General features: G+C 72.2%; 66 protein-coding genes and 1 pseudogene (1 of these 67 cut by a window edge). 42 read left to right on the top strand and 25 right to left on the bottom strand.

Translation table 11 applies throughout. From position 1 onward, the window contains the following. The 15 genes from ABZ312_RS11395 to ABZ312_RS11325 all read left to right on the top strand — a co-directional run. Nucleotides 1–796, top strand: partial view of a head-tail connector protein gene (locus ABZ312_RS11395; RefSeq protein ID WP_500437318.1) — the 3' portion only. 38 nt of this gene lie to the left of the window's left edge; only the last 796 of its 834 coding nucleotides appear in the window; its start codon lies beyond the left edge, outside the window; its stop codon occupies nt 794–796. Nucleotides 797–819: 23 nt separating this feature from the next. Next, nucleotides 820–1,272, top strand: a complete 453-nt coding sequence (locus ABZ312_RS11390) for a hypothetical protein (RefSeq protein WP_500437316.1) — start codon at nt 820–822, stop codon at nt 1,270–1,272. A 65-nt stretch (nt 1,273–1,337) separates the two neighbouring features. Beyond that, nucleotides 1,338–1,547, top strand: coding sequence for a hypothetical protein (locus ABZ312_RS11385; RefSeq protein ID WP_500437314.1), 210 nt, complete (start codon nt 1,338–1,340; stop codon nt 1,545–1,547). Then, nucleotides 1,547–2,533: a phage tail tube protein gene (locus ABZ312_RS11380; RefSeq protein ID WP_500437313.1), complete on the top strand. Its 987-nt coding sequence runs from the start codon at nt 1,547–1,549 to the stop codon at nt 2,531–2,533. Before ABZ312_RS11385 ends, ABZ312_RS11380 begins: the two co-directional genes overlap by 1 nt. An 8-nt stretch (nt 2,534–2,541) precedes the next feature. After that, nucleotides 2,542–3,042: a hypothetical protein gene (locus tag ABZ312_RS11375; RefSeq protein WP_500437311.1), complete on the top strand. Its 501-nt coding sequence runs from the start codon at nt 2,542–2,544 to the stop codon at nt 3,040–3,042. Nucleotides 3,043–3,057: 15 nt separating this feature from the next. Further along, complete coding sequence (locus ABZ312_RS11370) at nt 3,058–3,552, top strand: hypothetical protein (RefSeq protein ID WP_500437310.1); 495 nt, start codon at nt 3,058–3,060, stop codon at nt 3,550–3,552. Then, nucleotides 3,549–3,689, top strand: a complete 141-nt coding sequence (locus ABZ312_RS11365; protein WP_500437309.1) for a hypothetical protein — start codon at nt 3,549–3,551, stop codon at nt 3,687–3,689. Before ABZ312_RS11370 ends, ABZ312_RS11365 begins: the two co-directional genes overlap by 4 nt. A 27-nt stretch (nt 3,690–3,716) precedes the next feature. Next, nucleotides 3,717–6,866 (top strand): phage tail tape measure protein, encoded by a 3,150-nt coding sequence (locus ABZ312_RS11360; RefSeq protein ID WP_500437308.1) that lies wholly within the window; start codon nt 3,717–3,719, stop codon nt 6,864–6,866. 2 nt (nt 6,867–6,868) lie between these two features. Then, nucleotides 6,869–9,322 carry a LamG-like jellyroll fold domain-containing protein gene (locus tag ABZ312_RS11355; RefSeq protein ID WP_500437307.1) on the top strand — a complete coding sequence of 818 codons (2,454 nt, stop codon included), beginning with the start codon at nt 6,869–6,871 and terminating at the stop codon, nt 9,320–9,322. Between the two features lie 11 nt (nt 9,323–9,333). Then, nucleotides 9,334–9,765, top strand: coding sequence for a hypothetical protein (locus tag ABZ312_RS11350; protein ID WP_500437306.1), 432 nt, complete (start codon nt 9,334–9,336; stop codon nt 9,763–9,765). Further along, nucleotides 9,762–10,262, top strand: a complete 501-nt coding sequence (locus tag ABZ312_RS11345; RefSeq protein WP_500437305.1) for a hypothetical protein — start codon at nt 9,762–9,764, stop codon at nt 10,260–10,262. Before ABZ312_RS11350 ends, ABZ312_RS11345 begins: the two co-directional genes overlap by 4 nt. A 7-nt stretch (nt 10,263–10,269) precedes the next feature. Continuing rightward, complete coding sequence (locus ABZ312_RS11340) at nt 10,270–10,515, top strand: hypothetical protein (protein ID WP_500437304.1); 246 nt, start codon at nt 10,270–10,272, stop codon at nt 10,513–10,515. Nucleotides 10,516–10,577: 62 nt separating this feature from the next. After that, entirely contained in the window at nt 10,578–11,573 is a 996-nt protein-coding gene (locus tag ABZ312_RS11335) for a hypothetical protein (protein WP_500437303.1), read from the top strand. Between the two features lie 51 nt (nt 11,574–11,624). Beyond that, nucleotides 11,625–11,843 carry a holin gene (locus ABZ312_RS11330; RefSeq protein ID WP_500437301.1) on the top strand — a complete coding sequence of 73 codons (219 nt, stop codon included), beginning with the start codon at nt 11,625–11,627 and terminating at the stop codon, nt 11,841–11,843. A gap of 16 nt (nt 11,844–11,859) precedes the next feature. Further along, nucleotides 11,860–12,207 carry a hypothetical protein gene (locus ABZ312_RS11325; RefSeq protein ID WP_500437300.1) on the top strand — a complete coding sequence of 116 codons (348 nt, stop codon included), beginning with the start codon at nt 11,860–11,862 and terminating at the stop codon, nt 12,205–12,207. A gap of 721 nt (nt 12,208–12,928) precedes the next feature. On the opposite strand, the gene ABZ312_RS11320 is transcribed toward ABZ312_RS11325, so the two are convergent. Then, complete coding sequence (locus ABZ312_RS11320) at nt 12,929–13,189, bottom strand: hypothetical protein (RefSeq protein ID WP_500437298.1); 261 nt, start codon at nt 13,187–13,189, stop codon at nt 12,929–12,931. A gap of 116 nt (nt 13,190–13,305) precedes the next feature. Here ABZ312_RS11320 and ABZ312_RS11315 point away from each other — a divergent pair, with 116 nt between their 5' ends. From ABZ312_RS11315 to ABZ312_RS11295, 5 genes and pseudogenes are all read left to right on the top strand, one after another. Continuing rightward, nucleotides 13,306–14,280, top strand: coding sequence for a tyrosine-type recombinase/integrase (locus ABZ312_RS11315; protein ID WP_500437296.1), 975 nt, complete (start codon nt 13,306–13,308; stop codon nt 14,278–14,280). A 20-nt stretch (nt 14,281–14,300) separates the two neighbouring features. After that, nucleotides 14,301–14,555 carry a hypothetical protein gene (locus ABZ312_RS11310; RefSeq protein ID WP_500437294.1) on the top strand — a complete coding sequence of 85 codons (255 nt, stop codon included), beginning with the start codon at nt 14,301–14,303 and terminating at the stop codon, nt 14,553–14,555. A gap of 89 nt (nt 14,556–14,644) precedes the next feature. Further along, nucleotides 14,645–14,893, top strand: coding sequence for a hypothetical protein (locus tag ABZ312_RS11305; RefSeq protein WP_500437293.1), 249 nt, complete (start codon nt 14,645–14,647; stop codon nt 14,891–14,893). Between the two features lie 59 nt (nt 14,894–14,952). Continuing rightward, nucleotides 14,953–15,129: pseudogene (locus ABZ312_RS11300) on the top strand (helix-turn-helix transcriptional regulator); the annotation flags it as partial. Between the two features lie 18 nt (nt 15,130–15,147). Beyond that, a complete protein-coding gene (locus ABZ312_RS11295) occupies nt 15,148–15,402 on the top strand; it encodes a hypothetical protein (protein ID WP_500437483.1) in 255 nt (84 codons plus the stop codon). Between the two features lie 6 nt (nt 15,403–15,408). On the opposite strand, the gene ABZ312_RS11290 is transcribed toward ABZ312_RS11295, so the two are convergent. The 6 genes from ABZ312_RS11290 to ABZ312_RS11265 all read right to left on the bottom strand — a co-directional run bounded on the left by ABZ312_RS11290 (nt 15,409) and on the right by ABZ312_RS11265 (nt 17,765). Then, complete coding sequence (locus ABZ312_RS11290) at nt 15,409–15,876, bottom strand: DUF6233 domain-containing protein (RefSeq protein ID WP_500437291.1); 468 nt, start codon at nt 15,874–15,876, stop codon at nt 15,409–15,411. 9 nt (nt 15,877–15,885) lie between these two features. Then, nucleotides 15,886–16,119 (bottom strand): hypothetical protein, encoded by a 234-nt coding sequence (locus tag ABZ312_RS11285; protein WP_500437289.1) that lies wholly within the window; start codon nt 16,117–16,119, stop codon nt 15,886–15,888. After that, a complete protein-coding gene (locus tag ABZ312_RS11280; RefSeq protein WP_500437287.1) occupies nt 16,112–16,381 on the bottom strand; it encodes a hypothetical protein in 270 nt (89 codons plus the stop codon). The genes ABZ312_RS11285 and ABZ312_RS11280 overlap by 8 nt, the downstream gene beginning before the upstream one ends. A 36-nt stretch (nt 16,382–16,417) precedes the next feature. Next, entirely contained in the window at nt 16,418–16,597 is a 180-nt protein-coding gene (locus tag ABZ312_RS11275) for a hypothetical protein (protein WP_500437286.1), read from the bottom strand. Nucleotides 16,598–16,656: 59 nt separating this feature from the next. Next, nucleotides 16,657–16,917: a GntR family transcriptional regulator gene (locus ABZ312_RS11270; protein ID WP_500437284.1), complete on the bottom strand. Its 261-nt coding sequence runs from the start codon at nt 16,915–16,917 to the stop codon at nt 16,657–16,659. A gap of 593 nt (nt 16,918–17,510) precedes the next feature. Then, a complete protein-coding gene (locus ABZ312_RS11265) occupies nt 17,511–17,765 on the bottom strand; it encodes a helix-turn-helix domain-containing protein (RefSeq protein WP_500437282.1) in 255 nt (84 codons plus the stop codon). Nucleotides 17,766–18,293: 528 nt separating this feature from the next. On the opposite strand from ABZ312_RS11265, the gene ABZ312_RS11260 reads away from it, so the two are divergent. After that, nucleotides 18,294–18,482 carry an acyl-CoA dehydrogenase family protein gene (locus ABZ312_RS11260; protein ID WP_500437280.1) on the top strand — a complete coding sequence of 63 codons (189 nt, stop codon included), beginning with the start codon at nt 18,294–18,296 and terminating at the stop codon, nt 18,480–18,482. A 12-nt stretch (nt 18,483–18,494) separates the two neighbouring features. Here ABZ312_RS11260 and ABZ312_RS11255 read toward each other — a convergent pair whose 3' ends face one another. Both ABZ312_RS11255 and ABZ312_RS11250 read right to left on the bottom strand, forming a co-directional pair. Further along, a complete protein-coding gene (locus ABZ312_RS11255) occupies nt 18,495–18,833 on the bottom strand; it encodes a GMC oxidoreductase (protein WP_500437481.1) in 339 nt (112 codons plus the stop codon). Between the two features lie 57 nt (nt 18,834–18,890). Continuing rightward, the gene (locus ABZ312_RS11250) at nt 18,891–20,969 is read right to left on the bottom strand and encodes an FUSC family protein (RefSeq protein WP_500437278.1); all 2,079 of its coding nucleotides are present in this window, start codon (nt 20,967–20,969) and stop codon (nt 18,891–18,893) included. Between the two features lie 349 nt (nt 20,970–21,318). Between ABZ312_RS11250 and ABZ312_RS11245 the strand changes: the two genes are divergently transcribed. From ABZ312_RS11245 to gnd, 5 genes are all read left to right on the top strand, one after another. Then, complete coding sequence (locus ABZ312_RS11245) at nt 21,319–21,447, top strand: hypothetical protein (protein ID WP_450399940.1); 129 nt, start codon at nt 21,319–21,321, stop codon at nt 21,445–21,447. Between the two features lie 92 nt (nt 21,448–21,539). After that, the gene (locus tag ABZ312_RS11240; protein WP_500437275.1) at nt 21,540–22,064 is read left to right on the top strand and encodes a winged helix-turn-helix domain-containing protein; all 525 of its coding nucleotides are present in this window, start codon (nt 21,540–21,542) and stop codon (nt 22,062–22,064) included. A 176-nt stretch (nt 22,065–22,240) separates the two neighbouring features. Next, nucleotides 22,241–24,358 (top strand): ATP-binding SpoIIE family protein phosphatase, encoded by a 2,118-nt coding sequence (locus ABZ312_RS11235; protein WP_500326900.1) that lies wholly within the window; start codon nt 22,241–22,243, stop codon nt 24,356–24,358. Between the two features lie 166 nt (nt 24,359–24,524). Next, on the top strand, nt 24,525–25,148 hold the full coding sequence (locus ABZ312_RS11230) for an SRPBCC family protein (RefSeq protein WP_500326902.1): 624 nt from the start codon (nt 24,525–24,527) through the stop codon (nt 25,146–25,148). 93 nt (nt 25,149–25,241) lie between these two features. Beyond that, entirely contained in the window at nt 25,242–26,681 is a 1,440-nt protein-coding gene (gene gnd / locus ABZ312_RS11225) for an NADP-dependent phosphogluconate dehydrogenase (protein WP_500326904.1), read from the top strand. Nucleotides 26,682–26,726: 45 nt separating this feature from the next. On the opposite strand, the gene ABZ312_RS11220 is transcribed toward gnd, so the two are convergent. After that, a complete protein-coding gene (locus tag ABZ312_RS11220) occupies nt 26,727–28,268 on the bottom strand; it encodes a SpoIIE family protein phosphatase (RefSeq protein WP_500326906.1) in 1,542 nt (513 codons plus the stop codon). 303 nt (nt 28,269–28,571) lie between these two features. Between ABZ312_RS11220 and ABZ312_RS11215 the strand changes: the two genes are divergently transcribed. From ABZ312_RS11215 to ABZ312_RS11195, 5 genes are all read left to right on the top strand, one after another. Next, entirely contained in the window at nt 28,572–29,246 is a 675-nt protein-coding gene (locus tag ABZ312_RS11215; RefSeq protein WP_500360151.1) for a response regulator, read from the top strand. Continuing rightward, nucleotides 29,243–30,304: a sensor histidine kinase gene (locus tag ABZ312_RS11210; protein ID WP_500326910.1), complete on the top strand. Its 1,062-nt coding sequence runs from the start codon at nt 29,243–29,245 to the stop codon at nt 30,302–30,304. The genes ABZ312_RS11215 and ABZ312_RS11210 overlap by 4 nt, the downstream gene beginning before the upstream one ends. A 49-nt stretch (nt 30,305–30,353) precedes the next feature. Beyond that, entirely contained in the window at nt 30,354–30,986 is a 633-nt protein-coding gene (locus tag ABZ312_RS11205; RefSeq protein WP_500437273.1) for a nucleoside/nucleotide kinase family protein, read from the top strand. Nucleotides 30,987–31,038: 52 nt separating this feature from the next. Continuing rightward, complete coding sequence (locus tag ABZ312_RS11200) at nt 31,039–32,061, top strand: GNAT family N-acetyltransferase (protein ID WP_500326914.1); 1,023 nt, start codon at nt 31,039–31,041, stop codon at nt 32,059–32,061. Nucleotides 32,062–32,312: 251 nt separating this feature from the next. Further along, nucleotides 32,313–32,903 (top strand): lytic polysaccharide monooxygenase auxiliary activity family 9 protein, encoded by a 591-nt coding sequence (locus ABZ312_RS11195; RefSeq protein WP_500437271.1) that lies wholly within the window; start codon nt 32,313–32,315, stop codon nt 32,901–32,903. Here ABZ312_RS11195 and ABZ312_RS11190 read toward each other — a convergent pair. From ABZ312_RS11190 to ltaE, 4 genes are all read right to left on the bottom strand, one after another. Beyond that, the gene (locus ABZ312_RS11190; protein WP_500437269.1) at nt 32,876–33,781 is read right to left on the bottom strand and encodes an SDR family oxidoreductase; all 906 of its coding nucleotides are present in this window, start codon (nt 33,779–33,781) and stop codon (nt 32,876–32,878) included. The two genes, ABZ312_RS11195 and ABZ312_RS11190, sit on opposite strands and share 28 nt — an antisense overlap. A gap of 90 nt (nt 33,782–33,871) precedes the next feature. Continuing rightward, nucleotides 33,872–35,167: an RICIN domain-containing protein gene (locus tag ABZ312_RS11185; protein WP_500437267.1), complete on the bottom strand. Its 1,296-nt coding sequence runs from the start codon at nt 35,165–35,167 to the stop codon at nt 33,872–33,874. A gap of 259 nt (nt 35,168–35,426) precedes the next feature. Continuing rightward, a complete protein-coding gene (locus tag ABZ312_RS11180; protein ID WP_500437265.1) occupies nt 35,427–36,131 on the bottom strand; it encodes a L,D-transpeptidase family protein in 705 nt (234 codons plus the stop codon). Nucleotides 36,132–36,242: 111 nt separating this feature from the next. Continuing rightward, a complete protein-coding gene (gene ltaE / locus ABZ312_RS11175) occupies nt 36,243–37,316 on the bottom strand; it encodes a low-specificity L-threonine aldolase (RefSeq protein ID WP_500437263.1) in 1,074 nt (357 codons plus the stop codon). Nucleotides 37,317–37,523: 207 nt separating this feature from the next. Between ltaE and ABZ312_RS11170 the strand changes: the two genes are divergently transcribed. Beyond that, nucleotides 37,524–38,468 (top strand): DMT family transporter, encoded by a 945-nt coding sequence (locus ABZ312_RS11170; RefSeq protein WP_500437261.1) that lies wholly within the window; start codon nt 37,524–37,526, stop codon nt 38,466–38,468. A gap of 39 nt (nt 38,469–38,507) precedes the next feature. Here the strand turns inward: ABZ312_RS11170 and ABZ312_RS11165 are convergent, their stop codons facing one another. Together ABZ312_RS11165 and ABZ312_RS11160 are read right to left on the bottom strand one after the other, a co-directional pair. Further along, on the bottom strand, nt 38,508–38,687 hold the full coding sequence (locus ABZ312_RS11165) for a hypothetical protein (protein WP_500326924.1): 180 nt from the start codon (nt 38,685–38,687) through the stop codon (nt 38,508–38,510). A 38-nt stretch (nt 38,688–38,725) separates the two neighbouring features. After that, nucleotides 38,726–39,415, bottom strand: a complete 690-nt coding sequence (locus ABZ312_RS11160) for a hypothetical protein (protein WP_500326926.1) — start codon at nt 39,413–39,415, stop codon at nt 38,726–38,728. Between the two features lie 90 nt (nt 39,416–39,505). Here ABZ312_RS11160 and ABZ312_RS11155 point away from each other — a divergent pair, with 90 nt between their 5' ends. Continuing rightward, nucleotides 39,506–40,501 carry a DNA polymerase Y family protein gene (locus tag ABZ312_RS11155; protein WP_500326928.1) on the top strand — a complete coding sequence of 332 codons (996 nt, stop codon included), beginning with the start codon at nt 39,506–39,508 and terminating at the stop codon, nt 40,499–40,501. Here ABZ312_RS11155 and ABZ312_RS11150 read toward each other — a convergent pair. Continuing rightward, the gene (locus ABZ312_RS11150) at nt 40,474–40,686 is read right to left on the bottom strand and encodes a hypothetical protein (protein ID WP_500326930.1); all 213 of its coding nucleotides are present in this window, start codon (nt 40,684–40,686) and stop codon (nt 40,474–40,476) included. The genes ABZ312_RS11155 and ABZ312_RS11150 overlap by 28 nt on opposite strands. A 203-nt stretch (nt 40,687–40,889) precedes the next feature. Between ABZ312_RS11150 and ABZ312_RS11145 the strand changes: the two genes are divergently transcribed. Both ABZ312_RS11145 and ABZ312_RS11140 read left to right on the top strand, forming a co-directional pair. After that, on the top strand, nt 40,890–41,114 hold the full coding sequence (locus ABZ312_RS11145; RefSeq protein WP_500326932.1) for a DUF397 domain-containing protein: 225 nt from the start codon (nt 40,890–40,892) through the stop codon (nt 41,112–41,114). 203 nt (nt 41,115–41,317) lie between these two features. Beyond that, nucleotides 41,318–41,542, top strand: coding sequence for a DUF397 domain-containing protein (locus ABZ312_RS11140; protein ID WP_500326934.1), 225 nt, complete (start codon nt 41,318–41,320; stop codon nt 41,540–41,542). 56 nt (nt 41,543–41,598) lie between these two features. On the opposite strand, the gene ABZ312_RS11135 is transcribed toward ABZ312_RS11140, so the two are convergent. Next, complete coding sequence (locus tag ABZ312_RS11135; RefSeq protein ID WP_500326936.1) at nt 41,599–41,793, bottom strand: hypothetical protein; 195 nt, start codon at nt 41,791–41,793, stop codon at nt 41,599–41,601. Between the two features lie 161 nt (nt 41,794–41,954). Between ABZ312_RS11135 and ABZ312_RS11130 the strand changes: the two genes are divergently transcribed. Further along, complete coding sequence (locus tag ABZ312_RS11130; protein WP_500326938.1) at nt 41,955–43,004, top strand: CobW family GTP-binding protein; 1,050 nt, start codon at nt 41,955–41,957, stop codon at nt 43,002–43,004. Here ABZ312_RS11130 and ABZ312_RS11125 read toward each other — a convergent pair. From ABZ312_RS11125 to ABZ312_RS11115, 3 genes are read right to left on the bottom strand one after another with little or no spacing between them, the layout of a single operon-like run. Further along, nucleotides 42,989–43,447: a hypothetical protein gene (locus ABZ312_RS11125; RefSeq protein WP_500326940.1), complete on the bottom strand. Its 459-nt coding sequence runs from the start codon at nt 43,445–43,447 to the stop codon at nt 42,989–42,991. The two genes, ABZ312_RS11130 and ABZ312_RS11125, sit on opposite strands and share 16 nt — an antisense overlap. Before the next feature lie 24 nt (nt 43,448–43,471). After that, nucleotides 43,472–44,119, bottom strand: coding sequence for a hypothetical protein (locus tag ABZ312_RS11120; RefSeq protein WP_500437259.1), 648 nt, complete (start codon nt 44,117–44,119; stop codon nt 43,472–43,474). Further along, nucleotides 44,116–45,075, bottom strand: coding sequence for a GlxA family transcriptional regulator (locus tag ABZ312_RS11115; protein WP_500437257.1), 960 nt, complete (start codon nt 45,073–45,075; stop codon nt 44,116–44,118). The genes ABZ312_RS11120 and ABZ312_RS11115 overlap by 4 nt, the downstream gene beginning before the upstream one ends. Before the next feature lie 122 nt (nt 45,076–45,197). On the opposite strand from ABZ312_RS11115, the gene ABZ312_RS11110 reads away from it, so the two are divergent. From ABZ312_RS11110 to ABZ312_RS11100, 3 genes are all read left to right on the top strand, one after another. Next, complete coding sequence (locus ABZ312_RS11110) at nt 45,198–45,497, top strand: putative quinol monooxygenase (protein WP_500437255.1); 300 nt, start codon at nt 45,198–45,200, stop codon at nt 45,495–45,497. 38 nt (nt 45,498–45,535) lie between these two features. After that, the gene (locus ABZ312_RS11105) at nt 45,536–45,856 is read left to right on the top strand and encodes a DUF4326 domain-containing protein (RefSeq protein WP_499510298.1); all 321 of its coding nucleotides are present in this window, start codon (nt 45,536–45,538) and stop codon (nt 45,854–45,856) included. A gap of 166 nt (nt 45,857–46,022) precedes the next feature. Continuing rightward, nucleotides 46,023–46,661, top strand: coding sequence for an HD domain-containing protein (locus ABZ312_RS11100; RefSeq protein WP_500326947.1), 639 nt, complete (start codon nt 46,023–46,025; stop codon nt 46,659–46,661). A 50-nt stretch (nt 46,662–46,711) separates the two neighbouring features. Here the strand turns inward: ABZ312_RS11100 and ABZ312_RS11095 are convergent, their stop codons facing one another. Beyond that, nucleotides 46,712–47,728 carry a GlxA family transcriptional regulator gene (locus tag ABZ312_RS11095; protein ID WP_500326949.1) on the bottom strand — a complete coding sequence of 339 codons (1,017 nt, stop codon included), beginning with the start codon at nt 47,726–47,728 and terminating at the stop codon, nt 46,712–46,714. Between the two features lie 135 nt (nt 47,729–47,863). After that, on the bottom strand, nt 47,864–48,310 hold the full coding sequence (locus ABZ312_RS11090; protein WP_500326950.1) for an ATP-binding protein: 447 nt from the start codon (nt 48,308–48,310) through the stop codon (nt 47,864–47,866). Nucleotides 48,311–48,465: 155 nt separating this feature from the next. On the opposite strand from ABZ312_RS11090, the gene ABZ312_RS11085 reads away from it, so the two are divergent. Further along, the gene (locus tag ABZ312_RS11085; protein WP_499510294.1) at nt 48,466–48,966 is read left to right on the top strand and encodes a metallophosphoesterase family protein; all 501 of its coding nucleotides are present in this window, start codon (nt 48,466–48,468) and stop codon (nt 48,964–48,966) included. 21 nt (nt 48,967–48,987) lie between these two features. On the opposite strand, the gene ABZ312_RS11080 is transcribed toward ABZ312_RS11085, so the two are convergent. Next, nucleotides 48,988–50,610 carry a hypothetical protein gene (locus ABZ312_RS11080; protein WP_500359911.1) on the bottom strand — a complete coding sequence of 541 codons (1,623 nt, stop codon included), beginning with the start codon at nt 50,608–50,610 and terminating at the stop codon, nt 48,988–48,990. A gap of 104 nt (nt 50,611–50,714) precedes the next feature. Beyond that, entirely contained in the window at nt 50,715–50,909 is a 195-nt protein-coding gene (locus ABZ312_RS11075; protein WP_018534760.1) for a hypothetical protein, read from the bottom strand. A 378-nt stretch (nt 50,910–51,287) separates the two neighbouring features. Between ABZ312_RS11075 and ABZ312_RS11070 the strand changes: the two genes are divergently transcribed. Next, a complete protein-coding gene (locus ABZ312_RS11070) occupies nt 51,288–51,701 on the top strand; it encodes an ankyrin repeat domain-containing protein (RefSeq protein ID WP_500326954.1) in 414 nt (137 codons plus the stop codon). A gap of 35 nt (nt 51,702–51,736) precedes the next feature. Next, nucleotides 51,737–52,930 (top strand): glucose-6-phosphate dehydrogenase (gene zwf, locus ABZ312_RS11065; protein WP_500437253.1); only part of this gene is annotated, 1,194 nt, incomplete at its 3' end.

The following is a 52,930-nucleotide window of genomic DNA, read 5'->3' as shown; positions in this document are numbered from 1 at the left end:
CGAGTGCCGGGATGCGGCCGGCTCGCTGGCGACCGCATCCACCGCCGTCCTGACCATCACGCTCCCGGACGGCACCACGGCCACGCCGACGGTGCCGGCGCCAGCGCAGCCCGGGCAGCCGGGGCAGTACCGCGTCGACTACGTCACGACACAGGCTGGGCGGCATTCGGCGCGCTGGGTGTGGACTGGCCCGGAATGTGCGTACACCGACATGTTCGATGTGCGGGAGGCCGTGCCGCCTCAGCTGTTCTCGCTGGCCGATGCCAAGCGGCACCTGCAGATCACCACGTCCACGTCGGATGATGAGCTGCGCGCGGTGGGCGAAGCAACGACGCGCGCGGTCGAGTTCTTCGTGGGTGCCGTGACGCGGCGCACGGTCACCGAGGTCGCGCACGGCGGCACCGACCGCATGCTGCTCACGACCACCCCGGTCCTGTCCGTCACCTCGGTGGCGGGCATCGAACTCGGCCAGCTCGCCGTTCCTGCGGCCGCTGTCGATGTCGACACGGACACGGGGGTGCTGCGCCGCACGGACGGCATGCCGTTCTGGGCGGGGCCGTACCGCGTCGTATATGTGGCGGGCCGGACGCTGGTGCCCGCGAACATTGCCCTGGCGGGGAAGCTGATTCTGCAGCACCTGTGGCGCACCCAGTACGGGGCGTCTCGGGGGCTGTCGGCGATCGGTGGCGGTGAGGACTTCAACGTGACCGAGCCGATCCCCGGCCTGGGTTATGCGATTCCGAACCGTGCCCTGCAACTGTTGCAGGCGGACCGGCAGCCTGGGGGGATCGCGTGACGACCTCCCGGGTTCCGGCGGCCATGGACGCTCTGCTCGCGTTGTCACGGGAGGCGGCCCTGGCGGTGGGCTCGATGCTGGATGGCGTCGAGATCGTCGATGGGCCGCCGGTTGTGAACCTGACCGCGCCGGATCGGCTTCACTTCGGGTGGCAGCCGGATGCCGACGCGGCGGTTGCTTTGGAGCAGGAGTTCGCGTCGGCGGGTGCCCGGCGGCGCGACGAGCGCTTCACCATCTCCGGCTATGCCGAGTCCCGGTCCGGGGACACCAACATGCAAGCCAGGCGTTCGCGGGTCTTTGAGATCGTGGCCGCGCTCGAGGATCTGCTGCGCGCCACCGACGCGGCACCCGAGGCGCCGACCCTGAACGGCTCCGTGCTGTGGTCGGAACTGACCGCAGGCGACCTGCGCCAGTACCAGGCCGAGGGCGTGGTGGCCGGCCTGAACTTCAGCATCGCCTGCCGCGCCCGCCTGTGACCCCCTGATCCGTTTGCCCGCCAACAGGCGGGTGTTTCGCCATGCCTGAACCAAGGAGTGAGCTCATGGCGCGTGTCCGTTTCATCGGCCCGGAGCCGGTCACCGTGCCGGAGCTCGGGGACCGCCTGGTGCAGCCCGACGAGGTCGTCGAGGTGCCCGATGCCCGTTTCGAGGGCTACGTGTGCCAGACCGCTAACTGGGAGTCCGTCGAGGAGCCCAAGACCGAGCCCGCGAAAAAGACCGCGGCGAAGACCCTGAAGGGGAGTGACGACTGATGGCGATCGGTTCTGGTCTCGGCGCGCAGGTCGGCATTGCCGCCGAGTCGACCTATGGCACCTTCGTGGCGCCGAGCAAGTTCATCGAGTTCACGAAGGAATCCATCGTCCTGCGCAAGACGACTGCGCAGTCGGCGGGGATCGCGGCGGGCCGCCTGTTGGCGCTGTCGTCGCGGCGTGTGCTGACGACGCAGGACGCGGGCGGGACGCTGGAGATGGAGGTCACCAACAAGGGCATGGGCGTGCTGCTGCAGACCCTGATGGGTACCAGCGTGACGCCGGTCCAGCAGGGCGCAGGCCCGGCCTATCTGCAGACTCACACCCTGGCGGACACGGCGGGCAAGAGCCTGACGATTCAGAAGGGCGTCCCGCTAACGACGGGCACCGTCACCGACAAGACGTTCGTCGGCTGCAAGGTCATCAGCGCGGAGTTCTCGTGTGAGGTCGGCGGCATGCTGACCGCGTCCTTCGAGATCGACGGTAAGACCTGCGACGAGAACCAGACGATGGCGACCGCGTCGTACTCCAACATGGCGCCGTTCCACTTCGGGCAGATGGCGGTGAAGACTGGCTCGTTCGGTACGGAGACCGCGCACGATGGCATCCGCAAGGTCTCGGTGAAGGTCGAGCGGCCGATGGCGACCGACCGCTACTACGCGGGTCAGGCGGGGCTGAAGAAGGAGCCGATCAGCAACGACCAGGTCAAGATCAGCGGGTCCATCGAGATGGACTACGTCTCGACCACGCTGGATGATCTGCACACCAGCGACGGGGCCACGTCCTTCGTGCTGGAGTTCGTTGGCCCGCTCATCGCGGCGACGTTCTTCGAGACGTTCCGCATCACCCTCCCCGCCATCAAGATCGACGATGCTCCGCCGCAGGTCGAGGGCTTCGACGTCATCCGGCCCACGTTCAACTTCACCGGCCTGTTCGACGGCACGAACCAGCCGAAGATCGAGTACATCTCGACGGACATCACCCTGTGAGGTGAGCCATGCGCGATGTTCGGATCATCGGGACGGGGCAGCTGCTGGAGCTGCAGCGGCGGCTTCGGGCTGCGGGGGATGAGTCGCTGCGCCGCTCCATGCAGCGCCGCGTGCGGCGTGCCGCGGAGCCGCTGCGGAACGACCTGCAGTCCACTGTCCGCACGATGACGATCCGCTCGCAGGGCCGCCGGGTGCCCGGCGGCCCGAGCACGAACACGCGCCCGCTGCGGGAGACCATCGCCAACGCCATCAAGATCAGCGTCAGGACGACGGGCACGGTCGGCGCGCGGGTGTGGATCGACCGGTCCGCCCTACCGCCGGACATGCGGAGTGTGCCTACCCGCCTCAACGAAGGAAGGCTTCGGCACCCCGTCTTCGGGAACCGGCGCCGCTGGACCAATCAGTACGCCGACCCGTACTGGGAGCAGACCGTGCGCCGTCACATGGCGCGCATGGAACGCGAAGTCGCTCGGGTCGTCGACGACGTACAACGCCGCCTCGGCGGCTGAGAGGACACAACCCCAATGATCCTGCGGTACACGCACACCGACGGCACGCCCCACGTCTGGGACCTGTCCACGGTCCGTTTCCTCGCCTCCGAGGCCGAAGCCGTGGAGCGCACCACTGACCTGGAGTGGGCGCTGGTGATGTCTCGTAACGCCCTGGTGGTGCGGGAGGCGCCGACTCCGCGGCGCGCCATCACCTGGGTCCTGATGAAGCGCGAGACTCCCTCGCTGCGCTACTCCGCGTTCGACCCGGCCCTCGACGACATCAGCGTGAAGCTTGGCGCGGACGATCTGGTCGAGCTGCGCGCCGAGGCCGAGGGTGAGCTGGCCAAGGGGCAGGTGACCGAGGCCGAGTTCGATCAGGGCATGGCCCAGCTGGACGACCTCACCGACCCTGAGGTGCGGGCTTCGGAGGCGGCCCCAAAAGCCGACCAGCCCGTGGGGGGCGTGAACGGCGTCGCGCAGGCGCCGGCGGAGGGCTGGGCGACGAGTCCATCACCGCTCTCCGTGTGACTTGGTTCTGGGCGTTCCTGTCCCAGTTCCCCGGCATGACGCCGGATGCGTTCGACGCCTTGACCGTCGAGCGGTTTCTGTCCGGCGTCGCCTACATCGAGCGATCGAATGCCGCGGCGGCGGCCCAACAGCAGTAGGGGGTCGCCGTGGCTGAGCGTCGTCTCGTGTTCGACTTGATCGGCCGTGACCGCCTGTCCCGCGTCCTGCGCTCGGTTGGCGATGGCGCCGACGACATGGCCCGCCACATCGAGGACGCGTCCGAGGATTCCAGCCGCGCCATCGAGGGCCTGCACCGTGACAGCGACGGCCGCTTCCGCGACATGCGCGGCCGGTTCGTGTCGACGGCCGACGCGGCCGAGCAGATGTCTCGGGACATCGACCGCTCGTCGCGGTCCCGGATGGCGCCGGCATTGCGCTGGATTGCCTCCCGCGCGCACGCCATGGCTGACGACATCGACTCCAGCAGCCGCCGGAGCCGCTTCAGCCTGGCAAGTCTCGGGCGGGCGTTCTCTGCTGTGGGTTCGGCGGCAACGTCCGTGGTGCCGTCGATGGGCGCGGTGAACGGCGCGCTCATGGGCGTTGGTGTCGCGGCGGCGGTGACAGCGCTGCCGGCGGTGGGTGCCCTGGTGCCGATGCTGTTTGGCCTGGGGCTTGCTGGCGGCGCAGTGAAGCTGGGCCTGTCGGGCGTCTCCGATGCAATGGCGCTGGCGGGGAAGGACGCCAAGGAGTACCAGAAGGCCTTGGACAAGATGAGCCCCGCACAGCGGGACTTCACCAAGGCTCTGGTCGGCGCCAAGAAGGAGTTCGGCGGAATCGCCAAGGAAGTTCAGAAGGCGATGCTGCCCGGCTGGACGAAGGCGGTTGAAAAGGCCGGCCCCGTCGTCAAGATTTTCCGGGGTGCGGTCAAGGACATGGCCGGCACTCTCGGCGATCTCGGCGAGACGTTCGGGAAGCTCTTTGGGTCGGACAAGTTCCAGTCCGCGCTGCGCTCGAACTTTCAGCTCGGCAACCGCTTCGTCAAGGAAGCGACCTCGACGCTTGGCCCGTTCATTCAGTCCCTGCTGGACTTCGGTGCCGCGTCGAAGCCGACCCTGGACGCTTTCGCCCAGGGCATCTCGGGCCTGCTCGGCAAGGGGCTGCCGGGCTTTTTCAAGGGGCTGCAGGGTGGCATCAAGGGCTCTGCCGACATGTTCACCGGGCTGTTCGACGCTGTGAACAAGGTGCTGCCAGCGCTGGGCCGCTTGGTGGGTGCCATTTCGGACGCTGTCGGACCCGCCCTCAAGGAGATCTTTGAGACTGCGGGCGATCAGGGTGCGATGACCTTCGATGGCCTCGCGAAGGTCATCGGCAAGCTGAAGCCGGTGTTCTCCGAGATCGGTGCCGCCGTGCGTCTGTTCGGCTTCGCCCTCCAGACTGCGGGGACGATCGCCTACGAGACCGGCTCTGTGATCATCAACAGTCTTTGGCCGTCCTTCGGTAAGGCCGATGAGGCGGTCGGCCCGCTTCAGCGTCTGTCGAACTGGCTGAAGGACAACAAGCAGGCGACGATCGAGTTCAGCCGCCAGGCCGCCAACGGGCTGATCGACTTCTTCGGGGTCGTCGTGGACAACACCCCGCGGGTGATTCAGGGCTTCCGGCTCATCGCAACCGGGGTCCTGACCGCCCTGGACGGGATCATCTCTGGTGCGGCCCACGCGTTCGGCTGGATCCCCGGGATCGGCGACAAGCTGAAGGCCGCGAACAAGAGCTTCGACACGTTCAAGAACGGGTTCATCTCCGGCCTCCACGATGCCGAGGGAAAGACCCGCACGTGGGCTGCCGAGGTCCGGCCGCGGCTGGAGCAGAACAAGCTGCGGATGAACATCGACAACTGGCAGTCCCAGATCGAGGCGGCCAAGGCAAAGATGAAGACGGTGCCGCCGGAGAAGCGCGCGGCACTGAAGGCGGACATCGCCCAGCTGCAGCGCCAGGTCGACGCCGCGAAGCGCAAGCTGTCCGAGCTCCGCAGCAAGAGCATCACCGTGTCGACGTACTACCAGGAGTTCCGCAGTAAGCACATGGGCGGGCAGGCCGGCGCGACCGGCGGCCTGTACTCCAAGGCCGGCGGTTTCGCTTACGCGGGCGGCGGTCTGGTCCGCGGCCCGGGCACGGGCACCTCCGACGACGTCCTGGCGCCGTGGCTGAGCAACGGCGAGTTCGTCGTGAAGGAGTCCCAGACTCGCAAGCATCTGTCGCTGCTGCAGGCCATTAACGGCGGGCGCATGGGCTTCGCCAAGGGCGGCCTGGTCCGAGGCCTGAGCGGCAAGGAAGCGTCGACCATCAAGGCGGACACCGGGCACACCGCGGTGGTCAAGCTCACCGGTTCGACGTCCGCCATTGCCGCCATGGCGAAGGAACTGATCGGCGACATCCAGCGAGCCTTCAAGGGCACCAGCACCAGGCTCGACGACAAGCTGGTCACGATGATCGAGAAGAACAATGTCAGGCTGAAGAGCCTGGCCGCCCAGCGCGACAAGATCGCCGCCACGATCAAGGCGGCGAAGGAGTTCGCGTCGGGTGTCTCTTCCAACGCCAAGTCGGGGGCGGCCCTGTCCTCGATGGACGCCGAAGGGCTGACGGCCGGCGGGGGCAGCATCCTGTCCGGGCTCAACAGCAAGCTGGCGAACATCCGCCAGTTCCAGTCCTACATCGGGATCCTCGCCAAGCGCGGCCTGTCCAAGGGCCTGCTGCGGCAGATCCTGGAGATGGGCCCCGAGCAGGGCCTGCCCTACGCCAGCACGCTGGTGGGCGCGTCCGCGTCGATGCTGAAGAGCATCAACTCCGCGCAGTCCTCCATCGACTCGGCGTCGGCGTCACTGGGCAACACTGGCGCGGACGTGCTCTACGACAGCGGCAAGATGGCGGGCAAGGGCTTCTTGACTGGGCTGGCTGCCCAGCAGAAGGACATTGAGAAGCTGATGCTGAAGATCGCCACGGGGATGCAGAAGAGCATCCGCAAGGCCCTCGGCATCAAGAGCCCGTCCACGGTCTTCCGGAAGCTGGGACGCAACACCACCGAAGGCCTGGCCCTCGGCCTCGCCGACCGGGCCCCGATGGTTCAGGGCGCCATGGCGCAGGTCGCTGGAGCCGTGGCCGGGACATCCATCCCCGTGCCACAGCTGGCCACGGCCGGCGGACGAGGCGGCGTCATCGTCCACGCGCCCATCACCATCGAGGGCGCCATCGACCCGACAGCAGTCGGCCAGCAACTAGAGAAGGTGCTCCTCAAGTTGAAGCGGCACCGCGGCGGCCAGAACTTCACGTTTGGGGGGTGATCATGAGTCTGCTTCTCGTGGACGCCGGGTTCGGTGGCGTCGTCACCGACCCGGACAACATCCCGTGGGTCGACATCAGCCAGTACGTCGACGTCGACACCGTGGGCGTCACCATCACCCGCGGCGCCTCGGACGAGCTGTCGGAGATCCAGCCCGCCACGTGCACCATGTGTCTGGACAACCAGGACGGCAGGTTCACAGCCGACCTGGCGAGCAGCCCGTACTACCCGAACGTCGTGATGAACACGCCGATCCGGGTGTCGGTCGCCACCCTGGACAGCCCGACCGGTGCGGCACCGTGGGCGCTGGAGAAGCTGTGCGACGACTTCGACGATGGAGTTGTCGGCGCAGTGTGGACGGCGTCAGGCGGCGCCACGGAAACGGGTGGGCGTATGCGTCTGCCTCTCGTTGCCGCAGGCACCACGTCCCGGTTCACGGGCACCCGGCAATGGAAGCTTCAGGGATCACAGCTGACCGCCAGGTTCTGCACCGCCCCCGCGAACGGGGGCAGCGCATTCGGGTCGGTGACCATGTACGTGCAGGCGGTCGCCGCGAACACATGGCTGCGCTGGACCTACAACGCCATGGATGGGAACCTGCGCGCCTACAATGACGCGGGTTCCACCGATGCCTCCCCGACCGTTCTCACCTACGACCCGATCCAGCACGGGTGGCTGCGCATTCGGGAAACCTCCGGCACCGTCTACTGGGAGACCTCCAGTGACGGCTACAACTGGTCCGTGCAGCGGTCGTTGGCCACTCCGGCCTGGGTGGTCAGCGACCTGGTGCGGGTGGAGTTCGCCGCGAACCGCAGCGGCGGCGTGAGCGACTACGCCGAGTTCGACCTCGTCGGTGCGCGGGTGCACCCGAGGTTTTTCGGCCTGGTCAACGAGTGGCCCAACGCGTGGAAGGGCCTGCAGTCCACGGTCACCATCACGGCCACCGACATGTTCAAGTGGCTCAACCTGCAGCCCGCGCTGAGGTCGATGCTGGCCGAGGAGATCCTCCAGGACGGGCCCCTGGCGTACTACCCGCTGAGTGAGTCGGCGGAGTCGACCAGTGCGGGCGACCTGGCGGGCGCAGGCGCGGGCGCCCTCGCCACGATCCAGGCAGGCAGCGGGGGAACGCTCACCTTTGCCGCGGCCCAGGGCCCGCCGGCAACCGGCGACCAGGCGCCCATGTTCACCCCAGTCTCGGCGACCGCGGGCAAGTTCCTGCGCGGCGACCTGGGCGACACCTTCTTCGACCTGTCCGCCCATGCGGGGCTGCCCGGGTACGACTACATGTTCTGGGAGTGCTGGTTCTCCACCAGCACGACGGACCGGATCATGTTCGCGCTATCCAGCACGAACAGCGAGTGGATCTCGAAGTGGTCGCTGGAGTCCGGCACCGGGAAGCTGAAGGTTGTCAACACCTCCCCGTTCGGCGTGAACACCTACGTGATCCCCACCGCCAACCTGGCGGACGGCGTGCTGCACCACATGCTGTACGACCAGAGCACCTCCGCGTTCTGGATCGACGGAGTCCCGGTCGGTAGCCCGCCCGGCGTCGGCGCCCTCAACGACCTGCGGACCCTGTCCGTCGGCGGCTACAACGGAACCCAGCTGTGGAGCGGCACGATCGCCCACTTGGCGTTCTATCCGGGGACGCTGTTCTCCGCGGACCTGGACGACCACTACGACGCCGGCGCGAACGGCTTCGCCGGCGAGCCCGCGGACTTCCGCGTCGAACGCCTCGGGTCCTACACCGGCATCGACAGCGTCACCTCGCTCGGCTCCACGTTCGATGACACGGCCAGCCAGGGGGCGGGCGGCTCCCGCGCACTCGACATGATGAAGGTCGTCGAGACCACCGAGGGCGCCAAGCTGTTCGCCGACCGGGACTACCCCGGCGTGACGTTCCAGTCCCGCGACCTGCGCTACAACCCCACCCCGGAGATCGTGCTGTCCTACGGGGACCTGGAGACCGACGAGATCGAGGGCAGCCTCGACGACCAGAAGATGACCAACACCGTCATCGCAAGCCGGCCGGGCGGGGCCACCCAGCGCATCGTCGACCAAGCCTCCCGCGACCGGTACGGGCCCGCAGAGAAGACGCTGGAGCTCCTGAAGACCACGGACAACGCGGTCCTCGACGCTGCCTACTGGCTCGTGTCCCGCTACGCCGCCCCGCGCAGCGAACTGCGGGAGGTACCCATCGAGGCCTACTCCATGGGCACCGCCACCTACCGGGATCTGCTGGACCTGGGCATCTCCGGGATCATCACCGTCACCGACCTGCCAGCGCAGTCCCCGGCCAGCGAGCAGACCCTCTTCGTTGAGGGCTACACCGAGACCATCCGCTACCAGAAGCACCGGATCCAGTTCCACACGAGCCGGTCCTACAACGACTCCGTCTGGGTGCTGAACGACCCGGTCTACAGCGTGCTCGGGTCCACAACCCGGCTCGCCTATTGAGAGGGGGCCCGGTGCCTGAGATCCCCGTGGTGCGGGCTGAGGCCTACTACGTGCCGCCCCCACCCCGCCGCCCGGATGCCTGGGCGCTGGTGCCGCCGGCCGAGCGCGTCTGGCGCTGGTACGAACTCAAGCTGCAGCGCCGTGTGCAGCCGCCCGACGGCCTGCTCATAGGGCAGCGAACGTGGGCGCGGATCAACCACAACAGGTGGGTCGCGGACTGCCCGTGCGGCTCGGCGCAGATCGTCACGCCCACCGACCAGCGGATGGCCTGCCCCGAGTGCGGCCTCGGCTGGATCGAAGTCGTGTTCCCCGAGGACGTCGATGCCGCGGAGGCGGCTGTCGCCGACCAACTGCCGCACGAACGGAACTGGTGGCAGGACGACGACCCAGGCGCCTGGGACCGGATCGCCACCCCGAAGCCGCCAGGAGGTGAGGGGAAGTGACGTTCGCCCCGCGCACCTGGGTGGTCGGTGAGACCGTCACCGCCGCCCTCATGAACCAGGAGATCCGCGACCAGCTCAACTCGATGTTCGCGGCGTGGACGTCGTACACCCCAACGTGGTCAGCGGCGACGACCAACCCCGTCGTGGGCAACGGCACGCTGGTCGGCCTGTACATGAAGGTGGGGCGCACCTGCACCTTCCACATCAACCTCCTCGCGGGCAGCACGACGACCTACGGCTCCGGCCAGTACACGTTCGATCTGCCGGCGGCATCCGCCAACCGCGGCGCCACCTACGTCGGCAACGCGCACCTGCTGCAGGGCACGACCCGCTACGCGGGGCAGGTCGTCATCAGCCCAGGCGTCACCAGCTCGGGCCTGTCGTTCCCCACCAGCAACACCGTCTCCACACACAGCCTGTGGCTCCAGGGGACTCCAGTAACGCTCGCCAACGGCGCCCAGATCCGCGTCACCTGTACCTACGAGACCGCTACCTAGGAGCACTGTGGCCGAGTTCGAGACCCGTATCACTGTCGACGCGGACCTCCGCGTTCTGTACCGGATCACCGTCAACGACAACGGATCGGACGGCGGCAACAGCTTCGACGTGCAGGTCGGCGGCATCTCGCCATCGGTAGCTCCCGAGGCCGTCGTCGCTGCACTGCAGACGTTCGCCACAGCACTGACCGAACCCATCGGCTACCGGATCATGTCCATCACCCGCGCCGTCGTCACCGAGACACCCCTGTAGCTAACCCCGCCTCCGCCCCCTGGCCCACCGCCCGGGGGCTTTGTCATGCCCTGGAGGGCTTCATGACCAGAACGGGCCCGCAGAAGATCCCCGGCGCCTCGCAGGCCTACTTCTACGGCACCGGCCAGTACTCCGGCTCCGACATGGAGGTCAACTGCGGCGTCGTCCACACCACCGAGGGCATGACGCTGCCCAGCTACAGCGGGGGTTCCGTGGCCCCCAACGTGACCGGCGTACCGGACTTCAAGGCCAAGAAGATCCGCTGGTATCAGCACTTCGACGTCGACGAGTCCGCGCGCGCCCTGGAGAACCGGGCGGGCGGCGTCTCCACGAACACCGCAAACGCCTTCCAGATCGAGCTTGTCGGCACCTGCGACGACTCCAAGAAGACGTCCTGGTCCGGGAAGAAGGCCGGTGTCGACTACCTGCACTGGCCCACCGCCCCCGACTGGGCGCTCGCCGAGGTCGCCTGGCTGGTCCGCTGGCTCAACGCCAACCACGGCATACCGCTCACGTGCGTGAAGGACTGGCTGGCCTACGGCAAGGACCCCCGCCGACCCGGCGTGACCCCGGCCTCTTACGGAGCCAGCCCAGCCCGCATGAGCTTCGCCCAGTGGCAGGCCTTCAAGGGCTGGTGCGGCCACCAGCACGTGCCGGAGCAGAACCACGGGGACCCCGGATCCCTGAACTTCGCCCGGATCATCCAGCTCGCCAAGGGCGACACCACCCAGGAGGACGACATGGCCCTGACCGATGACGACCTGAACCGGATCGCCGACCGGGTCCTGTCCCGCGACGGCCAGATCCCCAACGCCAACCCGGGGACGAAGGAGACCAACCCCTTCATCGCCCTGAAGACCGCCGCGTCCAACATCGAGGCCGTCTCCCGCCGCGTCGACAAGAACGTCGCCACCCTGACCGCCTCGGTCGGCGCCCTGTCCGCCACCATCGCGGCCCTCGCCCAGGGCGGCGGCCTCGACGCAACCGAGATCCAGGCCGCAGCCGAAGCCGGCGCCACGGCAGCCCTCGACCGCCTCGGCGACGCCCTCACCTCCTGACCCCGCCCGGCCACCGGCCGGGCGGCCCCTTCCCGCAGAAACGGAAACCCCATGCCCAGATTCGTCCTCGACGTCGTCGAGCGCACCCTCGGCACCTACGCCGTCGCGTTCCTCGGCCTGCTCCTCGCCAACGGCTTCGACCTCACCGACCTGTCGGCGGTGAAGGCCGCTGCCGTCGCGGCAGTCCCCGCGGCACTGACCGTCCTCAAGGGAGTCATCGGCTCCCTGGTGGGTGACTCCAGCTCCGCCGCCTGGCTGCCCAAGTCCTGAACGCAAGGAATGACCGATGGCTGATGAGCCGACTCTCGGAGAAGTCGTCCGGCGCCTGGAGGCCGTGCACCTCGACCTCAAGGAGGACTTCCGAGAGCTCGGCTCACGGCTCGACAAGAAGGTCAGCGTCGAGCGGTACGAGCTCGAGCGGCGCGCAGCCGACGACGTGCACCGTCAGGCCCTCGAACGCATCACGAAGATCGAGCAGGCCCGCGATCAGGAGGCACGCGAACGGCAGGCGGCAGAGCAAAGGCTCGCCGACAGGCGAGCCGCAGACCGGCGCCTCATCTTCACAGCCATCATCGCGCCGATCATCATGCTGGTGCTGACGCTGTACCTCAACACGCGGGGGGCGGGAGCGTGACAGCAAGGCACCACAGCCAATACCAAGTGCACCGCCGCAAGGACGTCGCGTTCGCCGCGGTCATCATCATCTGCCTGGCTGCGTTCGCGCTGCTGGTCCTGTGGGTGCAGGGCCTCAACCGGGACCTGCGGAACGCGAATGCTGCCCGGGATGCTCTGGCCCGCCAGGTGCAGCAGCTGGGCGCCTCGCCGATAGCGGGGGAGCCCGGTAGCCGCGGGGGCGTGGGACCGTCCGGGCCGCCAGGACCCTCGGGCCCACCTGGGCCGACCGGCCCGCCTGGCGATGACGGTTCGCCGGGTCCGTCCGGGAAGACCGGATCGGCTGGCGTCACTGGGCAGCCGGGCAGCTCTGGCGCACCCGGATCCCCGGGCGAGGAAGGTTCCGACGGTGCCGCGGGCGAACAAGGCCCGGCTGGTCCTGCTGGCCCGCAGGGTGAGCGCGGCGAGCAAGGCCCGCAGGGGGACCGTGGGCCCGCGGGCCCGGCCTGCCCCGACGGCTATTCGCTGCAGGCGCCTTCCTACGACCCGGACGCGCTCGTCTGCCGACGCGACGGCGCACCCGACCCGCCACCCAAGGGACTCCTGGGACTCTCGGCGCTGATGCTGCCCGGGTTGTTCCACAGGAAGGATTCTCCCGGCGGCCGCCCCTACGCGGCTGCCTAACCCACCCGCCCTCGCCCCTGCTCCGGCAGGCGGCGAGGGCGGCTTTGGCGTTGGTGGGGTCAGCGCTTGAGAAGTGCGGCTTCCAGGGCGTCGGCAGTTGCGGTGAGACCGAACTGCCTGAGGGCGCCAATCGGATCCGGGCCGCTGAGGGTTCGAGCGACGTAGTGATCGAAGATCACGGTGAACTGCTTCACCAATGCGTTGTCCGCCCGTGGGTCGTCGGCCGTGGGTTCGCCAGCCGCCCTGAGCCGCATGAGGTAGTCGAAGGAGATTCCAGACCGGGCCGCAGCCTCGCGCAGTTCGTCATCGGTGTGGGCCATGCCCCCAACTTACTACAGATAATGCCCTATTATCTGTGCTACGGCCGAACGCGAGCAGGGAGAACACGACCCAACGCCCGCATGAAGCGACCCCGTTATCTGCGGCAAGGAGGATCGTGGGCACCGTCGTACAACTCCCCACCGGCAAAGCACTCACCGTCCAGACAGCAGCCGACCGCTACCTCGATGCGCTCGGCAACCCCAACACGGCCCGCAACTACGGCATCGGCGTCAGCAAGACCGTCGAAGCCGTCGGCTCCGGACGCCCCCTGGACTCCGTCACCGACGACGAGATCGGCGCCACCCTCGAACAACTGTGGGGAAGCGCAGCCGTCAACACCTGGAACGCCCGCCGAGCATCCGTTCAGTCCTGGCTCGCCTGGTGCCGCGACCGCGGCTACGACGGACCGTCCGTTCCCGCTTGGGCGAAGCGCATCACGCCGCCCGACAGCGACACCCCCGCCCGCTCCCACGCCGAGATCGACCGGCTCATCAGTCGTCGCGACATCCACGTCCGCGAGAAGACGCTCTGGCGAATGCTCTACGAGACGGCGGCCCGCGCCGACGAGATCCTCGCCCTCAACATCGAAGACCTCGACTTCGCTGGGCGTCGCTGCCAGGTGAAGGCGAAGGGCGCCAAGTCCAAGACGCGGCGCCGCGGCGAGACCCGAGAAGACTTCGTCCTGGAGACCGTCTACTGGGACGCCGGCACCGCCCGACTCCTGCCACGCCTACTGAAGGACCGCACTCGCGGCCCGGTGTTCACCGCTCACCGCAAGCCGGGTCCCGGCAAGGTCGTGAGCTCGCGCGATGTCTGCCCGGACACCGGTCTCGCTCGCCTCTCTTACGGCCAGGCGCGGGCGCTGCTGGACGAGGCCACCGCTACGGCTGGCGTAGGCACTGGCTGGGACCTGCACGAGTACCGCCACTCCTCGCTGACGCACCTCGGCGAGCAGGGGGCATCGCTGCTGATGCTGATGGCGAAGTCCCGGCACAAGAAGCCGGAGAACGTCCGCAAGTACTTCAAGCCGTCACCCGAGGCGATCGCCGAACTGACCAGCCTGCTGGCCCCAGGCAACGCGCAACGCTGACACCCCGCAGAGAGGCGAGTATGCCCCGCAACAAGCGACAAGGCGGCGTTTGTAGTTTCTTCGCCGTGGTCATTGGCTTCGGCTTCTTCAGCATCCTTTGGGATCTCGCCGCCAAGACCTGGGGCCTCGGTCACGGGACCGTCCTAGCCATCTTCCTGGTTGCTGCCATCGTCGTGGCGGCGATAGCTGAGGTGGCGGTGGAGTGGGTTCGATGGGAAGTCATCCCTTGGCTATACGGCATGGCGAGGTCGGCACGCCGCGGCAGAGACCGATAGAGCAGAGTCGCTCGCAAGTACCGACCACCTGTCGGCCCTGCCCGCTACGCTGACGCCTCCCGCACCGCTGCCCGCCTGGAGGAACGCTGATGTCTGAGCAAGGTGACCCGCCGACCAAGGCGTGGGCGTTCCGTCAGCTTGCGGCTCTGGCGGCAGGGACAGTCGCCATCGGGTGGGTGCTGGTGCTCATGCTGGTGTTCGCTGTTCTTGTCCTGGCGGTGCTTGGGGTTCTGGTGTACATAGCCTGGTCGTTGTCGCCGGTTGTAGGACTTCTCGTAACTCTCGTGATCGGCGGCCTGGTGGTCTCCTTCCTGCAGGACGGCGAGAACAAGCGGTAGGACGCGGTCTCGCCCGCCCCGGCTATCGACCGGGGCGGGCGTTGTGCTGTCGTTGCCGCGTGCCACACTGGCCGCCCACAGATACTGGGGGGCGTCTGGTGCATAGTGATCCTGCCGCGTGGTCCAGGCTCGGGCACATCATCCGCGAGGCCCGCACTCGCCGTGGCCTGACGCAAGACGAGTTGGCCGACCGTGCCGACGTGTCGGGTCGGAGCGTCCAAGGCGCCGAGTCCGGTCGCATGCCGCAGGGACGCATGCCTCAAAGCCTGGGCCCCATTGCCCGCGTCCTCGAATGGCCGCCGGGCACGATCGAGGCGATTCTCGACGGCGGGCTGCCACCTGGGTGGGCTGAGCCAGAGGAGCGCCCGCTGGCGACTGTCGAGCAGATCAGCGCCATCGTCTTGAGGGCGGCGCTCCAGTCGACGGACAACGTGACGGCTAAGGAGATGCGGAAGCTGACGGCGCTCATAGTGGACGAGTTGCGGCAGCTCGGACTGGTCGCGGACTGACGCCGCCTACTGCAGGTCCCGCTCTGGCCGGCAGGTCTCGCAGCAGTTGATGTTCGCCTCGCCGAGTGCGATGAACGCGGACGCCCGGTCGAGGCGTCCGCCGCCGGCCTGCGGGCAGTCGTCGCGGTGGAGGATGGCGCCGCCGGTGCCGGGCATGTGCCGTAGCTGCCAGCCGGTCGCGGCCGGGCGTGCGGGCCGGGGTCGTCCGGGCGCCCGCATGGTGTCCGCGTCCCACCAGTAGGTGCGGATGACGGGCACGTCGTAGCCGAGGTCGCCGTCGGGGAGGGCGATGTCGACCTGGTAGGCGACGCCGGTCGGCCAGTCTTGGCGTTGCCGCACCGAAGCCTGCCGCCAGGCGCCCTGTGCCCGGATGCGGAGGCGTGGCCGCTCGGCCGGCGCGTAGCTCCGGACCCGAGGCTGCGGCCCGGACACCCACGGCGGGCATTCGCGGGCGTCACGCTGCTGGTCGGTCACACCGCCAGGCTACGACGGCGGGATCTCGGTCCAGGTCATGGGCTTGCCGGCCTCGGCGGGGAGGATCTGGATGCCGGTGCCGACCTCGGCGCCTTCGAGGCGGTCCATGAGGGCGTCGATGGCGAGCCGGTCTTCGTGGGTGAGGTGCCCGTTGGCGTGGTCCCAGACGGCGCAGGCCACGCGGTGCCGGGCCGGGGGCTTGACGCCGCAGGTGCAGGGCACGGTCAGATCGGGCTCAGGCATCGTCGCCCCGCGCTGCCGCCCGCAGTGCGCGCCGGTACTCGTACCCGTTGCCCGGCTCCTGGCCCCCGGCTTCGATGCCTTCCTGCAGCTCGACTGCGAGTCGCCGCCACTCGTCCTGCAGCCGGTTGCCCTCGGCCCGCTGCTCGGGCGTCCACTCCAGCACCGGCCCGGACGCCCGGTGATGCTGGCGGACGGCTTCCTGCGCCGCATCCGTCGCGCGCTGCAGGTCGACGAGCTGCTGGGGAATCGAGATCTCAGGCATGCCGCGGAGTGTAGGCGGAGGGTCTGACAGTCGGCCTCAGGCCGCAGTGGCGAGTCCGGCCCGCTCGAGGTGCTCGGCCGCCAGCCACAACCTGCGCAGCTCCGCCAGCTCTTCCAGGGCCTCAGCCGTCCACACGGTCCGCCCAGCCGACAGCGCCCGGATCGCGCGGTTCAGGCGCGTCGTCTCCGGGACCCGACAGCACGGACAACAAGGCATGATCAGATTTTATGGGGCGGCAGTGACAGGCGATACGCCCTGCTGGTAGACGGCATATGTCAGTCCCCGGCCGACGGTGTCACGAACGTTCCCCGCTGCGGCACGACGAACACGACGCCCTCCTCGACGAGGACCGCGATGGAGCGGCGGACCGTCGACCGCGCCAGGCCGTACTGCTGCACCAGCTGATTCTCGGAGGCGATCGCGCGGTTCGGCGCCCAGTCGCCGCGGGCAATCCGGGCGCGCAGGATGCCGGCGAGCTGCCGGTACGGGGTGACCGGGCCCTCGTAGTCGATGTCGTCGTCCGGACCAAACTCCATGATCCGGACGCTAGGCGTCGCTCTACGGACCGGCACCTCGGGATACGTTGCTATACGTAGCGATACAAGACGAGTAGCTTCGGACAAAGAGACCCCGGCGACCGCTTGCGACGGCCCCGGGGCGCGGCCGACCCGAGGAGTCGACGTGCACGACGATAGAACGGCATACCAGCCAGAGGAACCGCCAGTGCCGCTGATGACGCTGCGCGTCTACCGCGTCGACCGGGCCGGCATCGTCACCCAAGACGGGCCGCTACAGGAGATCACCTCCCGGGACGACCTCCAGCCGATGGCGACATCCCAGTGGCCGGCGTGCGCATGCCCGCGCCACCGCAGCACTCGCTAGGCGAGTAGGCGCCACCTGGCAGCCGCTGACACATGGCGTACCCCAGGGGTAAATTTCCAGCCCTGTGAAGATCCTGTGACCATCTCGTGGTCGAACAGCAACCATGGAACGCCGTTACATGCCTACAGTCGGCCTGCACCAATTGAACAGTGGAACGATCGAACGCCCAGCTCCAGGCGCCGCGGGGGCGGCTTCGAAATCTCGCGCGACGGACGGCGGCCGACTCGCCGTAGACCTAGGTGGAGGCTCAGTCCCGGGGTCTGCCAGTCAGCAGCTCATCGAGGGGGACATGGAGGGCGTGGGAGATGGCGAGCAGCCACGACAGGCGGGCGTCGGTGGTGCCGGCCTCGATGCGCTGGATGGTGGCCCTGTCGACGCCGGACAGGTCGCGCAGTGCCTCCTGCGTGAGGTTGGCCCACATGCGTGCGGCTTGGATGCGCCCACCGATGGCCCGGCGCTGCTGGAGCAGCCAGTCGGGATCGGGTGGGGTGAGGGGCGACACCCGTTAGACGTTGCGCCGTTAGCGATCTTGGGTCAGCATCTACCCAGATGCGTTATTGGATCTTGACAGGATGTCCAGGCAAGCGGCACTTGCCCAGGTCAAGCGCTTACCCGCGTTCACCCGAACGAGTGACCTTGAGCTTGCTTACTCCGGGGTAAGGAAACTGAACCACAGCCGCCCCGAGGTATTCGCAGGTCATCGCGGGGTAGAGTGAGTTCTGCTCGAATCGAACGCGTGTTCACCCGAACGGGCGAACGCCGACCTGCAACCTGAGTCGTTAACAGAGCGGGCTACGCGCATCCGATGCGACGCGCGTAGCCCACCCATAAGCGCGTCGGGCCCCCTGTTGGGGTGGCACCTCTCGGTGGAGCCCGACGCAGGCCGCCCCTTCCCCGGACGCGGGGGAGGGGTCGTGCCACATCATCTACACCCCAACGCGAGGGACTGTCATCCCACTCCCAGGCTGGCTCGCCCGAATTTGGGAGATAACTGGGAGACGCGCCTGCGTATGGACCCTGTTTTGAGACTGTGTGGAGAGTGCTCGCAGACTGCATCGCACGGCGAAAGTCGGGCGTATATGCAGGTCAGGGCGTCGATAGGTGCAGGCAGGCGCCATGCCGTTCGCGCGACGCCGCCATCTACACGATCTTCGAGGGCACGAGCGAGATCCAGCGCCTCGTCATCGCCCGCACCCTGTCGGGCATGCCGATCCGCTGACGCCCGGCGCGCTCACGCCGCCGTCCCGGTCGGCCCGGCCGCCTGCTCGGCGGTCGCGAGGACGGCGGCGTCGGCCTTCACCACGGGCGGGGAGGGCCTCACGGACGCGTCGACGACGCGGAGCCGGTCGACACCGTGCCGCCGCAGGAACCGCCGCGACTCGTCGGCCCCGTGGACGGGCCGCCGGCGAGTCGGCGGAGCCGCGGCGCCGACCGCACGGGCGATGCGCAGCCCGGTCGGCATCCGGTCCACGTATCGCTCGCCCGCCGGCAGCGCCGGGTCGATCACCGGCGACACCGAGGGGTCGGGCGACTCCAGCCGCACCGAGCCGCGGCTGTACGGGGTGAGCAGGCCGAACCCGATGGCGCGGCCGCTGGGCGGGCCCCACCCGAAACCCGCCGGGAGGCGTCAGCGGCGGCGGGAGGGGCGGGGGCGGGGGCGGGGACGGAGGGCGGTTTCGAGGTCGTCGAGGGTTTCCATGAGCAGTTCGGCGCTGCGGCGGACGATGCGGTCGGCGTCCGAGGGGGGCCATGCGTCGAGCGTGGCGCGGACGGGGGCGAAGTCCGGGGGGCGCCGTTCGCGGACCGCGGTGGCGGCGTCCGCGGTGGCCGTGCGCAGGTGCAGGGCGAAGGGGGCGGCGTCCGGGACCGGGTCGGCGTCGGGGGCCGGGAGGTGGGCCTCCATGAGCATGGGGACGCGGCCCATGGCCGACAGGGCCGCGTCGGCGCCGTCGGCGGCGCGGTGGGACAGGCCGCGGCCGCGGACGGGTTCGGCGTCGGCGCGGGCGACCGCCTGGTCCCAGGCGAGCGCGGCCGCGCGGGCGTCCAGCAGGGCCGCGCGCACGGCCTCGCGCCGTCCCCGGGCGGGGGCGGCGTGGGCCTCCATCGCGGCGGCAGCGTACCGCCCGGTGGCCTTGATGCGGTCGGCCAGCCGGTTCCGCAGCCGGGGGGTCTCCCAGGCCGGGAAGAGCGCGTACGCGGCCGTCGCCAGCATCCCGCCGAGGAGCGTGAGGAGCACGCGGTCGGGCACCGTCTGCGTCCAGCTGGAGCCGGCCATGCCGAGCAGGAAGACCACGTACGCCGACGCGGCCACCTGGGAGACCAGGTAGCCGGTGCGCAGGAGGCCGTACATCAGGGCGACCGACACCACCGCCAGCACGGCGCAGGGGTAGGGCCCCGGGGCGAAGGACTGCATCACGGCGGTCGCCACGGTGACGCCCGCCAGGGTGCCGATGAAGCGGGCCACGCTGCGGCCGTACGTCTGGGAGAAGTCGGGCCGCATCACCAGCACCGAGGTCAGGGGCGCCCAGTAGCCGTGCCCGAGCGGCAGGGCCACGCCCAGGGCGTAGCCCGCGGGGGTGACGGCGGCCAGCCGGACGGCGTGCCGGAAGACGGGCGAGTCGAAACGGGCCTCCCGCCGTACGGTGCGCGTGGCGAGCGGCAGGAGTTCGGCCACGCTGGGACGACGCAGGTGGGCGGTGTCGCTGCTCACCGAGCCGCCGCGGCCGGTGGCGGAGGAGACCGCCTCGCTGAGCAGCGCGACGAGCCGCAGCGCGGTGCGCCGGGCGGGCCCGGTCAGCCGCTCCTCCGGTACGGGCTCGACGAGCACCACGGAGTCCGCCTCCGGCGGTACGCGCACCGGCTGGGCCTCCCGTACCGCGCGCGCCACCGCGTCCAGCACGGAGGCCGCCGCGGCCAGCAGCTCGCGGGCCCGGTCGCGCTCCGGACCCTCGGCGGCGGCGCCGACCGCGGGATCGGCGAGCGAGGCCAGCACGGGACGGATGCGCTCGGCCAGCACCCGCTTGCCGCGCAGCGCGGCCGGGCGCCGCCGCGCCTGCCGGTCGGTGATGACGGCGGCGTTGCGCGCGGTCATCAGCGGCTGGGGGTCGAACGGCGCCACCGGGTCGTGCCGCAGCCGGCGTGCGTAGTCCGCCTCCGCCGCGAAGGCGTCGGCCAGCGCGTCGCGCTGCCGGCCCCAGCGGCGCACCGGGAACAGCACGATCAGCCCCGCCTGCACGACCCCGCCCGCCGCGATGACCAGCGCGTGGCCGAAGGCGCCCAGCACGGAGGTCGGCAGGGTGATCACGACCAGCATGACGGCGACGGTGAGGGACGAGACGATGCCCGCGGTGGGCCCCAGCGCCCAGGCCATGCCCGCCAGGAACGCCCAGACCGCCAGCAGCACCACGAACACCCACCAGTGCGCCCCCGCCAGGTAGCCCAGGAAGGTGCTGACGGCGAGGCCGGTACCGGCGACCAGCGCCAGCACCGGCCGGGGCCGCCAGCTGCGCTGGAAGGTGGCCATGCCGGAGGCGAAGGCGCCGAAGGCCGAGGAAGCGGCCACCGAGGGGCCGGCCAGCCACAGCGAGAGGCCGATGACGATGGCGACGCCCGCGGCGGCGCGCAGCGCGACGAGCGGTTCCAGCCCGGCGCGCTCGATCCGCAGCCCTTCGCGGGCACTGCGGCGCAGGGCGCGCAACCAGGTCATGAGGCTGAGGATAGGACGGGTAGGACGAGGAGGGCCGGGTAAGCGCAGCGCAAGATCCGTTCCGGCGAGTCCCAGGAGGCAGACCGCCATGACCGCCCCAGCACGACGGGCCACCGTGCCGCCCGTGCCGCCCGCCCCGAGCCCGGTGCCGCCCTTCCCGCCCGACCCCGTACCGCCCGCCCCGCATCCGGTCCCCGGACCGACCCCCGACCCCGTGCCCGCGCCGCCCCCGCAGCCGGAGCCCGAGCCCGAACCCCAACCGGCGCCGCAACCTCTGTAATGCCTGGTCAGAGCCGTGAAGTGAGCCATCGCTGTCCCGGTGGGCGTCCCGTCTGGTTCAATGGGTGCCATGGCCAGCCTCACTGACACCGCGACAGGTCGCAGCGACCTCGAGCCGTTCTGGCCGTCCAGGCAGGAGTACCAGTTCGACCGGGAGTGTTGTCGCGCGGTCCCCGCGCGGACCCCGGCCCACAGCTGACGCCGTCCCCCGGTCGCCGCCCGCTGTCGGCCTCCCGGCGGTCCCGCGCAATACGTCGTCCCACGACCCTTCGCGCGAGAGCCGAGACCTCCATGTCGTCCAGCACCCAGTCCCTGCCCCTGCCCGCCGTTAACCGTCAGCACCTGCGCGCCGTCCGCTCCGACGACGTCCCGCCGGTGCCGGACTTCCTCCCGCCCGGCGCCACCTGGCTGCCCGCCCCCGGCCACCTGATGCCCACGGGCGTCGGCGGGCCGCCGATGGTCGGCTACCTCGTCCTCGTCCCCATCGAGGGGCAGCCGGTGCCCCCGTCCCCGGCATCCGCCGACCTGCCGGTCACCGTCGACGGCGAGCGCCGCGTCGCCCAGGTGCGCGGCCGCGCACTCGACCTGACCTACCTGGAGTTCGAGCTGCTCGCCCACCTGGTGGCGCATCCGCACCGCGTGCACACCCGCGACCAGCTCGTCACCACGGTCTGGGGGTACGGCCACGTCGGGGACGGACGCACCGTCGACGTCCACATCGCCCGGCTGCGCCGCAAGCTCGGCCCCGAACACCGCGGCAGCATCGTGACCGTGCGCCGGGTCGGCTACAAGTACGCGCCGCCGGCGGCCCGCTGAGCCTTCCGGCGGACGGCGGAGGGGGGCCGGGCGGCCGCCGGGAGCGTTCCCGGAACCGGCGGAAACCCGGCTCTCCCACAGGTCCCCTCTGTAGCATGTCCCCCTACCGGACTATGGGTACGCTGTCACCGTTCCGGTGCGGCTCGACGCAGCGGGGAGCAGGTCCGGAGGGCGTGATGGCTGAGTCTCGGCAGTGGGCGCCCCCTGCGCCCGCGACGGTCGCCTGGCCGGCTCCCGCCGCCGCCCACATGTCGCTCAACGACGTCGGCGGCTTCGACTGGGACCTCGACCGCGACCGCATGCACCTCGACGAACACGCCCTGCGGACCGTCGACCTGCGCCCGCAGGACTTCGACGGCGACCCGAAGGCGCTGTTCTCCCGGCTGGCGCCCGACGAGGCCGGCGACGTCACCCGGACGATCACCCAGGCCCTCGGCGAGGGCCACTCCTCCTTCCGCGCCTTCAGCCGGCTCACCCGGCGCGACGGCCGCCGTGGCTGGATACGTTTCCAGGGCCGCATCGTCCGCGACGGCACCGGCCGGGCGAACCGGGTGATCGGCATCGTCAGCGACGCCACCGACGAACTCGCCCAGGCGGCGGAGTGCCTGCGCGCGGACGAGGACCACCCGACCGAGAGCACCCTGGTCATGGAGGTCACCGCGTCGCTGGCCCGGGCCGTGACCGTGCGCGACGTGACCGCGGCCCTCACCGGGAACCCCAGGATGGACCGGCTCGGCATAGCCAGCCTCTTCCTCGGCCAGGTCGAGGCCGGCCGGGTCCACGTGGTGAGCGACGCCAAGGCCAGCAGTTGGGTGCCGTCGCTGCAGTACACGCGGATCGAGGACGACTTCCCGATGAGCGAGGTGGTACGGACCCTCGTCCCGCGCTTCATCACCTCCGGCGAGGAGTTCGCCCGGCGCTACCCCAAGTTGTGGCCGCACATCGAGCCGCTCGGCGCCTCCGCCGCCGCGTACCTCCCGCTGATCGCCCAGGGCCAGCCCATCGGCGCCCTGGGCCTGCTGTACCGGCACAAGCAGGGTTTCTCCCCGCAGGAGCGCCATCTGCTGATCGCGCTCAGCGGCAGCATCGCGCAGAGCCTGCAGCGGGCCATCCTCTTCGACCAGGAGCACGACATCGCGCAGGGTCTGCAGACCGCGATGCTGCCCCGCACCATCCCGCGCATCCCCGGCACCGAGATAGCGGTGCGCTACCGCTCCGCCCGGCTGGCCCGGGACATCGGCGGCGACTGGTACGACGTCGTGGCGATGCCCGGCGGCCGGGTCGCCGTCATCATCGGCGACGTCCAGGGCCACGACACCCACGCCACGGCCGTCATGGGCCAGTTGCGGATCGCCTTGCGGGCCTACGCCGGCGAGGGCCATCCGCCCGCCAGCGTCATGGCGCGGGCCTCGGCCTTCCTGTACGAGCTCGACACCGACCGCTTCGCCACCTGCCTGTACGCGCAGGTCGACCCGGCCACCGGGTCCGCCCTGCTGGTGCGGGCAGGCCACATCGACCCGCTGGTCCGGCAGGCCGATGGCACCGTGCGCGTGCTGCCCACTGCGGGCGGGCTGCCGCTGGGCCTGTCCGCCCAGTTCGGCAGGCCCGACTACCCGGTCACCCCCGCTGAACTCGGTCCCGGCGACACCCTCCTGATGTTCAGTGACGGACTCGTCGAGCGGCCCGGCGCCGACCTCGACGACGGCGTGCGGCGGCTGGCCGGGGCGCTGGGCGAAGGCCCGCGCGAGGTCGGGGACCTCGCCGACCACCTCACCGCCGTCATGGGCGAGCAGGCCACCGACGACGACATGGCCCTGCTGCTGCTCCGGCGCGACAGCGACGCCTCCCCGCACCCGCCGCACCGGCTGCACCGGCACATCGCCCCCGGCGACCCCAAGGCCCTGTCCGAGGCCCGGGCCACGGTCCGTGACGCCATGGCGGGCTGGGGCCTGAGCGACCGGGTGGACGAGGCGGAACTCGCCGCCGGCGAGCTGATCACCAACGCGCTGGTGCACACCGACGGCGGCGCCGTGCTCACCCTGCGCATGCTCCCCGACGCGTCCCTGGCCCACGCCACCCCGGACGCCACCCGGCGGCTGCGCATCGAGGTGCACGACCTCGCGGCGAACTGGCCTCGCCGTCGCCGGCCCGGCGACGGCGAGGTGTCCGGGCGCGGTCTGCTGCTGGTCGACCGGCTCGCCGACGCGTGGGGTGTGGAGCCGCACGGTTCCGGCAAGGCAGTGTGGTGCGAATTCCGCGACCGCAGGAGCGGTTCGGAGCCCCTCGGGCACTGACGGTGAGGGTCCGCCGGCACACCGTTCGCGCCGGTCACGCACCCTGGATTCACCCGGACGGCTCACCCGCCACGACACACCGCCCGATTGGACGCAGGCTGTCGGTGAGGAGCCAAGAAGCCACTCTGCTCACATGCTGGCCGCGCCGGCACCGGGGAGGTCTGCGATGCCGACGGTGTCTACGAGCGTGATCGTCACCCGTACCGTGGAAGAGGTCTTCACCTTCCTTGCCGACGCCCGCAACCTCGCGTCGTGGAACTCCGGCATCGCCGCCGTGGCGGCGGACGCCGTACCGCCCGGCGAGCGGGCCGTCTACCGCTACCACTATCCGGGCCGCCACCGGGAGCACCGGCTGGAGTGCTCGGTCTACCAGCCCTGCCGGCGGATCGCCTACCGCGGCCGGCGGATGTGGAGCCCGCTGGGCACCCAGACGCCCGAGTTCGCGTTCCGGATGCTGCCGCACTCGCGGGGCGCGTTCGTCCAGCTCCAGGTCACCTGCCAGCTCGGCGGCGGCATGCTGCTGCTGAGCCCGTTCCTGGGCTGGGCGTGGCGCCGCGACCTCCCTGAGGACGCGCGCCGGCTGCGCGAGGCCCTCGGCGACCACACGGTGGCGCCGCCCCTGCTACCGCCGCCTCCGCCACCACCTGCGCCGGTGGGACAGCTCAGGGCGGCCCAGGCCCGGGCACCGGCGGGCGAGGTCGTCGGAGCCGTTCCCGCGCCGCCGGCCAGGGGGCTGCGCCGTGCCATGGGCCGTGTAGCAGGTCAGGGCCGGATCGGCACGGGCAGCTGACGGATCCGCTGGAATCCCGGCCGCCCGGCCGGTTCGCTGACAGGCTGGACGCCGTACGTGCCCCCCGCACCACAGCACAGAGAGGAACCGCAGATGGCGGAGCAGGCCCGCATCGGCGTCACCGGACTCGCGGTCATGGGCCGCAACCTGGCCCGGAACCTCGCGCGGCACGGCCACCCGGTGGCCTTGTACAACCGCACCCCGGCCAGGACGCGCTCCCTCGTGGAGGAGTTCGGCGGCGAGGGCGAGTTCCATCCGGCGGAGTCCCTCAAGGAGTTCGTCGACTCACTCGAACGGCCCCGGCGCATCATCATCATGGTCAAGGCCGGTGCCCCCACCGACGCCGTGATCGACGAGCTGGTGCCGCTGCTGGAGCCCGGCGACATGGTCGTCGACGGCGGCAACGCCGACTACCGCGACACCCGGCGCCGGGAGAAGGCGCTGCGCGAACAGGGTCTGCACTTCGTCGGCACCGGGATCTCCGGCGGCGAGGAGGGCGCCCTCAACGGTCCCTCGATCATGCCGGGCGGCTCCGTGGAGTCGTACGAGTCGCTCGGCCCGATCCTCGAGGACATCGCCGCCAAGGTCGACGGGGTGCCGTGCTGCACCCACGTGGGCCCGGACGGTGCCGGGCACTTCGTCAAGATGGTCCACAACGGCATCGAGTACTCCGACATGCAGCTCATCGCCGAGGCCTACGACCTGCTGCGGCACGCCGCGGGCAAGCGGCCGGGCGAGATCGCGGAGATCTTCCGCACCTGGAACTCCGGCCGCCTGGAGTCGTACCTCGTCGAGATCACCGCGGAGGTGCTGGCCCACACGGACGCCGACACCGGCAAACCGTTCGTCGACGTGGTGCTGGACCAGGCCGGCCAGAAGGGCACCGGCAGCTGGACGGTGCAGAACGCCCTGGAGTTCGGCGTCCCCGTCTCCGGCATCGCCGAGGCGGTCTTCGCACGGTCGCTGTCCGGCAGCGCGGAGCTGCGGGCCGCCTCGCGCGGGCTGCCCGGACCGGCGGAGACCTGGCTGGACAGCGCGGCGGGCGACCGCTTCGCGGACGACGTCGAGCAGGCGCTGTACGCCTCCAAGATCGTCGCCTACGCCCAGGGGTTCAACCTGATCCAGGCGGGCAGCAACGAGTTCGGCTGGGACATCGACGCGGGCTCCATGGCGACGATCTGGCGCGGCGGCTGCATCATCCGGGCGCGCTTCCTCAACCGCATCAAGGAGGCGTTCGACTCCGAGCCGGGCCGCCCCACCCTGCTGACGGACGCGCACTTCGCCGAGGCCCTCGGCAACGCGCAGGCGGCATGGCGGCGGGTCGTCTCCACGGCGGCACAACTCGGCGTGCCCGCACCGGGCTTCTCCGCGGCGCTGGCGTACTACGACGCCCTGCGGGCGGAGCGGCTGCCCGCCGCGCTCATCCAGGGGCAGCGCGACTTCTTCGGCGCCCACACCTACAAGCGGGTGGACAAGCCCGGCTCCTTCCACACGCTCTGGGGCGGCGACCGCTCGGAGCACCCGGCCGACTGACGCCGGCCGACGCCCGATGTCGCGTGGGCCCGGCCTCGGCCGGGCCTACGCGGCGACCGGCGGGGTGATCACCTGCTCCGCCCAGACCGTCTTGCCCGTCTCCGTGTAGCGGGTGCCCTGGGCGTCGGTGAGCTGCGCGACGATGGACAGCCCCCGGCCGTCCTGGTCGCTGGGCGCCGCGTGGCGCGGGTGCGGGGCGGCGCTGCAGGAGTCCGACACCTCGCAGACCAGGACCCGGTCGCGGATGATCCGCAGCCGGATCGGCCCCGTGGAGTACCGGATGGCGTTGGTGACGAGTTCGCTGACGACCAGCGTGGTGGTGAAGGACAGTTCCGGGAGCTTCCAGTCCGTCAGCAGGCGGTCCGTCCAGGCCCGTGCCTCCGCCACCGCCGCGGGATCGTTGGACACCTCGCGGGTGGCGACGTCGCCGGCGTTCAGGGCGCGGGTGCGGGCGGCGAGGAGCACCGGCTCCGAGCCGGGTGCCGCGGTGCGCAGGACGCCGTCCAGCACCGTCGCCGGCTCGGCCGCCTCCCCGCCGCCGGCGGGCAGCACGCGCAGCCCGGTGACCTGGCCGGCGCCCTCCGAGCCGATGGGGAGCCCGTCCGTGCCGCAGCTCAGCAGCAGCACGCTGCCGGGCGGCACGTCGCACTCGGTGACCTCCGGCCCGCCGGGTACGGGAGCGTCCTCCTCCACTTCCTCCGCCGCCTCCGGGGGCGTGGCGGGCAGAGCCTGGGCCGGGTAACCGCCGCACGCCACGGTGCAGCGGCAGGCCACCGGGTCGTAGACGACGATCAGGCACCGGTCGGCCTCGTCGGCGAGGGGGGTCGCGGTGGGCCGGTGGAGCCGGGAGATGACCTCGCCCGGGCTCATGTCGAGCAGTATCAGCGCCCGGACCGCGGCCTTGAGCTGGCTCATCGCCGTCGCCGCGGGGACGCCCTGCCCGCGTACCGAACCGGTCACCAGGGCCACCCGGGCGCTGGGGAGCGGGATGACGTCCACCCAGGCCCCCGGGGCCGCGGCCGGCGGCAGGTGCCCCCGGGGGTCCTCGATCGCGGTGACCCGCGGGCCCTGCGGCGCCAGCAGGGCCTGCTGCAGGATCCGTCCGGCGGCGTTCTGGACCAGGCGCCGGCGGGCATCGTCCAGCAGCCTGGCGGCCCTGCGGGCCAGACGGCCCGCCGCCATCAGGTCGGCCCGGGAGAAGGCCGGGGAGCCCGTCGTCCGGTAGAAGGCCGCGACCCCCAGGACGACACCGCCGACGTCCAGCGGCATCACGAGCAGGGAGTGCGTGCCCGTGATCCGCAGCAGGGGGGCGCGCACCGGGTCGCGGGCGAGCCACCCCGTCTGCGGGCGGAGGTTCATCACCAGGTGCGGCCGCAGGTCGGTCAGCGACGCGTGGTACGGAGTCCTGGGCGGCAGGCTGCTGACGTCGCCGACCTCGAAGGCGCGCGGTACCGCGGTGCCCCGGGCCGCCCGGAAGGCCCCCCGGCGGAAGGTGAGTCCGGTGGCGGGCAGCCCGGAGATGGCGGCCTGCTCCGAGACGGTGGCGTCCGAGACCTCGACGGCGGCGAAGTCGGCCACGGTCGGCACGGCTGAATCCACGAGCTGCTGGGCTGCGTCGTAGGACCACGGCCGGTCCACAGGGCCGGCCTGGGGCGGGAGGGTGGCACAGAGCATGACGGTCGCCTCGGGTGAGGTCGGGGTCGGCGGACTGTTTGGTAGGCATTTCAAACACTTGTCTTCCGCTTTCGAGGCTGCCCCTCCGGCCGGGCGAACGCATCCCCGTCGATCCGCAGAGGTCATCCGGGATTCCCCGCAGATGTGACTGCGGGTTTCCCGCAACACCGGCGGCGCGGGCTGCCCGCCGCGCGCGCCCGATCTAACGTGTGTGCTATGGACGTCCTCAGCCGCCCCGACGGCAGGCAGCCGCACCCGGTCATCTCGGTCGTACTCGCCGACGACCACCTGGTGGTGCGCGCGGGCATGCGGCTGCTGATGGCCGCCGACCCGGCCTTCGAGATCGTCGCCGAGACGTCCACCGTTCCGGAGACCCTGGAAGCCGTCCGGCGCCACCACCCGAGGGTGCTCGTCCTGGACCTGACCATGTCGGGCAGGTCCAGCCTGCCGACGATCCCGGCACTGCTGACCGAGTCGCCCAGGACGCGCATCCTGGTGCTGACCATGCAGGAGGACCCGGCGTTCGCCCGCGAGGCGCTGCGCACGGGGGCGGCCGGCTACCTGCTGAAGGAGGCCGCCGCCGAGGAACTGCTCGCCGCCGCCCACCAGGTCGCCGGTGGCGCCACCTATGTGCAGCCCTCGCTGGGGGCGCGGCTGGCGGTCGAGGACCTGGACCTGGCGGAACGGCACCACGAGGAGCCGCTCACCGACCGGGAGGCCCAGGTGCTGACCCTGCTGGCGCTGGGGCACACCAACCAGGAGATCGCCCGGCGCCTGTTCGTCTCCGTACGGACGGTGGAGACCCACCGGTCACGGCTGCGGGACAAGCTCGGCAAGGACAGCCGGGCCGAGTTGATCGCCGCGGCCAGAGAGCGCGGGCTGGTGGCATGACGCCGTCCGGCCCTGGAAGGACCGGGACGCGCCTGGCCCTGGAGGGGCTGGGCACCTGTCTCCTCGCGGCGGCGACCGTCATGGAGGTCACCGACCGCTCGCAGGGCTGGGAGCTCGTCCTCGCCCTCGCGGCGGCCGTCTGTTATGTGCTGCTCACCCCCCTGGTGGCGCCGCGGCAGCGGCTGTGGCTGGTGGTGGCCATCGCCTTCGCGCTGATGCTGACGGTGGCCGGGACGGTCCGCGTCGCCCAGCAGCCCTCGCTGAACGTCCTGCACGTGCTGCCGCTGCTGCTGGTCGCCTACGCGCTCTTCGCCGTCCGTTCCTCGGCGCGCCGGGATGCGAGGCTGCGCCGCGAGCGCGTCAGGGCCCGGCACGACGGCGAGGAGCGCGAGCGCCGCCGCTGGGCGCGTGAGCTGCACGACGACACCCTGCAGGAACTGGGGGCGGTCCAGGTGGTGCTGTCCACCGCCGCCGCGGACGGGCGGCCGGAGGCCATGCGGGAGGCCATCGACCAGGCACGCGGCCTCGTCGGCAACCAGATCGCCTCGCTGCGGCACCTGATCGTCGACCTGCGTCCGGTGGTGCTGGACGAGCTGGGGCTGCGCCCGGCCCTGCAGGCGCTGTGCCGGCGCTCCTTCGAGACGTACGGCATCCGCACCGAGTTGCGGCTCGGCGCGCACGCGGACACCGTCGGCGGCCAGCTCACCGCCGAGACGCAGGCGCAGATGTACCGGATCGTCCAGGAGGCGATCACCAACGCCGTGAAGCACGCCGAGCCGACCCGTGTCGTGGTCAGCCTGGAGAGCGACCAGCGCTCCGTGCACGTGGCGATCACCGACAACGGGCACGGCATGGCCGCGGCGACCGCCGCGGGCCGCGGCACCTTCCGCGCCGCGGAGCCGCCGTCGCCGCAGACCCGGGGCATGGGGCTGTCCGCGATGCGCGAGCGCGCCGAGCTGATCGACGCCCGGCTCGCCGTCCGCAGCGCCCCGGGCGAGGGCACGACCGTCGACCTGCGGGTGCCGTGCGAGCCGCGCGAGGTGCCCGGCGAGGGGTGAGCACGGCCCGCCTGCGCGGGCGGGGACCTCGACCGGCAGTATGGGGGGCGTGCGACTGACGCCTGTGACCTGGGAACGGCTGACCGAGGCTGTCGTGGACCGCGTGCTGGAGCTGAAGCCCGACGACTGCGGCGAGCGTCCCAGGGTCGCGATCGACGGGGCCCCGGCCACGCGCCCGGACGCGCTGGGGGAGGCGCTGGCGCAGGCGCTGCGGCTCAGTGGCCGGCCGGTCGTGCGGGTGCGGGCGCAGACCTTCTGGCGGCCCGCCTCGCAGCGCTACGAAACGGGGCGCCACGACTCCGACGCCTACTACGAGCGCTGGCTGGACACCGGGGCCCTGTGGCGGGAGGTCTTCGATCCGCTCGCGCCCGGAGGCACCGGGCGGGTGCTGCCCTCGTTGCGGGACCCGGTGACCGACCGTGCGACGCGGGCCGGGTACGAGGAACTCCCGCCCGGGGGCGTGCTGTTGCTGGAGGGCGCGCTCCTGCAGGGTTACGGCTTCCCCTTCGACCTCTGCGTCCACCTGCGGATGTCGGGGGCGGCCCTGGCCCGCCGCACACCGCAGGACGAGCGCTGGACGCTCCCGGCGTACGCCCGCTACGAGCAGGAGACGGCGCCCGGGGAGACCGCGGACGTCCTGGTGCACACCGACGACCCGCGGCACCCGGCCTGGACCGGGTGACCCGGCGGCCCTTGCCGCCGTACCGCCGTGACCGTTACCGTCGCGGACCACCATGACTGTCGCCATCGCTCCGCTGACCACCGAGCACGTCCCCGAGGCAGCGGCCCTCCTCGACCGCTGGCACGCCAGGGCCCGCAAGGCGCTGCCCCACCAGTCCGGCCGGACCACCGCGCCGCCGCCGGGTGAGGAACTGCTGGGCAAGATCCTGGCCGAGCCGCGCGTGGAGGCCGTCCTCGCCCGGGGCGGTGACGGGGCGCTCACCGGCTACCTCGCCGCGACCCCGCTCGACCTCGCGGAGGACGACCGCGCGGGCTTGCGCGCCCACCCGCGCTCCGCGCTGGTCTCGTACGGGGGGCACGCGCTGCGCGGCGGCCGGGACGGGGTGCGGGAGGACGTGCTGCGCGGGCTGTACGCGGCGGTGGCCGCGCGCCTGGTCGCGGAGCGCCGGCCGGTGCACTACGTGGACCTCCCCGCCGACGAGGCGGTCGCCTCGGCCTGGTTCCGCTCCGGCTTCGGTCTGGAGCGGGTGCGGGGCCTGATGGCGGTGCGGCCGCGCGGGCGGCAGCCGCGCGGTGTGGACGCGCTGTCGGTGCGCCGCGCGGGGCCCGGCGACCTGGACCGGATCGGGCGGATGGCGGTGGAGGCGGCACGCGCGGACCGCGGGACTGCGGTGTTCCGGCCGCAGCCCGAGGGGGCGTTGGCGAGGCTGCGGACGCACTACGCGCCCGCACTGGCCGATGCGCGCTGCGGGGCGTGGGTCGCCGCCCGCAGGGGCGAGGAGATCGGCATGGTGGTGCTGACACCGGCGGCGCCGGGCCCCGTCGTGCCCGACGGGTGCGTGGAACTGGCCGAGGCGTACGTGACCCAGGCCGCGCGGGGCGAGGGCATCAGCCGGGTGCTGCTCGCGACGGCGCTGGCGTGGGCGTACGACAGCGGCTACCGGCACATCACGGCCAGTTGGCCGGCGCTTTCGCCGGTGTCGGCGGCGCACTGGCCGGAGGTGGGCTTCCGGCCCGTGGCGTACCGGCTGCAGCGGGTGCTGGACCCACGCATGTGCGGGACACCACAACGTTGACAAGTTTGAGTGGCACGAAGCACTCCTCTTTCACTGTTAAACTAGTTTCAGATCGCCCGGCGGACCCAGGAGCGTCCGCGGCGAACCCCCAGCTGCCCCGGCCAGATCCCCCCGTCCTGGCCGGGGCTTCCCTTTGTTTTTGGTCTAGACATGACCAACTCATGGGAGTACCTTCGCTGTTGGTCTAGACCTAGTGCCTGCGGGCTGCGCACTGCTCTCAGAACTCCCCCACGTTCTCCGAGGAGCGAAGCATGCACAGGAAATTCGGCGCCGTCGTCGTCGGCCTGGGCCTCGTCGGGCTGTCCGTGCTCGGCACCGGCAGCGCCTGGAGCCACGGCTACACCGACGCCCCGATCAGCCGTCAGAAGCTCTGCGCCAACGGCACCGTGACCAACTGCGGCGACATCCAGTGGGAGCCGCAGAGCGTCGAGGGCCCCAAGGGCTTCCCGTCCTCCGGCCCGTCCGACGGCACCCTCTGTGCCGGCGGCAACAGCCGGTTCGCCCAGCTCGACGACCCGCGCGGCGGCACCGGCTGGCCCACCACGAAGGTGACGTCCGGTCAAAACTACAGCTTCCGGTGGCAGTTCACCGCCTCGCACGCCACCAGCGACTTCAAGTACTACATCACCAAGCAGGGCTTCGACCCCAGCCGGCCGCTCACCCGCTCCGCGCTGACCCTGACACCGTTCCTGACCGTCAACTACAACGGCGCCCGGCCGCCCGCCACGGTCACCCACCAGGGCACCATGCCCAGCAGGACCGGACGGCACATCATCTTGGCCGTCTGGTCCGTGGCGGACACCGGCAACGCCTTCTACGCCTGCTCCGACGTGCAGTTCTGACCCTCCGGAGCGGGCCGGCGGCCGAGCAGCCGCTCCTGTACGGCGTCGGCGGCACCGCCGCCGGCGCCCGACCGCTCCGTGCCGCCCGTGCCGCCCGTGCCGCCGGTGCGGGCGGTGCGGGCGGCACGGACCCGTGTCCCGCCGTCCACCACCAGCTCGGCGCCGGTGACCCAGGCCGCCTCGTCGGAGGCGAGCCAGCGCACGGCCCGGGCGACGTCGCCGGGTTCGCCGATCCGTCCCATCGGCAGCGCGGCGGCGATCGCGCGCTCGGCGTCCTGCCACACGAAGCGCGCCATCTCGGTGCGCACCAGGCCGGGGGAGACCGCGTTGACCCGCACCGCCGGGCCGAGTTCGCCCGCGAGCTGCGCCGTCAGGTGCAGCAGCGCCGCCTTGCTGGTGCCGTAGGCGCCGACGTTCGGCCCGACGTGCCCGGCGCCCTCGGTGCAGACGTTGACCACCGCGCCGCCGTGCTCGCGCATCCAGGCCCGCCACGCCAGCTGGGTCAGCCGCAGGGGCGCCTCGACGTTGACCGCGAACGCGGCCCGCCACTGGTCCGGGTCGGCCTCCACGAGCGGCCCGTACGGGCGGTTGGTGGCGGCGTTGTTGACCAGGACGTCCAGGCCGCCGAGCGCGCGCACCGCGAGCGCCGCGCACTGCGCGAGGTGGCCGGGGTCGGCGACCGTCCCGGCCAGGGTGGCCACGGTGTGCCCGGCGGCGCGCAGCCGCCCGGCCGCCGCCTCCAGCCGGACCGGGTCGCGGGCGGTCAGCAGGATGCGCGCGCCCGCGGCGGCCAGTTCCGCGGCGACGGCCAGCCCGATCCCGCCGGACGCGCCGGTGACCAGCGCCGCGCGTCCGGCGAGGGGGAGGGGTTCCGTCATGAGGTGACCCTGTCATGACGGTCCGTCAGTTTCCAGTGCGCCGATCTGAGTTCAGGGGCGCGGCGGTCAGCGGGTCAGCTGAACGGGTGGTCAGGGGGTCAGCGTCCACTTCTGGTTGGCGCCGCCGGTGCAGGTCCACAACTGGAGCCGGGTGCCGTTGGCGGAGTTGTTGCCGGTGACGTCGAGGCACTTGTTCGCCTGCGGGTTGACGATGTCGCGCGCACCGGAGAGGACCCACTTCTGGTTGGTGCCGCCGCCGCAGTCCCACAGCTGCAGCTGGGATCCGTCGGCGGTGCCGAAGTCCTTGACGTCCAGGCACTTGCCCAGGGCGCGCAGGGTGCCGTCGGAGGCCGCGGTCCACTGCTGGGCGGCGGTGCCGTTGCAGTCGTAGAGCTGGACGGGGGTGCCGTTGGCGGGGTTGGCCCCGGCGACGTCGACGCACTTGCCGGCCAGGCCCGTGATGCGGCCCGTCGTGCCGCCCCCGCCCCCGCCGTCGGAGGTGGTGACGCGGACGTAGTCGACGACCAGCTGCTGCGGGAAGGCGGTGCTGCCGTCGGGGTCGCCCGGCCAGTAGCCGCCCACCGCGAGGTTGAGGATGACGAAGAACGGCTTGTTGAACACCCACGGGCGGCCGCCGAGGTCGGCCGGGGTGCGCCGCTGGTAGACGGTGCCGTCGACGGACCAGCTGATGGCGTCCGGGCTCCAGTCGACGGCGAAGGTGTGGAACGCGTCGGCGAAGGCCTGGCCGCCCGGCAGGGTGTAGCCCGCCCCGATGCCGCCGGAGCCGAAGTAGTCAGGGCCGTGGATCGTGCCGTGGACGGTGCCGGGCTCGAAGCCGACGTTTTCCATGATGTCGATCTCGCCGCTGGCCGGCCAGCCGACGTTGCCGATGTCGTTGCCCAGCATCCAGAACGCGGGCCACATGCCCTGGCCGCGCGGGATCTTCATCCGGGTCTCGACGTGGCCGTAGGTGGTGGTGAAGCGGCCCGAGGTGTTGAGCCGGGCGGAGGTGTACTGGCAACTGCCGTACCAGCACTGGTAACCGGCGGGGTTCTCCCTGCGGGCGGTGATGACGAGGTGGCCCTGGCCGTCGAGGGCCGCGTTGCGGTTCCCGGCGGTGTAGTACTGCCGTTCGTGGTTGTTGACGTTGTCGCCGGTCTCGATCTGCCACTTGCCGCCGTCGACGGCGCTGCCGGCCGCGCCGTCGAACTCGTCGGCGAAGGTGGTGACCGCGGCGGTGGCGGCGGGGGCCGCGGGGAGGGGATGGCCGGTGGGGCCGGTGGTGGTGAGGGCGGCGAGGGCAAGGAGCCCGGCGGTGGCGGCGGTGAGCAGGCCGCGGGCGCGCACGCGTCGGCGCGGGCGGGGGCGTGGGGGGAGTGCCTTCACAGGGGCGCTGCCTTTCGGGGCGGTCGTGGGGGTGACGGACGGAGGGCCGGGTGTGGTAGCGCTAGTCATGCACCTGACATTTCTTGCACCCTCGTGCGTGGGGGCACGGGATCCCCGTCCGGGTGAGTTCAAGACTTAGTTCACGCCGTGATTGAACTGCCGCCCCCAGGCGCCGTCAAGAGGTCTGGACCAAGAAGGGCGGGCGGGGCCGTGCGGAGCCCCGCCCGGTCCCGCCCGCCCCTGCCGGCGCCGCGGCGCGTCACGTGCCGGGCTTGCGCCCGTACACGTACACGTCGTCGCCGTTCTTCAGCAGGCTCCAGTACTTCTTGGCGTCCCCGCTGCGCATGTTCACGCAGCCGTGCGACCCCGGCGGCGACCACACGCTGCCCGCGATCGAATGGAACGCCTGCCCGCCGTCGAAGAACTGGCTGTAGGGCATGGCCACGTTGTAGAGCGTCGACCAGTGGTCCTTGTGGCGCCAGTAGACCTTCTTGGCACCGGTGCGCGTCTCGTAGCCGTTGCGGCCCGTCCGCACCGGGACCGGCCCGAACTTCAGCTTCTTGCCGTCCTGTATCCAGCTCAGCTGCCGCGTGAGGTCCACGCACGCGATCCGCCCCTTGTTCGTGGGGCACTTGCCGGCCTTGTTGGGATTGCTGCCCGCGGCCTTCTGGGCGTTCATGATCTTCATGACGCCCCAGGTCACCGGGCCCGCGTAGCCGATGTTCGGGGATATCCCGTTCTTCGTCTGGAAGGCGCGTATCGCCTTGCAGTCGGCCGCCGACTGCTTCCCGTCCACCGGCCGCCCCAGGAACTTCTCCACTTGCTTCTGGTACGGCCCCTTGCTCGTCGTGCACGACGACGCGGCCTGCGCCGTGCCGCCCCCCGCCACGACCGGTGTCACGGCCATCACCGCCACCGCGAGGGCGGCCCCCGCCCGGCGTCCCGCTGACGCTCCCGCTCTCATCGCTTCCCCTTCCCCGTCGAGGCCGTCGCGCGACGACCTCACCCCCTAGGACACGCGGGAGGCACCGGAGGTTGCGGAACGACCGGTGCGGGAAAGGGAGATGGCGGGCCGTCAGCCGTGCGCGGCGCCGTCCAGGGCCTCGCGGACGATGCGTACGGCCTCCTCCGTGTCGGCGCGCGACACGTCCAGGTGGAAGACGAAGCGCAGCCGTCCGGGGTAGCCGGCGCAGTGCAGTCCGCGCCGCGCGAGGCGCTCCTGCACCTCCTCGGCGGACAGCCCCGGCGCCGGCTCGGCGAAGACCATGTTGGTCTGGGAGTCGCCCACGACCAGACCGGGCATGTCCTTGATCCCCTCCGCGAACAGCGCGGCGTTCGCGTGGTCCTCGGCGAGCCGCGCCACCTGGTGCTCCAGCGCGTACAGGGCGCCCGCCGCGATGATGCCCGCCTGCCGCATCCCGCCGCCGAGCGCCTTGCGCCAGCGCAGCGCCCGCGCCACGAACTCCCGGCTGCCCAGGAGCGCGGAGCCGACCGGTGCGCCCAGGCCCTTGCTGAAGCAGACCGAGACGCTGTCGAAGTAGCCGGCGATCAGCCGCGCCTGCTCGTACGGGTCGCCGCCCGCGGCGACCGCCGCGTTGAACAGCCGGGCCCCGTCCAGGTGCGTGGCCAGCCCGTGCTCACGCGCCAGCCCGGTCGCGGTCCGCAGGTAGTCCGTGGGGACGACCCGGCCGCCGATGGTGTTCTCCAGGCACAGCAGCCGGGTGCGCGGGAAGTGCGGGTCGTCGGGCTTCACCGCGGCCGCGATGTCGGCCGGGTCCAGCGTCCCGTCCTCCCGGTGGGGCAGCGGCTGCGGCTGGATCCCGCCGAGCACGGCACCGCCGCCGCCCTCCCAGCGGTACACATGCGCCGACTGCCCGGCGATGTACTCGTCACCGCGGCCGCAGTGCGTCAGCAGCGCGCACAGGTTGCTCTGCGTCCCGGACGAGACGAACAGCGCGGCCTCGAAGCCGAGCCGCTCCGCGATCCGGTCCTGGAGGGCGCGCACGGTGGGGTCGTCGGCGAAGACGTCGTCGCCCACCTCGGCCTCCGCCATGGCGCGGCGCATGTCCGCGCCGGGCCCCGTGACGGTGTCGCTGCGCAGGTCGATGACCCGTCCGGGCTGCTCATCGGTGACATCAGTGATCGGCATGCGTTCACCCTGCCATGCCCGCCCTTCGGTAGGATCGTCGGGTGAATTCCCACTGGCACGTCGTCCTTCCGCCGCTGTGCGCCTGACCGGGCGCACTCACTGACGACTCGGACCCCCACCCCCGGCAGGCCGCCCGGCCGCCAGGGGCAGGTGTGGTGCGCCCGTTCCGGATCCGTTTCCTCCGATTCGTGACGAAAGGCCATCTCCGTGCCGGACAGCACCCCCTCCCTCGCCCCCGCACGCCCGCTCGCGCCCGGCGCCGTCGGCCCCCGGCCGCGGTTCGTCCAGGGCGCGCTGCCGATCCTCGCCGCCGCCCTGCTGTGGGGCACCACCGGCACCGCCGCGTCCTTCGCGCCCGCCGGTGCCCCGCCCGCCGCGGTCGGAAGTGCCGGACTCACCCTCGGCGGGCTCCTGCTGCTGGCCGGGGCCAAGGGAGCGCGGACCCTGCTACGCACCGCGGGGCGCGGTGGAGGAGCCCTGCTCGCCGTCGGCGCCCTCGCCGTCGCCGGTTACCCGCTCTCCTTCTACCCGGCGGTCTCGCGTACCGGGGTCGCCGTGGCCACCGTCATCGCCCTGGGCAGCGCGCCCGTCTTCACCGGGCTGCTGGCCTGGGCGGTGGGCCTGCACCGCCCGAGCCGCCGGTGGGCCGCCGCGACGGCCGTGGCCGTCCCCGGCTGCGGGCTGCTGGTGCTCGGCGGCGCGGACGCCGGTCCCGCCGCGCGCACGGACGCCGCGGGGGTGGCACTGGCGGCGCTGGCCGGGCTCTCGTACGCGGTGTACTCCCTGGTCGGCGGGCACTTCATCGGACGCGGGCAGGCGCCGGGCGCCGTGATGGGAGTGCTCTTCGGGTCCGCCGGTCTGCTGACCCTCCCGGTGGTGCTCGCCGCGGGCGTGGTGTGGCTCGGCACGCCGAGGGGCGCCGCGGTGGTCCTGCACCTGGCGGTGCTGACGACCTTCCTGGCCTACCGGCTGTTCGGGCGCGGACTGCGGCACACACCGGCCTCGGCCGCGACCACGCTCACCCTCGCCGAGCCCGCCGTGGCCGCCCTGCTCGGGGTGGCCGTCCTCGGGGAGCGGCCCACGCCGCTGTCCTGGGCGGGGCTGGCCGTCCTCGTCCTCGCCCTGGCGGTGCTGTCCCGCAGGGATCGCTGACGGACGGACGGGCGGACGGCGCGGGTCCGCGCCGGCGGTTCACTTGGGCGGGATGTCGTCCATGCGCTCGCCCTCCGCCTGGGAGGGGGTCGTCCGGGGAACGTCCGGGTGGATCTCCATCGTGCTTCGCTCGGCGTCGTCGTAGATCCGTTCGCCCTCCGCCTGGGAGGGGGTCTCGGCGTAGAGGTACGGATCGGCGTCCGAGGACGTGGACTTCATGGCGGACCTCCTACGGTCGCTGCCTCCATCCTGCTCCCTCAGGCCCGGCGGGGCGAGACCAGGAGGAACGCCCGCCGCCGCCGGTCGTGGTGGAGGGTGCACTGCCAGCCGTACCCCTCCAGGACGCCCTGGCACCGGGCCAGCTCGGCCTCGGCCGTGCCGGGGGCGTCCCCGGCGGGGGAGTGCCAGGACACCTCGGCGACCCCGCTCTGGGCGGCGGGCGCGACGGCGTAGCCGGCGGCCGGGGGACGCCCGGCGGTGCCGCGCGCGGACGGTGGCCTCCCGGCCGCCTCCAGGGCCAGGGCCACCGCGTGGACGTGGCGCTCGCGTTCCCAGGGCGCGGGCCGCGTGGTGTCGCCGTCCTGCAGGACGCGGCGGATCTCCAGCAGCCCCGACCAGGCCGATGCGACCTCGGCGGCGCGACCGGGGGCGGGGGCTCCCGTGCCGTGCCCGTCGTCGGCCGCGAAGCCGCGCTCGGCGGGCTCCTGGCGAGGTTCCGGCTCCGTCCCGGGCGTCGCCCCGGTGTGCGGGTGGGGGAGCTCCACGCGCGCCAGTTCCGCGCGCACCCGGCGGCCCTCCTGGGTGAGGTACCAGCCGCCGGTGCGGCCGTACCGCACGGCGAGGCCCTGCCTGGCCAGCGCCGCGCAGGTCGGTTCGCGCGCGCCCAACTGCCCGGTGTTGGCGTCGGACTCCAGCAGGGCTCGGCGCTGCACGGCGGTCAGGGTCATGCGACGACCCTATGAGCCGGACGCGGGGCCCTGGAATGCCCTACACTCAAATTCGAGCAGTTGTTCGAACGAGGTGGAGGCGGGCAGACCATGGTCGAGGCCGAGCCGCACCAGGACCCCGGGCCCTGCGTGCTCTACATCCGCTGCGGCGGGACCGACCCGGCGACGCTCGCGGCGCTGGCCGGGCTCGTCGGCCAGTTCACCCCCGTCGTCCGCGCCGAGCCGCCGGACGCGGTCGTGGCCGACGTGCGCTCCGCGGTGAGCTTCTACGGGCTGCTGCCCGAGCAGCTCGCCCTCATGATCAGCACCCGGGCCTCCGCCCTGTACGACGTGGGCCTCACGATCGGCGTCGCCGGGAGCCGCACGGTCGCCGCCATGGCCGCGTACGACGTCCTGGTCGGCCGGATCCGGGCCGTCGACTCCGACTCGCGGGCCGTCGCCGACTTCCTGCGCGCCAAGCCGGTCGCGGCGCTGCCCGGGATCACGGCGGAGGCCGTCCGTGCGCTGGTCGCGGCCGGGCTGGACACCGTCGGCAGGGTCGCCGCCGCGCCGCTGCCCGACGTCCAGGCGATCCTCGGCGCCGCTCCCGGACGCGGCGTGTGGGAACGCGCGCACGGTCTCGACCCCGCCCCGATCACCCCCGAGCACCCGCCCGGCTCGCTCGCCGCCGACCGCCTGTTCACCGCCGACGCCACCGACCGGGGCGCGCTGAGCCGCGCCGTCCTCGAACTCGGGCTCGGTCTCGGCGACCGGCTGCGCAGCACCGGACGCACCGCCACCGGCCTCACCCTGACCGTGCGGCTCGCCGGCGGCTCGTCCGTCAGCCGCAGCCGCACCCTGCCGGAGCCCACCTCCGACCCCGGTGAACTCGCCGAGGCCGCCTACGCCATGCACGAGGCCCTCGGCCCGCACGGCGACCCCGTGCGCGCAGTGGCCCTGCGGGCCGAGGGGCTGTCCGCCGCCGACCCGCGGCGGTCCCGTCCCGTGCCGGTGGGGGCGGTCCGGGGCCGGGCCGTGCTGCCGTCGACCTTCGCCGATCCGCCCGCGCCGGGCCCCGCTCAGGAGGAGCGCCGGCTGTCCTCGTGAAGCGCCTCCAGCACGGCGGCCATCACCTCTGCGCCGTCCAGCGGACGCGGCAGCGGGCCGCGCCGGGCCCGCGCCATGTCCGCGAAGCACGCGTCGCACACGGCGAGCGGGAGGTGGCGGATACCGCAGTCGCGGACGGTGTCGTCCTCCCGCCCGCAGACATCGCACCCCGAGGATGTCGCCATGTGTTCGATGGTGCCCCGTCCCGGCGTTTCGCGACAGGGCGCGACCGAATGGCGACGTGTCGTCAGCAACCCCTCGGCCGTGGGTACTTGAGCTGGTACGGGGCTGCGTCGTGATCACGGGCAGGGCGCCGGTTGCGAGGTGGGAGGGACGGGATGAGGGTGGGAAGGGGGAACATCCGATCGAGATCCGAACGGAGCTTCTCATGCAAGCGAGGAAGACCGAACTTTACGCGCGTGACCTGACGGAAGCGCGCTGGGTCAAGAGCAGCAAGAGCCCCTACCGGACGGACTGCGTGGAGGTCGCGGAGCTCGCCGACGGAGCCGTCGCGATCCGCGACTCGAACAACAGCGACCTGCCACCGCTGCGGTTCACCGCGCAGGAGTGGACGGCGTTCCGGGAGGGCGTGCGCGACGGCGAGTTCGGCTAGGGCTCATCGCGTCCCACCCCGCTTGACGGGCCGGCCCGCCGAGGCCGGTCGACCGCCCTGGTGAGCGGGCCCGTCAAGCCGGGATCGCCGACGGCTCCGTTGCCCCCCGGGGGCGGCGGCCGCACCCGCATGGTTGCGCGGAGGCAGGGGTCGGAGTGAGGGTGGGGAGGGAACATCCGCACGAACCTCGAACGGAGGTTCTCATGCGAACGAGAAAGGCCGACCTCTACGCGCGGGACCTGAGGGAAGCGCGCTGGGTCAAGAGCAGCAAGAGCGGCTACCTGCCGGAGTGCGTCGAGGTGGCGGACCTCGGCGGTGGAGCCGTCGCCATCCGTGATTCCGAGAACAGGGACCTGCCGCCCCTGCGCTTCACCGCGCAGGAGTGGACGGCGTTCCGGGAGGGTGTGCGCGAGGGCGAGTTCGGTTAGCACCCGGCACGTTCCTCGGTGCCCGGCGGGCCGGCGGACCGGCCCGCCGAACCGTGTCAGCCGTCGCCCAGCACCCGGAGCGTCTGAGCCCGCAGCGCGCACGCGACCGTGCCCTCGCGGGTGCGCCGCAGCTGTGGTTCCGTCGCCGGGTGCCGCCCGGAGATCAGGTCGACGATGCGGTACGCCGTCTCCTCGTCCTCCGCGGCGATGCACACCAGGACCGTGCCGCGGTCCGCCTCCTGCTCCGCCATGGGCGCCTCCTCCGTCGTAGAGCCATCCCCGTGGACGCCTCGGAAGACCGCGCGGCCCCCGCCCCGGTTCTGCACCGGGGGCCGGTTCACCCGCACGAAGCACCTCGGGGTGCGCGGGGCTTACGATGAGGGGCCGGCAGCCCGTACCCGGAGAGGAAGCCTTGGCCAAGCAACGGATTCCGGTCGTCGTCATCGCGGGATTCCTGGGCTCGGGAAAGACCACGCTCCTCAACCACCTCCTGCGCAACAGCGGCGGTACCCGCATCGGCGCGATCGTCAACGACTTCGGCAGCATCAACATCGACGCGCTCTCCGTCGCCGGCCAGGTCGACTCCATGGTCGCCCTCGACAACGGCTGCCTGTGCTGTGCCGTGGACGCCACGGAGATGGACGACATGCTCGCCAGGCTCTCCCGTCCGCAGGCCCGCATCGACGTCATCGTCATCGAGGCGAGCGGTCTCGCCGAGCCCCAGGGCATGATCCGGCTGCTGCTGGCCAGTACCGACACCGCCATCACCTACGGCGGGCTGGTCGAGGTCGTCGACGCCGCCGAGTACGAGGCGGTACGCGCCCGGCACCCCGAACTCGACCGCCATGTGCGGGCCGCCGACCTCGTCGTCCTGAACAAGACCGACCGCGTCGGCGCCGCCGGCCGTGAACGGGTCCGCGAGGCACTGGCCGCCGTGGCCCCCGGAACACCGCTGGTCGAGGCCGCCCACGGCCGTGTGGACCCCGCCCTGCTCTTCGAGCCCCGGCCGCGCGCGGCCGACGGCACGGCCGCCCGCCAGCTGTCGTTCGACGAGCTGTACGCGGACGACGGGCACGAGCACCACGCGGACGGCGACCACACCGGCCATCTCCACGCGGCGTACGACAGCGTGGAGTTCACCTCCGAGGCGCCGCTGCACCCGCGCCGGCTGATGGAGTTCCTCGACGGCAGGCCCGCGGGCCTGTACCGGATGAAGGGCTTCCTGCGCTTCGCCGCACCGGCCCACGAGCAGAAGTACACCCTGCACTCCGTCGGCGGCTTCCTGCGCTTCCTGCCGTCCGTCTGGTCCCGGGACGAGTCCCGCGCCACCCGGCTGGTGATGATCGGTGCGGGCCTCGACGCGGCCGCCCTGCGCAAGGGCCTCGACGCCTGCGTCGCCGACCCTGGCGAGGAACTCCCCGCCGACGCCATGTTCGGCGTCCTGCGCTACGTCCGTCCCTGACGCCCCCTGCCCGAGGCCGCCCGCCGGGCGGCGGCGCAGCCGCACAGCACGGCGGCGGTGAGCGGCACCATCGTCGCCAGGACCGCCGCCGCCCGCGCCCCGGGACGGCGGTCCGTGGCCATGTGAGTCCCCCACGCAGTCCGCACCACGCCCACCACCTGCCCCGGGCTGCCCGCGTGGCGCACCTTCACCGGCTCCGGTGACGGATCCCGGCCCGTGACGGCCTCCAGCGGCACGCCCGTGCACTGCATGGGGGCGCGGCCGCGTTCGGGGCGCTGCTCGCACCCGGTCAGCACCATGCGTACCTCGCGGCCGATCACCCCGGTCTCGTACGCACCGTGGGCCGCGGTGAAGGCGGTCACCGCCAGCAGGAACACGGTCAGCAGCGACCACGCCACGGCCGCAGCCGCGGCGGCGCCCCGGGTGCGCCGCTTGGTGATCACACCCTCAGCGTAGGACGGCCCGGCTCAGTCGAAGGCGACCACCAGCCGGACGCCGTCCGGGCCGAAGCGGCCCGCAAGTGCCTCCATCACGGCGAAGACATGGGGCCAGTGCGTGCCCTCGCCCAGGACCAGGCCCGCGGTCAGCGGCTCGTAACGGCATTCCCCCGCCGGACCGCTCCAGGTGAACCCGTGCGTGGCGCCGTCCAGTTCGGGCGGCCGCGGCCCCACGGCCGCGACCACGTCCGGCGGCCACACGGCCGGTACGAAGCACCGGCAGGGCGGTCCCGGCTGCGACGGCCGCCGCCACGTCACCCGGCCCACGAAGTGCTCGGGGACGGCTGCCCGGTCGGCGGCGGCGAGCTCGGTCCAGGTGACCCAGCCGGCCCCGTCCATGGCCCCGGACTCCACCCACGGCGCGAGCCCCTCGCGGAAGCGGCCGGACAGGTCCTCCGGCAGGCCCCGGCCCGCCGCGAGGGGGCGGAACCCGAGGGTGTTGCGCACCCCGAAGAGGTAGCCGAAGGAGGCGTAGTCGACCTCATGCCAGCGGATGGCGGAACTCGATGCCGCCGTGGATGTCCGTTCCCACGGCTCCGCACCGTACAGGCGTCCGGGGGAAGGCGCGCGCCAATTGCCTGTCGGGACGACGGGGCCCGCCGGGATCACAGGGCTCATCGGCCGCGCAGGCCGCCGGCCGTCGTGCCGGTGCGGTCGCGGAGCAGGACGCGCAGGGTGTTGGCGTGCTCGTAGCCCACGCGGCGGGCGACGACCTCGACGGGGAGGTCGGTGGTGCGCAGCAGGTGCGTGGCCTGCTCGACGCGCAGGTCCTGCACGAAACGGACCGGGGACACGCCCAGGACCCGCCGCACGGCCCGCTGCAGGGTCCGCTCGCCGACCCCCAGGGCGCGGGCCGCCTCGGCGATGCTGATGGGCTCCTCCAGACGCAGCCGCACCCAGCGCTCGAAGCCGGCCACCGTCGGATCGGCCTGGGCCAGGGCGCTGGGGATGGTGTACGCCGACTGCGACGGGCGCTCGTCCACGACCAGGTAGCGGGCGACCAGATCGGCCAGTGCCGGGCTGGACATGCGCACCACCGCCAGCGCCAGGTCGACGTGGCCGAAGGCCGCGCCCGCCGTCGTGACCCCGTCGCAACTGGTCACCATGCGGGTCTCGTCGACCGTGACGGCCGGGTAGCGCTGCCGGAAGACCGGGGCCAGCCACCAGCTGGTCGTGGCGCGCCGCCCGTCCAGCACCCCGGACTCGGCGAGCAGGAAGGTGCCCGTGCAGGCCGAGGCGACGGGCCTGCCGCGCTCGCGCGTGGCCGCCACCAGACGGCGCACGGCGGCCGTGCCTGGCCCCGAGACGCGCTCCACGAGGGCGTCCGGCCGGCGCTCCGCGAGTGCCGGGACGAGCAGCAGATCCGCCCCCGCGGCCTCGCCGGCCGGTGCCGCCGCCACCGTGTGCCCGGCGCCGGTGCGGACCCGGCGGCGCGGGCCGACCGTCGTCACGTTCCAGGCGGGCGGCGGCTGCGGGAGCTCGCCGCGCATCGCGTTGGCCGCCTCGAGGACGTCGAGGACCGCCGAGAGACCGGAGTCGAACACACCGTCGTACGCCACCACTGCCACGTCCATGACGGAAACGGTATCGAACACGTCGTTTCCGACGCTGGGGGCAGGGGTGCCGCGCGGCATAGGTTTCCGGTGTCCGGCCGGACGACGTCCACCACCGCACGACCACCGAGACGGAGCACACGATGACGAAGACCGGCCTGCTGGCCCGCATCGAGGCCAGGCCGGAGCACGCGGAGGAGGTCGCGGCCATGCTGCGCGACGCACTGGCGGCGGCCCGGGAGGAGGAGCACACCGTCACCTGGTTCGCGTTCCGCGAGGACGCCACCACCTTCGGCGTCTTCGACACCTTCGAGGACGAGGCGGGCCGCGCCGGCCACCTGTCGGGCCGCATCGCCGCCGCCCTGGCGGAGGCGGCGAAGACGAAGCTCGGCTCGCCGCCGGACATCCGCGCGGTGGACGTCCTGGCGGCCAAGCTGCCCTGACGCCCATCGGCGCCCCGGACCGTGGGAAGGAACTGGTCATGAGCGAGACCGAGCCCCGCACCACCGTCGTGAATCTCAAGGGCCACCGCGACGACCCCGCGTACGCGGACGTCGTCTACGTGGGCCGCCCGACGCACCGCGGCGGCTGGCACCTGGCCGGCTCCCCGCTGGCCAGCCCCTACCGCCCGGGGCGGGACGGCACCCGCCAGGAGGTCCTCGACAAGTACCGCGAACACCTGCTGGGCCGCCCCGACCTGCTCGCGATGCTGCCCGCGCTGCGCGGCCGCAGGCTGGGCTGCTGGTGCCTGCCCGAGCCGTGCCACGCGCAGGTCATCGCGGAACTCGCCGACGCGTCCTGACCGCCGCCCCTCCCGGTACGGCCGGCCGGACGCGTGTCCCGATCCGAGGGTCGCGCGTCCGTCCGGCATCCGGCGGGGACCGCCGCCGCGTCCGACGATGGATCCAACGGCACCGGGCGGCCCGCCCGGACGCCGCCGGAACCGGAAACCTGTCAGGAGATTCGACGTGGCTGAAATCATCGCGGACATCGAGGTGCCCGGCACCCTGCTCGTGACGGAGGCGACCGAACTGGTGCGCAAGGCCGCCGACCCGGTGGTCTTCCACCACTCCCGCCGGGTGTACTTCTGGGCGTCGATGCGCGGCCGCAACCGCGGGTGGGACTTCGACCCCGAGCTGCTGTACGTTGGCGCCCTCTTCCACGACCTCGGACTGACCGACACCTACGCCCGTACCGACCAGCGCTTCGAGATCGACGGCGCCGACGAGGCCCGCCGCTTCCTGCTGGAGCACGACGTCCCCGAGGACCGCGCGCGGGTGGTGTGGGAGGCGATCGCCCTGCACACCACGCCGGAGATCCCGTGGCACATGGCGCCCGAGATCGCCCTGGTCACCTCGGGGGTCGAGGTCGACGTCCTCGGCATCGGGTACGACGAGATCACGCCGCAGGAGCGCGAGGCGGTCGTCGCCGTCCACCCGCGGCCCGACTTCAAGAACAACATCCTCAAGGAGTTCACCCACGGCATCGCGCCGCGCCCCGGCACGACGTTCGGCAACGTCAAGGCCGACGTCCTGGAGCGCTTCGTACCGGGCTTCGTCCGCGGGAACTTCGTGGACACCATCCTGCAGTCGCCCTGGGCGGAGTGACCCGGCCGGAGGCAGCCACAGCGGCCGGGCGGCCGGGGCGGGCCGCCCGCTCACCCCTCCCGGCTGCCGTGCGGCCGGGTGGTGCGGAAGCGGTCACGGTACGCCCCCGGGCTGACGCCCAGACGGCGCCGGAACGCCCGGCGCATCGTCTCCTCCGACCCGAAACCGCTGCGCCGGGCCACCACGTCGAGGGCGTCGTCGCCCGCCTCCAGCAGCGCCTGGGCGGCCTCGACGCGGACGCGTTCCACGTACTCCGAGGCCGTGCCGCCCGTCTCGGTGCGGAACAGCCGGGTCAGATGACGTGAACTCACCCCCGCCCGCGCCGCCAGCGCGGGCAGGCCGTGGTCCCCCGAGGGATCGGCGGCCACCTGGTCGAGCACCCCGCGCAGCACCGAGTGCGCGGGGTGCCGCGGGCTCTGCCGCACGCTGAACTGCGACTGGCCGCCCGGCCGCGCCATGAAGACCACCAGGAACTTGGCGGCCTTGCGGGCGATGTCCGGCCCGAGGTCGGACTCGACCAGGGACAGGGTCAGGTCGATCCCGGCGCTGATGCCCGCCGAGGTGATGAACCGGCCGTCCCGTACGAAGATCGCGTCGTCGTCCACCTCCACCTTCGGGTAGCGGGCGGCGAGGTCGCCCGCCAGCCGCCAGTGCGTCGCCGCCCGGCGTCCGTCCAGCAGCCCGGTCGCGGCCAGGGGGAAAGCGCCGGCGCAGACCGAGGCGACGGTGCGGGAGCGGTCCGCGAGCCGGGTGATGCCCGCCACGAGCGCGGTGTCGGAGACCGCCGCCCACCAGTCGGGACGCCCGGGGATGACGAGGGTGTCGACCGGGAAGTCCACCTCGTCCAGCGACAGGTCCGGCATGAGCCGCAGCCCCGCGGTGGTGGTCACGGGCCCGCCGTCCGGCGAGACGGTGCTCATCGCGTAGTGGGCGCCGTACTCGTTCGCCGCCGCGTACACGTCCAGCGGGCCGGTCACGTCCATCAGCTGCAGTCCGTCGAACAGCAGCACCAGGACGCGGTGCGGCGGGACGGCGGGGGAGGTCCCGGAGGGCTTGTGCGGGTTCACGCGGTCACTCTCGTTCCTCGGGGTGCGGGCCGGCGTCCAACGGGACCGGCGCGGACACCCATGTGGCCTGCATCCCGGGGACGTTGGGCCGGCCCGGTCCTGTCCGGTCCTTCATTGTCGCCCCTGCGCGTGCGCCTACGACGCCGGGCTGGTGACCCCCGCGACGGGCCGCTGGAGCGGGGCGAGGTGCCGCGTGGTCACCACGCGGCGGCCGCGCTCGTCGTCGTGGATGCACGTGGACCCGGCCAGCCGGCGCACGATCTCCAGACCGCGGCCGTGCTCGTCCGGCGGGGTGCTGTCCGGGGAGGTCCCGTCGTGGTGCCGGGCCGCGCCGCTGTCGGTGACGGTGATGACCAGGCCGTCGTCGTGCATGCACAGCCGGACCGACATCTGCGCCCTGCCGTGGCGCGCGGCGTTCGCCGCGAGCTCGTCGACGATCAGCTCGGCGGCGATGCGGTCCTCCGCGGTCAGTCCCCACAGGCCCAGCAACTCGGACGTGAAGTGCCGCGCGGCGCCCACGTAGGCGGGCTCCGCCGGCTGCACGAGTTCCGCCGAGCGGGTGGGGGTCGTGTCACCGCACATGACGTGTGGGCCCTTCATGGCTGAGGCCGCGGTCCCGGCGGCCGCGGGGTCGCCCCACTGGCCACGCCGCCTTGCGGCACACCGCGACGTCGGCCTCCCTTTCGGCCGCCGTGCCGGGCGCCGCTCCCGTCCCCCCACGCGGATAGCGTGGACGTGTGCGTCTTCTTGTGATGTCCGATACACACCTGCCCAAACGTGCCAAGGAGCTTCCGGCCGAACTACTCGACCGGATTTCCGAGGCCGACGCCGTCCTCCACGCCGGCGACTGGGTCGACGCGGCGACCCTCGACCTGCTGCAGGCGCGGTCCCGCCGGGTGATCGGCGTGTACGGCAACAACGACGGCGCCGACCTGCGCGCGCGGCTGCCCGAGGTCGCCCGGGCGGAGCTGGGCGGGCTGCGCTTCGGCGTGGTGCACGACAGCGGCCCTGCCCAGGGGCGCGAACGCCGCTGCGAGGAGCGCTTCCCCGACCTGGACGTCCTGGTCTTCGGGCACAGCCACATCCCCTGGGACAGCACGGCGCCGGGCGGGCTGCGGCTGCTCAACCCCGGATCGCCGACCGACCGCAGGCGTCAGCCGTACGGCACCTACCTCACCGCCGAGGCGGCCGGAGGCGCGCTGACCCAGGTGCGGCTGCACGAACTGCCGCGACGCTGACCCGCGCGGCGACGGTCCGGCTCAGTGCTCGAGCGCCGGGTCGCCGGCCGGCCGGACCGCGCCCGAGGGCTCGGAGACCCGGACCGCCCCGGGAGCCTGCGCGGCCTCCGCCTCCCGCTCCCGCGCCTGCGTCCCGGTGGCGGCGTCCGCGGGCGGCAGCAGCGCCATGACGGCCTGGCGGTGCCCGTCGCTGGCGTCCTCGTCGAAGGGGTCCGGGGTCGCCGGCACCTGCACCCGGAGCACCGGCCCCGAGCCCAGCCGCACGTAGCCGCGCCCCGGCGGCACCTCCGCGGCGGACGTGGAGCACTGCGGCGCGCCGAGCACCGCCTGGGTCTGCTCCGCGGTGACCGCGCCCAGCAGCACCCGGGCCCTGGTGTGGGCGATGACGACCGGGGAGAGCGCCTCGGCGCCGTCGAGGTGGTCGGCGACGACGACGGTCACCCCGGCCGCGCGGCCGTGCCGCAGCGGGATGTCCAGCAACTCCTGCGGGTCGGGGCGGCTCTCGGCGTGCGCGAGCTGGCTGAGCACGGTCGGCCGGTCGACGAGGATCCACAAGGGGCGCCGTACGTCGTCGGGGGCGGTACGCCCCGCCTGCCGGGCCCGGTTGACGGCGATCAGACGGCGCTCGGTCTCGTGCGCCGCCCACTCCAGGGTGGCCAGCGTGCCCGCCAGGCCGCTCTCGACGGCCATCACCCCGGGCCGTCCGGTCAGGCACGCGTGCTCGCCGGTCCCGCTGCCGTCCACGACCACGAGGTCGCCCTCCGGCAGCACCTGGAGCGCGATGGAGCGCAGCAGCGTGGTGGTGCCCGTGCCGGGCTGGCCGAGGGCGAGCAGGTGCGGCTCGGTGGAGCGTGGGCCGGTGCGCCACACGACCGGGGGCGCGTCCCTGACCTCCTCGCCGTCCTCGACCGGGACGGTGCGCTGCACCGCCTCCGGGTCGGTGAAGCCGAGCACCGTCTCGCCCGGGGAGGTGACGAAACGCTGTGCGGCGATGCCCGTGGGCAGCGGGGGGAGCGAGGTGAGGGTGAGGTGGTTCTCCTCCTCGTTCCACTCGAAGCGGTACTCGCGGCCGCGCCCCACCTTGGCGTGCAGCACGTGCTCCACGCGGGCCCTGGCCGTGGCCTCGCCGTCGGTGAAGTAGGCGGGGTACTTGAGGTGCAGGCGGACCAGCCGCCCGTCCTCGAAGGCGTAGTCGCCGAAGGCGTTCTCCCAGCTGCCGTCGTGGGCGTAGATCGGGCTGGGGTCGTCGGCGACGGACAGGTACGGCACCAGGGCCTCGTACAGCGCGGTCAGCCGGTCGCTCTCCGCGCCGCTCGGTCCGGTCGGGGCGGGTGTGCGGTCCCGGCCCATCCAGCCGGCGGAACCCATCCAGGCGGCGAACATCAGGTAGGCCCCGTAGGGCAGCAGGACCAGGACGAGGAACCCGGCTCCCACGGAGGCCATCAGCGCCGGTCCGCGCCGGTCCTTGGGCGTGCTGCCCCACCAATCGCGCGCCCAGCCGGCCTGGCGGCGCAGCCCGCGCGCGATGACGAAGAGCGGGTGGAGGACGTCCGTGGTGCTGTCGACGGCGGCCCGCGCGAGCTCACGGCCGCGGGTGAGCGAGGGGCGGCTGCTCAGGAGGGCGGAGAGGGGACGCCGGACCACGGGGAGCTCCAGAGGATCGTTGCGGGGACGGTACGACGGAACGGAACGGGAAGGGCCCGGAGCGGAGCGGCGCCGGGCCCGGTGGATCGGCCGTGCGGGACGGCCTAGAACTTGATCCCGCCCAGGAGGCTCGCCAGGCTCGCCCCGCCGGCCTTGATGCTCGGGGCGATGGCGGTGCCCGCGAGGTAGAAGCCGAAGAGGGCGCAGACGAGCGCGTGGGACGCCTTGAGCCCGTCCTTGCGGAAGAACAGGAAGACGATGATGCCGAGCAGGACGACGCCTGAGATGGACAGGATCATGGGGGCTACTCCTGTGTGATGGGGACTGTCACCATGAGTTGTTCCAGAATTACAGATAGTAATATGTTCTGAAAAGAGGCAAATGGGTGATTTATAGGGAAGTTCACCTGTTCAGCTTCGCTGAACTGTCTTCCGGGGTGATCCTCGCCGGTCGTCCGGCGTGTCATGTGGCAGGCCCCGCCGACGGAGCAGCGAAGTCGCCCGTTCGAGTGATCAAAATCGTTAAGCTTCGGCCATGGCTTCTCGTGCGGTCCGCGCCCCCCGAGCCGGCGTGCACCGGCGGCACGCCCGGCAGGGCCAGGGCGGTGGGGGCCGCTTAGGGTGGATCACAGGCGGTCCCGCCCGCGCACGGCGAGCAGCCACGCCTAGTGAGGAACGATGAGCGAGCCGACCCCGCAGAACGACCCGGCCCAGGACCCCGAAGTCCTGCGACTCGCCGCCGAACTCTTCGACCTCGCCCGCCGGGGAGGCACGGAGACCCTGACGGCGTACGTGGACGCCGGGGTGCCGGCCAACCTCACCAACGACAAGGGCGACACCCTCCTCATGCTGGCCGCGTACCACGGCCACGCCGCCACCGTGGCCGCGCTCCTGCGGCACGGTGCCGACCCCGACCGCGCCAACGACCGCGGCCAGACGCCGCTGGCCGGTGCCGTCTTCAAGGGCGAGGACGAGGTGGTCCGCCTCCTCGTCGACGGCGGCGCCGACCCCGCCGCGGGCACCCCCTCGGCCATCGACACCGCCCGCATGTTCGGCCAGGACGCGCTCCTGGAACTCTTCGGCGCCGCATGACCCCCGGGCGCGCCACAACCACCGCCGCACCCACGATGAAGAGAAGTGGACCCATGACGGAAACCGACAGCTGGAACAACCCGCTGCGCGATCCATCCGACCGGCGGCTGCCGCGCATCGCGGGACCGTCCGGGCTGGTGATCTTCGGTGTGACGGGCGACCTGTCCCGCAAGAAGCTGATGCCTGCCGTGTACGACCTGGCCAACCGCGGGTTGCTGCCGCCGGGCTTCTCGCTCGTCGGCTTCGCCCGCCGCGACTGGGCGGACGAGGACTTCGCCCAGGTCGTCCACGACGCGGTCAAGGAGCACGCGCGCACCCCCTTCCGCGAGGAGGTCTGGACGGAACTGGCCGCCGGAATGCGCTTCGTGCCCGGCGACTTCGGCGACGACGACGCCTTCGACGCCCTCCGCGCGACCGTGGAGGAACTGGACAAGGCCCGGGGCACCAGCGGCAACTTCGCCTTCTACCTCTCGGTGCCGCCCAAGTTCTTCCCGACCGTGGTCCAGCAGCTGAAGAAGCACGGGCTGTCCGACCCGCCCGAGGGCTCCTGGCGACGCGCCGTCATCGAGAAGCCCTTCGGTCACGACCTGGCCAGCGCCCAGGAGCTCAACCAGGTCGTCCACCAGGTCTTCCCGCCCGCCGAGGTCTTCCGGATCGACCACTACCTGGGCAAGGAGACGGTCCAGAACATCCTGGCGCTGCGGTTCGCCAACACGATGTTCGAGCCGCTGTGGAACCGTTCCTACGTCGACCACGTGCAGATCACGATGGCCGAGGACATCGGCATCGGCGGCCGCGCGGGCTACTACGACGGGATCGGCGCCGCGCGCGACGTCATCCAGAACCACCTGCTCCAACTCCTCGCGCTGACCGCCATGGAGGAGCCCGCCTCCTTCGAGGCCAAGTCGCTGGTGCAGGAGAAGCTCAAGGTGCTGCAGGCGGTCAAGCTGCCGTCGGACCTCGGCAGGCACACGGTGCGCGGGCAGTACGCGCACGGCTGGCAGGGCGGGGAGGAGGTGCTCGGGTACCTGGAGGAGGACGGCATCGACGCCAAGTCCAAGACCGACACCTACGCCGCCATCAAGCTGGCCATCGACAACCGCCGCTGGGCGGGCGTCCCCTTCTACCTGCGCGCCGGCAAGCGCCTGGGCCGCCGTGTCACCGAGATCGCGGTCGTCTTCCAGCGCGCCCCGCACTCCCCGTTCGACAACACCGCGACCGAGGAGCTC

This window comes from Streptomyces sp. NPDC006207 (assembly GCF_040613835.1).
Lineage (GTDB): Bacteria > Actinomycetota > Actinomycetes > Streptomycetales > Streptomycetaceae > Actinacidiphila.
This window is presented reverse-complemented; position numbering and strand designations above follow the sequence as displayed.

Bases quoted from the DNA above. Each gene is read 5' to 3' on its own strand.
- ABZ312_RS11070 (WP_500326954.1), top strand. From the start codon at position 51,288: ATGAGCGAGCCGACCCCGCAGAACGACCCGGCCCAGGACCCCGAAGTC.
- ABZ312_RS11330 (WP_500437301.1), top strand. From the start codon at position 11,625: ATGCCCAGATTCGTCCTCGACGTCGTCGAGCGCACCCTCGGCACCTAC.
- ABZ312_RS11215 (WP_500360151.1), top strand. From the start codon at position 28,572: ATGGACGTCCTCAGCCGCCCCGACGGCAGGCAGCCGCACCCGGTCATC.
- ABZ312_RS11285 (WP_500437289.1), bottom strand. From the start codon at position 16,119: ATGCCTGAGCCCGATCTGACCGTGCCCTGCACCTGCGGCGTCAAGCCC.
- ABZ312_RS11230 (WP_500326902.1), top strand. From the start codon at position 24,525: ATGCCGACGGTGTCTACGAGCGTGATCGTCACCCGTACCGTGGAAGAG.
- ABZ312_RS11110 (WP_500437255.1), top strand. From the start codon at position 45,198: ATGACGAAGACCGGCCTGCTGGCCCGCATCGAGGCCAGGCCGGAGCAC.
- ABZ312_RS11240 (WP_500437275.1), top strand. From the start codon at position 21,540: ATGTCGTCCAGCACCCAGTCCCTGCCCCTGCCCGCCGTTAACCGTCAG.
- ABZ312_RS11165 (WP_500326924.1), bottom strand. From the start codon at position 38,687: ATGAAGTCCACGTCCTCGGACGCCGATCCGTACCTCTACGCCGAGACC.
- ABZ312_RS11310 (WP_500437294.1), top strand. From the start codon at position 14,301: ATGCCCCGCAACAAGCGACAAGGCGGCGTTTGTAGTTTCTTCGCCGTG.
- ABZ312_RS11370 (WP_500437310.1), top strand. From the start codon at position 3,058: ATGATCCTGCGGTACACGCACACCGACGGCACGCCCCACGTCTGGGAC.
- ABZ312_RS11200 (WP_500326914.1), top strand. From the start codon at position 31,039: ATGACTGTCGCCATCGCTCCGCTGACCACCGAGCACGTCCCCGAGGCA.
- ABZ312_RS11145 (WP_500326932.1), top strand. From the start codon at position 40,890: ATGCAAGCGAGGAAGACCGAACTTTACGCGCGTGACCTGACGGAAGCG.
- ABZ312_RS11390 (WP_500437316.1), top strand. From the start codon at position 820: ATGGACGCTCTGCTCGCGTTGTCACGGGAGGCGGCCCTGGCGGTGGGC.
- ABZ312_RS11150 (WP_500326930.1), bottom strand. From the start codon at position 40,686: ATGGCGACATCCTCGGGGTGCGATGTCTGCGGGCGGGAGGACGACACC.
- ABZ312_RS11320 (WP_500437298.1), bottom strand. From the start codon at position 13,189: ATGGCCCACACCGATGACGAACTGCGCGAGGCTGCGGCCCGGTCTGGA.
- ABZ312_RS11380 (WP_500437313.1), top strand. From the start codon at position 1,547: ATGGCGATCGGTTCTGGTCTCGGCGCGCAGGTCGGCATTGCCGCCGAG.
- ABZ312_RS11325 (WP_500437300.1), top strand. From the start codon at position 11,860: ATGGCTGATGAGCCGACTCTCGGAGAAGTCGTCCGGCGCCTGGAGGCC.
- ABZ312_RS11385 (WP_500437314.1), top strand. From the start codon at position 1,338: ATGGCGCGTGTCCGTTTCATCGGCCCGGAGCCGGTCACCGTGCCGGAG.
- ABZ312_RS11250 (WP_500437278.1), bottom strand. From the start codon at position 20,969: ATGACCTGGTTGCGCGCCCTGCGCCGCAGTGCCCGCGAAGGGCTGCGG.
- ABZ312_RS11280 (WP_500437287.1), bottom strand. From the start codon at position 16,381: ATGCCTGAGATCTCGATTCCCCAGCAGCTCGTCGACCTGCAGCGCGCG.
- ABZ312_RS11270 (WP_500437284.1), bottom strand. From the start codon at position 16,917: ATGGAGTTTGGTCCGGACGACGACATCGACTACGAGGGCCCGGTCACC.
- ABZ312_RS11375 (WP_500437311.1), top strand. From the start codon at position 2,542: ATGCGCGATGTTCGGATCATCGGGACGGGGCAGCTGCTGGAGCTGCAG.
- ABZ312_RS11275 (WP_500437286.1), bottom strand. From the start codon at position 16,597: ATGCCTTGTTGTCCGTGCTGTCGGGTCCCGGAGACGACGCGCCTGAAC.
- ABZ312_RS11245 (WP_450399940.1), top strand. From the start codon at position 21,319: ATGGCCAGCCTCACTGACACCGCGACAGGTCGCAGCGACCTCGAGCCG.
- ltaE (WP_500437263.1), bottom strand. From the start codon at position 37,316: ATGCCGATCACTGATGTCACCGATGAGCAGCCCGGACGGGTCATCGAC.
- ABZ312_RS11180 (WP_500437265.1), bottom strand. From the start codon at position 36,131: ATGAGAGCGGGAGCGTCAGCGGGACGCCGGGCGGGGGCCGCCCTCGCG.
- ABZ312_RS11135 (WP_500326936.1), bottom strand. From the start codon at position 41,793: ATGGCGGAGCAGGAGGCGGACCGCGGCACGGTCCTGGTGTGCATCGCC.
- ABZ312_RS11120 (WP_500437259.1), bottom strand. From the start codon at position 44,119: ATGAGCCCTGTGATCCCGGCGGGCCCCGTCGTCCCGACAGGCAATTGG.
- ABZ312_RS11355 (WP_500437307.1), top strand. From the start codon at position 6,869: ATGAGTCTGCTTCTCGTGGACGCCGGGTTCGGTGGCGTCGTCACCGAC.
- ABZ312_RS11305 (WP_500437293.1), top strand. From the start codon at position 14,645: ATGTCTGAGCAAGGTGACCCGCCGACCAAGGCGTGGGCGTTCCGTCAG.
- ABZ312_RS11115 (WP_500437257.1), bottom strand. From the start codon at position 45,075: ATGGACGTGGCAGTGGTGGCGTACGACGGTGTGTTCGACTCCGGTCTC.
- ABZ312_RS11210 (WP_500326910.1), top strand. From the start codon at position 29,243: ATGACGCCGTCCGGCCCTGGAAGGACCGGGACGCGCCTGGCCCTGGAG.
- ABZ312_RS11140 (WP_500326934.1), top strand. From the start codon at position 41,318: ATGCGAACGAGAAAGGCCGACCTCTACGCGCGGGACCTGAGGGAAGCG.
- ABZ312_RS11075 (WP_018534760.1), bottom strand. From the start codon at position 50,909: ATGATCCTGTCCATCTCAGGCGTCGTCCTGCTCGGCATCATCGTCTTC.
- ABZ312_RS11160 (WP_500326926.1), bottom strand. From the start codon at position 39,415: ATGACCCTGACCGCCGTGCAGCGCCGAGCCCTGCTGGAGTCCGACGCC.
- ABZ312_RS11335 (WP_500437303.1), top strand. From the start codon at position 10,578: ATGACCAGAACGGGCCCGCAGAAGATCCCCGGCGCCTCGCAGGCCTAC.
- ABZ312_RS11295 (WP_500437483.1), top strand. From the start codon at position 15,148: ATGCCTCAAAGCCTGGGCCCCATTGCCCGCGTCCTCGAATGGCCGCCG.
- ABZ312_RS11235 (WP_500326900.1), top strand. From the start codon at position 22,241: ATGGCTGAGTCTCGGCAGTGGGCGCCCCCTGCGCCCGCGACGGTCGCC.
- gnd (WP_500326904.1), top strand. From the start codon at position 25,242: ATGGCGGAGCAGGCCCGCATCGGCGTCACCGGACTCGCGGTCATGGGC.
- ABZ312_RS11190 (WP_500437269.1), bottom strand. From the start codon at position 33,781: ATGACGGAACCCCTCCCCCTCGCCGGACGCGCGGCGCTGGTCACCGGC.
- ABZ312_RS11155 (WP_500326928.1), top strand. From the start codon at position 39,506: ATGGTCGAGGCCGAGCCGCACCAGGACCCCGGGCCCTGCGTGCTCTAC.
- ABZ312_RS11105 (WP_499510298.1), top strand. From the start codon at position 45,536: ATGAGCGAGACCGAGCCCCGCACCACCGTCGTGAATCTCAAGGGCCAC.
- ABZ312_RS11195 (WP_500437271.1), top strand. From the start codon at position 32,313: ATGCACAGGAAATTCGGCGCCGTCGTCGTCGGCCTGGGCCTCGTCGGG.
- ABZ312_RS11090 (WP_500326950.1), bottom strand. From the start codon at position 48,310: ATGTGCGGTGACACGACCCCCACCCGCTCGGCGGAACTCGTGCAGCCG.